The following is a 52,055-nucleotide window of genomic DNA, read 5'->3' as shown; positions in this document are numbered from 1 at the left end:
TCGGGCCGGCGCCCGACTGTGCTTTAATGCCGCCATGACGGTGCACCCCCCTCTCGAAGTAGTGGTCCTTGCCGCCGGCAAGGGTACGCGCATGCGCTCTGACCTGCCCAAGGTGTTGCATACCCTGGCCGGCCGCCCCTTGCTGGCCCATGTGCTTGATACCGTCCACGCCCTTGGCGCACGGGCCGTCCACGTGGTCTATGGTCATGGCGGCGAGCGCGTGCCCCAGGCCTTTCCCGACGCCGGGGCGCAATGGGTACTTCAGGACCAGCAGCTGGGGACAGGTCATGCCGTGTCCGCGGCAATGCCCGGGGTTCCCGATGAGGCCACGGTGCTGGTGGTCTACGGGGATGTTCCCCTGATCCGGGTCGGGACCCTGCGCGCCCTGGTTGGTGCGGCTGAAAATGCTCCGTTGGCCCTGTTGACGGTGGAACTGGACGAGCCGGCCGCCTACGGCCGCATCGTGCGCGAGCAGGACGAGGTGAGCCGGATCGTAGAATACAAGGATGCCGACGAGGCCATCCGAGCCATACGGGAAATCAATACCGGCTTTCTTGCGGCCCGGGCCGGGAATCTGCGCCGCTGGCTGGCGAAGCTGGATGCCAACAACGCCCAGGGTGAGTTTTATCTGACCGATGTGGTCGCCCTGGCGGTTGCCGAGGGCATTTCGGTGGCGACGGAAAATCCTGCTACAGTTAGTGAAATCGAGGGCATCAACAGCAAGGTCGAGCTGGCCCGGCTGGAGCGGCAATATCAGATGAACAAGGCGCAGGAACTGATGGAACAGGGCGTGATCCTGCGTGATCCCGCGCGCTTCGACCTGCGCGGCGAGCTTGTCGCCGGCCGCGACGTCGTCATCGACGTCAATGTCATCCTCGAGGGCAAGGTGGAACTGGGCGATGGTGTACACATCGGCCCCAACAGCATTGTCCGCGACAGCGTCATTGAGGCCGGCAGCCAGGTACTGGCCAACTGTGTCATCGAGGAGAGCCGCATCGGCGCCGGCTGCTCCGTCGGGCCGTTCGCGCGTCTGCGCCCCGGGGCCGAGCTCGCTGACCGGGCCAAGGCCGGCAACTTCGTCGAAATCAAGAACTCACAGATCGCCGAGGGCAGCAAGATCAATCACCTCACCTACATTGGCGACACCACCATGGGCAGCGGCGTCAATATTGGCGCCGGTACCATCACCGCCAACTATGACGGTGCCAACAAGCACCGCACGGTGATTGGTGACAACGCATCCATCGGGGCCAACAGCGTATTGATCGCGCCGGTGACGGTCGGAGCCGGCGCAACCCTGGGGGCGGGTACCATGCTCCGCAAGGACGCACCTGAAGGAACCTTGACGATTTCTGAAATCCGTCAGAAGACGATCGAGGGCTGGAAGCGCCCGGTCAAGAACAAGCCGTGAGCGTGAGTGCCCCGACGGTGTTTTCCGCCGGGGGAGGAAGAAAGGACCGCTGTACGCAGCGGGAAACAGGGGGTGGGGAAAGCAGTCGGCTGAACCGGGACGAATCAGCATCCCGTTGTGTCCGAGGCGCCCTGCCAGACGAAGTCAATCCATATCAAACGAGTAGACACGGAATTCCCCATGTGTGGCATTGTTGGCGCAATCGCAAAACGAAACATCGTTCCCACACTGATCGACGGCCTGCGCAGGCTTGAATACCGCGGATACGATTCCGCCGGCATCGCAATTCGTGATGGGCAGTCACGTCTCGAGCGCATCCGCTCCGTTGGCAAGGTGGCCGAACTGCAAAAACGCCTGGATCAGTCTTCCCTGACCGGCGAACTCGGGATCGCCCACACGCGCTGGGCCACGCACGGCATCCCCGCCGAGCGTAACGCCCACCCGCACATGAGCGGCGAGGCCGTTGCCCTGGTGCACAACGGGATCATTGAAAATCACGCAGAACTGCGCCAGGAACTGGAGAAGCAGGGCTTTTTCTTCACGTCGGAAACCGACACGGAGGTCATCGCCCATCTGCTCGCCAATGAACTGCGTTCCGCGCCGGACCTGCTCCAGGCGGTGCGCCAGGCTGCCAACAAGCTGGTCGGAGCATATGCACTGGCCGTGATCCGACCCGAAGAACCGGACCGCATGGTGGTGGCGCGCGTCGGCAGTCCGCTCGTCATTGGCGTCGGCAACAGCGAAAACTTCATCGCGTCGGATGTTTTCGCCCTGTTGCCCGTTACGAAGCGGTTCATCTTCCTGGAGGAAGGCGATATCGCGGACATTCGGCATGAGAGCATCAGGCTCTACGATGGCGAGGGGAATGAAGTGGAGCGCCCGGTGCGCGATTCACAGGTGTCCGCCTCGGTCGCCGACAAGGGGCCCTACCGCCATTACATGCTCAAGGAGATCTTCGAGCAGCCGGCCGTAATCGCGGAAACGCTCGAGGGGCGGATCTACAAGGGGCGGTTGCTGGAAGAGAGTTTCGGCCACGAGGCCACAGCGCTGTTCGACCGCGCGCAAGGAGTTCACATTGTTGCCTGCGGAACGAGTTTCCACGCCGGTCTCGTCGCCCGGTACTGGCTGGAGGAGATGGGGATTCCGTGCAGTGTCGAGGTTGCGAGTGAATACCGGTATCGCAATGTTGTTGTGCCCGACGGTACGCTGTTCCTGACCATCTCGCAGTCTGGCGAAACGGCGGACACACTCGCGGCCCTGCGCGGCGCCAAAAAGGCCGGTTACGTCGGTAGCCTCAGTATCTGCAACGTACCCGAGAGTTCGCTGGTGCGGGAATCGGATGTGGCGCTCATGACCCGTGCCGGCCCCGAGATTGGTGTCGCATCCACCAAGGCGTTCACGACCCAGTTGGTGGCCCTGCGGCTCATCGTGCTGGCGCTGGCGCGCCGGCATGGCATGACGCGAGAGCAGGAACAGGAGCAGGTCGAGGAACTGCATGCGCTGCCGCGTCAGATCGAGGTGGTGCTCGAACTTAGCGATGCGATCGAAGCCATGGCACACGCCTTCGGCGACAAGCAGCATGCGCTGTTCCTCGGCCGGGGTCCGTTCTACCCGATCGCGCTGGAGGGTGCCCTCAAGCTCAAGGAGATTTCATACATTCACGCGGAGGCGTATCCGGCAGGCGAACTCAAACACGGCCCGCTCGCCCTGGTCGACGCCGAGATGCCGGTTATCTGCGCCCTCCCGCGAGATCCCCTGCTTGAAAAGGTCCTGTCCAATCTGCAGGAGGTCCGCGCCCGCGGCGGTCAGCTGTTTCTGTTCAGCGACAAGGATGTACACATCGATCTGGACAACTACGAAAACCTCACGCTGTCCGATATCGGCCCGTCGACTGCGCCGATCACCTACAGCGTGCCACTGCAGCTTCTGGCATACCATGTTGCGGTATTGCGAGGCACCGACGTGGATCAGCCACGCAACCTGGCCAAGTCGGTAACCGTAGAATAGCGCTCGCAGGGTTTGCGTTTCGTCAACCGGAGTGAAGTTGTGGAAGACAGGAAGAAAGAGGTACTCAAAGAACATCGTACCGAGCTGATATTGATTGTTGTTCTGTTACTTCTGGTGGCAGCAGGCGGAATCCTTGCGATCATACGCTAGGGCGTGGTCTATCATCTTCCGGCACAGCACGCGCCGGCGACCAATGCACGGCCGTCGCAGCCTTCGGATTAGTCGCGTCACCGGACTGCTATTTCCAGCCACAGCTTGAACCTACGCCATCGCAGCCCGGCGTCGGGGAGTGGTGATTGCATTTTGAAGAATCGTGAACTAGCCTGTTGAAAGATTGTTCGGAGGTACGCGTACCAATGACGTACCCAGACAGCCTACAGGTCCTGCACGCAAGTCCAGCAAGGCAAGAATTGAGGTCCTCCCAAGGGCTGAGGTACAGGCCGCGCCGCCAGATCGCGACAAGGGCTCCGGCTACGGGACAGCACAGATGTCATACTGGTTCGGATCTGCCCTGAAGTCTCTTGTCTCCGCAGCCACGGTCGGTCTGTACGTGCTGGCAGGGGCCAGTGCAGCGGCTCCGGCCGGTACCTACGAGATCCTGAAAGACCGGTCCCTGGTATCGATCCTGGTCTACCGCGGCGGTTTCCTGCAGCCGTTCGGCCACAATCATGTCATCAGCAGCCGCGCCCTGCACGGAACCATCCAGTGGCAGGGCTCAGGGGCCCGGACCGGGCGCTTTTCGCTGCAGTTGCCCATGGAAAGCCTGGAGGTGGACCGCAAGGATGACCGTGCAGCCCAGGGCACGGATTTCTCCACGGAAGTGGACGACAGCGCCCGCAAGGCAACCCGTCGCAACATGTTGGGCCCGAAGGTCCTGGACTATCCCCGCTTCAACAGGATCCGTGCGTCGGGTGTATTCGATGGCAACGCGCTTCATACCGAAATCGATCTGCACGGCATGAAACGAAAGATTGTTGTCCCGGTCCGGATTCAGTCCACGGGAGAAGTGCTCTCGGCCGACGGCGCCTTTCCGGTGGATCAGTCGGAGTTCAACATTGAACCGTTTCGGGCCGTGGGCGGCCTGCTGCGAATTCGCGACCGGATTGAGATCCGGTTTCATATTGTTGCCCGGCTCGCTGGTCGCTGATGGGCATTGGGCTTCGGTCCCGGTCGACAGACAGAAATGCACAAGCAGCCGAAACATACCCCAGTGACCATGCGCCTGCCGAGGCGCTCGCGCATCTGTCAGTGTCACCTGCTCGACAGCACGAGGTGGAACCACTTTCATGCGCGCACCAGCGACATTATTGTCGCGAGTTCGTACAAGGCGGGTACCACCTGGGTGCAGGCGATTGTGGCACACCTTCTGGGTCCGGACGGGACATTTTCGGGAACCTTGTCCGAGCGCTCCCCCTGGCTGGAGGCCCGCTATACCTCCCTGCATGGAACGCTGGCGACCCTGCGGGGACAGACGGAACGGCGCTTCATCAAGACCCATTTGCCACTCGATGCGCTGCCCTATGACGAACAAGTCAAATACATTTATGTTGGTCGCGACGGCAGGGATATATTCATGTCCCTGTGGAATCATTTTTCAAACATGACCGATGAAAGCGTGACATTGATCAACCAGTTGCTTGCACCCGATCTCCCAGCGTTTCCCGATGGGCCGACAGACATCCACACGTTCTGGGACCATTGGCTCCGTCGCGGGTTGATGAGGGGCGAATCCAGCGGGTGGCCCTACTGGTCACTTTTTTCCAACATCCAGTCGTGGTGGCCCTATCGCGATCTGCACAATATCCGGTTTGTTCACTACAACGACCTCTTGGGTGACATCCGCAGCCAGGTCCTTGGAATTGCCGATTTTCTGGAAATCGATGTCAGCGCTTCGCTGCTGGAGAGGATCGTTGATGCGGTTTCGTTCCCGGAAATGAAGCGTCGAGGCGACCAATATGCTCCAGGGATGGGAAGGTTCTGGAAAGGCGGGGCCGAAACCTTCTTCTATCGAGGGACCAATGGACGCTGGCAGAAGGTTCTCTCGCCCGAGGAGCTGAATGCCTACGATCGGGTCTGCCAGGAGGCATTGGACCCGGAATGCCGTGCCTGGCTTGAAGCGGGCGCAGGAAATGCACAGGCGCAAGCCGGGAACCGGCGCGGCGCGGTGGATCGCGCTGGCCCGGTTGAATCCAGTTGGGCACACTTCCTTTCAGGGGCGGCAGAATGACAGGAGCGCGCGGCGCGGTCGTCATTCCCGCTTTTAACGAGGAAGGGACCATCAGGGACATCGCCAACCGGGCACGGAAATTCTGCCCGGTGGTTATCGTGGTCGATGACGGGTCGAGTGACAATACCGGTGCCGAGCTGGTAGACAGCGACGTCGTGGTATTGCGCAACGCACAGAATCTTGGAAAGGCCGCTTCCCTCTGGAACGGGATGCAGCATGCCCTTGCCCACGGGGCGAGCCATGTGATTACCCTGGACGCCGACGGACAGCATCGCCCTGAGGACATTCCCGCCATCCTGGACGCCGCTGCGCAGCATCCCGATACCATAATAATTGGGGCGCGGTTGCACGAGCGGCAGAACATCCCCGCGAAACGATATCTCGCCAACCGGTTTGCGAACTTCTGGATTTCCTGGGCCGCCGGCTATCCGATTCCCGATTCACAGTCCGGTTTCCGCTTGTATCCGGCATCGCTGATCCAGGACCTGAACATCGACACCGGTCGGGAGCGGAGCTTCGTGTTTGAGAGCGAGGTGCTGATCGAGGGTGCCTGGCGAAGCGTCCGCAGCGTACCCGTTCCCATTCCGGCAATCTACGGAAGCGAGCTGCGCAAGAGCCATTTTCGCTCTCTCACGGATGTGAAGTTGATCACGAAGATGGTTGCCCGCCGGCTGTTGCAGCGGCACATGCACCCTCGGGGTTTCCATGAGGCATTCATTCGCCCCGTGTTCCGCAAACTCGCCCGGCGCGGTTTTGACCGGGATGCGGGCGCCATGTTCCTGCTATCGGGGTTTTCCGCGATTGCCAGTCTGGGCACCGGATACCTGTGGCTGCTCTATCGCGTGATCAAAACGGCATGGCTGGCGCCAACGGCCATCGGCCCGGCGAGCATGGTTGTTGTTCCGGGCTTTCGCCTGCAAAACGGGAACGTCTCCGCGGACTACGCGTCCCGTCTGAATCGTGCCGCCGAGATTGCGGAACGCAACCCGGAGGCCTTCATGTTGCTGCTCGGCGGGCGGCCCCACGGCCAGATCACGGAGGCCGCCGCCGGCAAGACCTACCTGGTGGAAAAGGGAGTTACGGCGGAACGGATCATTGTCGAGGAGACTTCGGCGAATACCCTGGACAATCTGCGCAAGGCCCGGTCCTTGCTCGTGGGACAATCCGGTATCGCCATCGTTTCGAATCGCTATCATCTGGAGCGAATTCGCACGCTCGCCAACGGTCTGGGCCTGAACGTTGCGGCTTGCGCGGCTGAGGGAAATCGGAAATTTCACACACTCCTGCGTTACGCTATTGCCGAAGCGCTTTTCTTGCACTGGTACTGGGTTGGCCGCGGCTACGCGCGCCTGACCCGCAACGACCGGATTCTTGATAAATTGCTATAGCTGCTTTAATTTTCAGTTCGCGCCCGATTGGGAGTGAATGCCTCGAAAATCCAGATACGGAGAATCAAGATGACAAACAGAGTGCGCGCCTATTCCAAACTTGCTATCGGTGTATTTGGCCTCATCGGCATCGTTTCGACCGCTTACGGTCGCTCCGCGGATCTGGTCGATCCGGCGCCGCAGACGCTCAGCTGCTCTCTGAGCGATGCACAAATGGTCAAGGGTATTACCGGGGGGCTTATGGCCAGGGGCTGGTATGTGACCTCGAAAAAGCCCGGTGTGATCGGGGCCGAGATCATTGTCCGGGGAAATCACACCCTGGACGTCGAAATCAAGTATACGAACAAGTCCTTCGATATCAATTACAAGAGCAGCAAGAATCTGAACTATAGTGCGAATGGCGGTAAGCCTCGCATTCATCCAAACGCCAACTCGTGGATGATGAACATTAACAATGATATCGGTTCTCAGCTGAACTACATGTGCGTCTCAAAGTAGGGCGCCCGGGCGGGCCGTACGCATACGCCAGTCATGCGTTGAGGCAGGAACCAGCCCCAGCCCCAAGCCCCGGCTTGGGGCTTTGCTTTTTGTGGAACTATGCCTTTTCGCACTCGAACAGGGTGTGGCAGATACCGAGCCCGTCGTGAACCTTGCTGCATTTCAAACCGGCCCGGTCAACATACTCCAACAGGCGCTCGGCGGAGTACATCTTGGAGTTGCCGCTGGCCATGCACGTGAAGTAGAGCGAGGTATTGATCAGGGAATAACTTGCCGCGACGTGATCCTGGCGATCCCAACAGGTTTCCAGGATGTAAAGGCGCGAGTCGTCACCCATTGCGTGACGGGCGCGCGCCAGGATACTGACAATCTCGTCTTCCCCGAAGCACGACAGGAGCTGGCTCAACCAATACACATCGCGTCCTTGCGGAAGGGGCGCGGATGAATCCAGCAGGTCGAGGGCCAGGGGTTCCACGCGATCTTCAAAACCGGCGTCCTTTACGTTGCGTATGGCGTTTCGGAGCTGGTCCGGAAGGTCGATCATGGTAATCCGGAGGTCCGGGTCGGCGCCCGCCGCGAGAACGGTGAACTTGCCGATGTTGGTGCCGATATCGACGAGCGTCTTCGAGTGCCGCTGCAGGATGATCTGCAGGGCTTCCGGGTAGGCCGAATCCGAATAGAAGTGATCGAACGCATACCAGCTGTTCTTCACTCGATCCGGAAGGTGCGGCAGGGCCTCGTAGAGCGTATTCCACTGTTCGCCAAACACCTTTAGTCCGGAAGGCTTTTGTTGGGTGATCGCTTCGTCGAGATGAAACATGCCCTGGTAACAAATGTAGTGGTTGTAATCCATGTTGACGCGGGTCATTTCGTCGTGGAGCAGGTAGTGGCCGACCTTGGAAAGAACAATGTGGTCGTTTTCGTTTTGCTCCAGCACACCGCTGCTTAGACCGCTTTCGACCAGGGTTTCCACGCCATACAGACTGATCCCCAGGGATTCGGCCACTTCCGCGGCTGTCCTACCTTCCTGTCCGCTCCGGTCCAGTTCGTCCAGGATCCCCATGTCTCGCATGACCCGTACCGCCTGAAAAACGAGCGGTCCGTAGGCTATCTTCTGTGCCTCGCTGATCGCCTCGTAAGCTGTCATTTTCCTCTGTGGGAAGAGGCGTTTTTCGGACATTTCTTTCCTGTTCCTCCGGTGTCGGGTCCGCGTTCTTGGCGGAGATGGATTGGGGAGGCAGTGCTGCCTGGCGGGTTTTTGCCCGGCACCATCCCCGGGCGGCAAATTTGGCCTGTAAATCGTTTGGATACAGCCCCACGGCCGAGGCCCGGGACGTGCTTGCTGGCGAATTCTTGCAAAACCCCTAATATGTTATTATAAAAGCCAAAATTATTATATTTTTCGTTTTTCGCTTGCTACGGGGATTTTTCTGTCGATGTCACCGCTGGAACTGGAGGTCGCCAACCTCATCATCGACACACTGAATCTGGAGGGCGTCACCGCCGACAGCATCGACCCGGATTCGCCACTCTTCAACGAAGGACTGGGCCTGGACTCGATCGACGCCCTGGAAATCGCACTCGTGATATCCCAGCGTTACGGATTTCGCCTGAAGGCCGATGACAAAAACAACTCCCGTATCTTCTCGTCGCTCAGGGCGTTGGCGTCGCATATCGACTCCAATCGGCAGACCCAGGCTTGATTCCACGCGCGTGCGCATCCTGTTCAGTCTTCTGGTCTTTTTCAGCCCCGTCCTTCTGCACGAATTCCTGATACACAATCGCCTCGACCTGGTCGCGCCGTGGTACGCGGGCCTGCTGATCAGTCCGGCCCTGTTCCAGCTTGTCCGACTCCGGTTACCCGGCCTGACCGCCCTGATCCTGGCCGCCGTCGCGGTCCTGGTCATGACGCTGGCTCGCGGACATGAACTGCTGATGTTGAAGCTTACGCCGGTGTTCATCTACGTCTTTCTGTTCTGGGTCTTCGCCGGCTCCCTGCGCCCGGGACGGGTCCCGGTGATCACAAGGATCGCGGCATTGATGCGGGAACAGGCCTCGGAGCGAGAGCTTCGCTATACGCGCAAGGTAACCTGGGCGTGGGCCCTGTTTTTCATCACCATGCTGGCCACCTCGCTGGTACTCGCCATCTACGCGCCCGCCCAGGTCTGGTCCGTGTTCACGAATCTCGTGAGCTATGTCCTCCTGGTTTCGTTCTTTCTGGTGGAATTCCTCGTACGACGCGTGGTGTTGGCCTCCGAAGTGGACTACAGCCTGCGCGGATTCCTGGTCGCGCTGACACGAATCGATTTGCGACAGGCGTTGTGGAAGGCGCGATAGATGAACGCCAGGGAAATATTTCAACAGGGCGATCTGGACCGGCCCTGGATTCTGTCCGGCGATGGCGGATATTCCGCGGGAGAGATTCTGGCTGCGGCACAGGAGCTGGCCGAGTGCGTCCCCGATCATCAATATTGCATCATGATGTGCGAGAGCCGGGTCCATTTCATGACCGGCTTTCTGGCCGCGCAGATACGGGGCCAACATGTTTTGCTGCCTTCCAGCCGCGCGCCTGCAGCCATCGAGTCCATCGTTGCCACCTGGCCTGATAGCTACTGTCTGGTTGAATCGATCGACACGCGCATCGGTGTCGAGCAGTTTGAGTGCAGGCCGGACTTTGATCGCTCGGGGACGGCGTCCTCAATTCCCGAAGTCCTGTCCGATCGCCCGGCCGTCACCCTGTTCACTTCGGGCAGTACCGGGACACCGAAACCCAATGAAAAATCGTGGGGGGACATGTTGGCCAGTGCCGAGCGCATCCAGGCCCGGTTCGGGATCGGGGCGGACGACACCATTCTCGCCACGGTAATGCCACAACACATGTTCGGTTTCGAGACATCGGTGATGTTGCCCATCCACAGTGGCGCCCGCGTGGTCGCGGACACGCCACTGTATCCGGAGGACATACGGCTGGTGCTGAAAGCCCTTTCCGGCGAGGCAACACTGATCACAACACCCGTACATCTGAGGGCGTTTCCCGCCGCCGATCCGGACTGGCCCAGGGTCAGACAGGTGATCTCGGCGACCGGGTCCACTGAACACGGTGCCATCGCGTCACGGCAGACGGTGAATACGCAGACATGGAGCATGTTGGAGCCGCTGGAACTGGTCGTGAATGGTACCGGGCCCGCCGTTCGCGACGCGGGACGAGGTATCGTGCTGGAGATGAGGGACAACATTCGACGAATCGACAGCCGAACCTTTGAGTTCATCGGACGGGCGGCCGATCTCGTGAAAGTGGGCGGAAAACGGGCGTCCCTTGCGGATCTGAATCTGAAACTGACGAGTATCGAGGGAGTGGTCGACGGCGTGTATGTAACGCGCGAAGCCGAACACGACACCACTGCCCGCTTGGCCGCGATCGTTGTCGCGCCGGGCATCTCGGACCAGGACATCACGCGCGCCCTGACCCATCAGATCGATGCGGTGTTTCTCCCGCGCCCCATCTATCGCGTCGACCGACTTCCCCGAAATTCCACCGGAAAGCTCACCCAGGACGCACTCCGGGACCTGCTATCGAAGCTGGCGTCGCAGTGATGGAACATCGATGCACCTTCCGGTTCGCCGCGGACCACCCCTGCTTCCGCGGGCACTTTCCGGGAAATCCGGTGGTCCCCGGGGTGCTCATCCTGGACAGCGTCCGGCAGTGTCTGCAGGAACAGGTTCCGGCCACGGTGGTGCAATCGATTCCGCAGACCAAGTTTCATGCCGCCCTTGGGCCCGATCAATCTTGTGAGGTCTTCCTGAACCTCTCGGGCGAACGGGTCCGTTTTCGCTGTGTGCACGGGGATACGCTTTTTGCGGAGGGCGAGTTCCTTGTCAGCCGGAGAAGCGGGCCATGAGCCAGGAGTGGCAGCTCTACCGCGAACGCGGAACCGTATTCTGGCTGCACGTGATCTCGTGGATCGCGTTGAACATTGGATGGCATGTGGCTCGTGCGCTGTTGTTTCCGATCACCCTGTATTTCTTCGTCACCGGTCGGGCCACCCGCCGCGCCTCGAAATCATTCCTGGGCCAGGTCTTCGGTCGTCCCGCGGCGATCTCCGAGTGTTTTCGTCATCACCGGACCTTCGCGTCAACCATTCTGGACCGCGTGTATCTTCTGCACGGCCAGGAAGAACTGTTCGACATTCGTACCTACGGGGCTGGCCCCGTGCTGGAGTGTGTTGCGGCGCGCCGGGGCTGCGTGCTTCTCGGTTCCCACCTCGGCAGTTTTGAAATCCTGCGTGTCCTGGGGGCGGGCCATGACCATTTCGATCTGAAGGTCCTGATGAACGAGGACCAGAACCGGGTCATCACCCAGTTCCTGAACCGGTTCAACCGCGATGTTGCCGATACCGTCATCTCCAGCCGCTCTCTGGATGCGGTGTTTCAGATTCGCGACGCCATTGACAGCGGCGCCCTGGTCGCCCTGATGGGTGATCGCACGCACGTCGGAGAAAAGTCAGTGGAGTGCACGTTCTTTGGCAAACCGGCACGATTTCCAACGACCCCGGCCAGCCTGGCATTGGCGCTGGGAGCCCCGATTTTTCTCGTATTCGGTTTGTATCGCGGCGGCAACCGGTACGATGTTTACTTTGAGCCGTTGGGCGAAGGTCGAACCGTTGGCCACGGCCTGCGCCAACGAGAGGCTGAGCGCCTGACCTGCGTATATGCCAGCCGGCTGGAACATTTTGCCCGTGAGATGCCCTATAACTGGTTCAACTTCTATGATTTCTGGAAAGTGGGCTAGGACGCTTGGCATCTGTCTGGCGCTCGCCGGTTCGGGCGCATTCGCCAGCGATGAAACCGGACTACACAGTCTGATGACGGCCTTGGCCCGGCGTGGGTCCAGCCAGGTCGCATTTGAAGAGACGAAGAGCCTCAGGGTCCTGAACTCTACCATCCGGCTTCATGGGACCATGTCCTACAAGGCGCCCGATACCGTGGTCCGGGAAATTGCCGGCCCGTCGCCGGAACGTTTCGAGATACACGGCAGCAGTTTCACGATCGAAAAGAACGGCAAACGGAAAACCGTTCGTGTCGATGCCCTGCCTGTGGCCCGGGCCTTCATCGAGGCCTTTCGCGCAACCCTTTCCGGAGACGAGGCGGTCTTGCGGCAGTACTATGAAGTCGATTTCTCGGGAAGCTTCGCGGCCTGGACCTTGCGGCTGGTTCCGCGGCAGGAGGCGCTTCGGAACAAGGTCCGGGAATTCATCTGGTCGGGTCACGAGGCCGAGGTGAGCCGGATCCTGATTCGGGAACAAAACGGGGACAGCACCAGAATCGACCTGGCTCCGATTCCGGGTACGGCGCATGAACGAGCGCACTAGACGCCTGGTCGCGCTCGGCCTGTTCGGGGTCGCCGTGCTGGTATGCCTGTTGCTGGTTGCCACCCGTCTGCGGATACAGGGCGACCTGGCAGCCTTCCTGCCCAACTCCCGCGATCCGCAACAGACCTTCGTGATTAATGAATTCAAAAGCGGGATCGCGTCACGGTTCTGGTTGCTGGCGATCCGCAACGCGGAGCCCGACGCGCTGGCCCGACTCAGCCAGCGCTATGCGGCGCGACTTCGTGCAAGTGGGAGCTTCATCCGGATCTATGACGGGGCCCCGCAACTGGACGCAGAATCCAGGGAGATTCTGTTCCGCTATCGTTATTTGCTGGACTCCGCGCCCGCCCGGCAGGAGTTTTCCGTGGCCTCGCTACGGAAGGGTTTCGATCAGGTGCTGCAGGACCTGCGATCCCCCCTGTCCACCCTGAATCAGGCGGAGCTGATCGCCGATCCCACGGGCGCGTTTCGCAGGGCGGTCGCGCTGCTGGTCGGGCGCGGCGAGTATGGCAGCGGTGACGGCGGCAGCTGGATGTCCGCCAATGGCAAGACTGCGTTCCTGCTGGCCGAGGCCGGACCCAAATCCGGCGGCTTCGCCAGGCAACAGAGGCTGTTGCAAGGGTTGCGTGGCGACTTCAGGGCGCTCGGCGATACCGGCGGAGCCAGACTGACCATCAGTGGGCCGCCGTACTTCACGGTCGTGACCGAGGCGCGCGTGCGGCGGGAAATCGTTCTGCTTTCCGGGGCGGCGACCGTGTTTGTGGTCCTGCTCCTGCTCTGGGTCTACCGAAGTATCCCCGTCATCCTGTTGGCGGCGGTACCGGTTGCCGGGGGCCTGCTGTTGGCGGGCGCGACCATGGCCGGCTTGTGGGGATGGGCCCACGGCATCAGCGTGGCCTTCGGTTCCACCCTGGTGGGTGTCGCGCTCGATTATCCGATACACCTTTTCAGCCACGCCCGGCCGGGCGAAAGTCTGATCGCGGCGGCGCGAAGAATCTGGCTACCCCTGCGGATCGGGGCGATCACGACCATCCTCGGGTTCTCGGCCATGATCGGCGCCGACTTTCCTGGCATACAACAGCTCGGGGTTTTCGCGATCGCGGGTCTGCTTGGTGCCATTCTCGTGACCCGTTATGGCTTGCCGGCCCTGTTCGCCACCGGCCCGACGCGCCTGTGGCCCCAAGGGCCCCGGCGAGGCGTAGCGGTACGGGTCCCGCGCGGGACTCTTCCCGCCGTGTACGGACTGATCGCTGTGGGCGCCGTGGGCCTGTTTTCCCTCACCCCGAATCCCTGGTCCGATGACATCAGCAAACTGACACCGGTGCCGGACAGCCTGAAACAGGCGGACCGCAAGCTCCGGGAAGAGATGAATTTGCCGGAACCGCGCTATGTCGTGCTGGTTCGGGGAAAGACTGCGCAAGCGGTGCTCGAAGAACAGCGACGGCTTGCGCCGGTACTGGGGCAGTCGGTCAGGGACGGCCTCCTGGCGGACAGCGATATGGCCGCGAACATCGTGCCTGATGCGGCGACGCAGCGGGCGCGGCAGCAGGCCCTGCCTTCGGCGAGCCAGCTCGCCACGGCCGTGGACCAGGCGCGGCAGGGTACAATTTTCCGGCCCAAGGCGTTCGAACCGTTCATTGCCGACGTCGTGGCCTCTTCCTCCCTGCGGCCCCTGCGGCCCCGGGATCTCGGGGACGGGATAGTGGCGGAGCGCGTGGCGCAGCTGATCCGTTCGAACCCGGACGGCGTAATTGGCATAATCCGCCTGATTGGCGTGAGGAACGCGCCGGCACTGGAAGAACGGATTCGGCCCTTCCATGGGGCGGGCGTTTCGTTCCTTGATATGAAGAAAACTACCGAACAAATGGTCGGCCACTTCCGGGCAGAGATTGTCGACCGGGCCGTGATCGTGATTGCCTTGATCATCGTGACGCTGCTCGCGGGTCTGCGCGATTACCGTCGCACCCTGCATGTCATTGCGCCGGTTGCGGCGTCCGTGACGTCCGCAGCCATGGTTGCACTTCTCATGGGCGGGGGCCATACCGTGTTTCATCTCGTGTCCCTGATGCTGGTGGCCGGTATCGGCGTTGACTACGCGCTGTTCGCAACCCAGGAATTCCCCGACGAAGAAGAGTTTCGCGCAACGCGACGCTCCCTCATGGTTTGTGGCATCTCGACGATCGGGGTATTCGGGATCCTCGCCACGTCCAGCATCCCGGTGCTGCATGAGATCGGCGTCACCGTGGCGAGCGGCACCCTGGTCGCCTATCTGCTTTCCCTGCTCCTCACTACCCGGGGCCGGGAGGTGTTCGGCCATGGCTGACTTGCAGGTCTCTGCCTATACCGTGACCACCGCCCTCGGACACGGTTGTGAACCGAATCGACAGGCCCTTGCCAGGGGCGAAGGCGGGTTGCGGCCATGCGATCTTTCCGGCGTGGACCTGCAAACCTGGATCGGGCGGGTGGCGGGACTCGAGGGTGCCCCCTTGCCCGATGCGTATGCGGAGCATGAATGCCGCAACAACCGCCTCGCCTACCTTGGCCTGCTGCAGGATGATTTCACCATCCGTGTTGCGGAGGCGATCGAACGCTATGGGTCTCATCGCATTGGAGTTTTTCTCGGGACGTCTACCTCGGGAATTCAGTCGTCCGAAGAGGCCTACGCGAACCGGGATCCGGTCAGCGGCGCGCTCCCCCGGGACTTCCGCTACGAGACAACCCACGCGACCTATTCCCTGGCCGGTTTCGTCAAGGCGGCACTTGGCCTGCGCGGACCGTCCCAGGTGATTTCCACCGCCTGCTCCTCCAGCGCGAAGGTCTTCGCCACGGCACAACGCTATATCGATGCCGGCCTGTGTGATGCCGCCCTCGTGGGCGGCGTGGACTCCCTGTGCCAGATGACGCTGTACGGGTTCAATTCCCTGCAGCTGGTTTCACCGGAGCCTTGTCGTCCGGCCGACGCGGATCGTGACGGTATCAATATCGGCGAGGCCGCCGGCTTCGCCCTGCTTGAGCGCCGCGCCACGGATTCCGCAATCGTTTTGCTGGGCTACGGCGAGAGTAGTGACGCACATCACATGTCGACGCCTCACCCCGAGGGCCGGGGTGCCGCAATCGCCGTTCGTCACGCACTGGATCGGGCTGGCCTGCGGCCGCAGCAGATCGACTACATCAACCTTCACGGGACGGCGACCCAGGCCAACGATCTGTCGGAGGATCGGGCGGTCCATGGGATCTTCGGAAATACCGTGCCCTGTTCATCGACCAAGGGGTTTACCGGTCACACCCTCGGCGCCGCCGGGATCGTGGAGGCCATCTATTCCTGCTTCGCCATCGAAGACGGCGTCGTGTTTCCCAGCCTGAACACGAAGCGACTGGACGAACGCATGCGGTCGGCGATTGCCCTGGAGCCGCTGGCGCGACCGGTGAACCGGGTGGTCAGCAACTCCTTCGGTTTCGGCGGCAGCAATGCCTGCCTGATTCTTGGAAGGTCGTCATGATATCCGCGGGGATCGCCAGTGTTGGCCTGGTCGGCCCGGGTCTCGATAACTGGGATGCGGCCAAGGGCTTGATTCGCTCGGGCGAAGCCTACGATCCCGGGCAAACGGTTTCTCTGGGAGCCAGCGCCTTGTTGCCCCCGAACGAGCGCCGTCGAACAACGGCCCTGATCCAGATGGTCTTGCAGTGTTGCGACGACACCTTGCGCCTTTCGGGCCCGGACCACTCGCTGGACCTGCCAGGGGTGTTTGCCTGCTCCTGCGGTGACCTGGACGTGGTGGACCGGATTCTTGTCGCCCTGACCCAGCCGGACAAACCCGTGTCGCCGACCCTGTTTCATAACTCCGTACACAATGCGCCCGCCGGCTATCTGTCCATCGCGACTTCGAATCGCGCGCCGTCGACCAGCATCAGCGCGCACGACGGGTCGTTTGTGGCCGGCCTCCTGGAAGCGGTGTCCCAGGTCCGCGAATCGAACAACCGGGTACTGCTCGTTGCCTATGACGGTGCCACGCCCACGAACCTTCAACCCTTTCGGCCGCGAACGACTTCCTTTGCCGTCGGCCTCCTGCTCACTCCGGAGCAGGCAAGCGGCATCGCGCGACTGGATGTCGACCTGGCCGAGGAGGGCCCGATCGACCGGATGGCGCAGGCCGGGTTCGAGACCCTGCGCGCGGGCAATCCCGCCGCCCGATCCCTGCCCCTGCTGGAAAGGATTGCCACGGGTACCGATGCCGAGGTTCACATTCCCTATCTGGACGGACGGCGGGCCCGTATCCGGGTGATCGCCGGCGAATCACGATGATCGAACGGCAAGAGCTGTGTTCATTGATTCCCCATGCCGACACGATGTGTCTGCTCGACCAGGTGCTTGAATGGGACGACACCAGCATTCGTTGCCGGTCTGACAGTCACCGTCGAGCGGACAACCCGCTACGATCCGAAGCGGGACTTTCGGCGGTACATCTGATCGAATATGGGGCCCAGGCGGCCGCGGTTCACGGCGGCCTGTGCGGACGGGAGGCGGGCCTCAGCGTGCGGCCCGGCTTCATCGCGGCGATCCGCCAGGTGGAACTGGCGGTGGAATGGATTCACGATATCGGCGCGCCGCTGGAGGTCTCCGGTTCCAGGGTCATGGGGGACACTGACATCATGGTCTACAGTTTTGAAATTGGTGCATCCGGGTGTTTTCTTGCCCGGGGCCGGGTCACGGTTGCGACACCGGAGCCCGAAGGGGAGCCTTCATGAGGCGCGCGCTGGTGACTGGTGGAAGTGGCGATATCGGCGCGGCGATCTGCCATCGCCTCGCGGCGAATCAATATCACGTGATCGTGCACGCCAATACCAGTCACGATCGCGCCGAATCACTTGCACAGGAACTGCTGGCTGCCGGCGCCTCGGCGGAAGCCGCCAGTTTCGATGTCACCGATCCGGATGCCGTGGACCTCGCAGTCGGCGAGATTCTGGACCAGGGCGCTATATCCGTTTTCGTAAGCAACGCAGGCATCCACGATGATGCGCCCATGGCCGGAATGGAGCGCGCGCAATGGGAGCGAGTCATCGATGTCTCCCTGAACGGCTTCTACAACGTGTGCAAGCCACTGCTGCTCCCCATGATTCGTACACGCTGGGGCCGGATCATCGCAATCTCGTCGGTTGCCGGACAGATCGGAAATCGCGGCCAGGCAAACTATGCCGCGGCAAAGTCGGGTCTGCACGGCGCCGTGAAATCCCTGTCCCTGGAACTGGCCTCCCGCGGGGTCACGGCCAACGCGGTTGCCCCGGGCGTCATTGGTGGTCGGATGACCGAGGACCGGTTCGATGCCGAAACCATCGCGCAGCTGGTTCCCGCCAAGCGGGCCGGCACGCCGGAGGACGTTGCGGCCCTGGTTTCCTTTCTGTCCAGTGACGACGCGTCCTACATCACCGGCCAGGTCATTGGTGTGAACGGCGGCATGGCCTAGGGGCGGGCACGCGACGCAGTCCCGCGGTTCTCAGGCGCTTTGCGCCAGGCGGAGAGGCTTGTGGGGCCAAGGGTCGTCGCTATCCAGGGACGGCAGAATGGATGCGCGTCGGCACAACGGTTTTACGAATAGCAGTTGCGCGTTTCCGATCACCCGTTCCTCAAATCCGCCCTCACAGTAGCACAGGTAGTACTCCCACATGCGCGCGAAGGCATCCGGATAACCCAAGGCGCGAATTTGACCGAGGTTTCGGAAGAAACGCTCGCGCCAGTGACGCAGTGTGGTCGCGTAGTGCGGACCGATGTCTTCCAGGTGGAACAGGCGCATATCCGTTTTGCGCGTTGCCGAAGTCGTCATTGCCGTGACTGACGGAATGAAGCCGCCGGGGAAGATGTATTTCTGGATGAAGTCCACCGACCGCCGGGCTTCATCGTAGCGCTGGTCGGCCAGGGTAATCGCCTGCAGCAGCATTGATCCATGAGGCTTCAGCAAGCTGCTGCACTTCGCGAAAAACGTATCAAGGAACTGGTGCCCGACCGCCTCGACCATCTCGATAGACACGAGCTTGTCGTACTCGCCCTCCAGGTCACGGTAGTCCCGGAACAGCAGCGAGATTCGATCTTCCAGTCCCTCCTCTTGGATGCGCCGCCGGGCGAACTCGAATTGCTCCCGCGAGATCGTCGTGGTCGTGACGTGACAGCCGTAGTGCCGCGCGGCGTGGATCGCAAACCCGCCCCACCCGGTGCCGATTTCAATGACGCGGTCCTTGGGACCGAGATCCAGTTTCCTGCAGATGCGGTCGATCTTGGCGATGGAGGCCTCCTGCATGGATGCCCCGGGGCGCTCGAAAATGCCGCAGGAATACATCATGGTTTGGTCCAGGAACAGTGCGAACATCTCATTGCCCAGGTCGTAGTGGGCGGCGATGTTCTTTCGACTGCCCCGCAGGCTGTTGCGACGCACGGCGTGGATCGCCTTGTTGACCGGTTGCGTCAGCCGCGCAAGACCGCCATCGAGTCGATCCAGCACGTGCCGATTGCGCACAAACAGGCGTACCAGCTCCGTCAGGTGATCGCATTCCCACAACCCGTACATGTAGGATTCGCCGGCGCCGATACTGCCGCCAAAACCGATCTCTCCCCAGAAGCGTGGATCGTTTACGGTCACGCGCACATGGCAGGCGAATCCACTGCCGGGTCGGCCGAAATGGTGGATGCGATCGCCATCGACGATGGTCAGCTGTCCATACTCGATCCTCGCGAAAGCGGAAAGCAGGACCCGTCTCGCCAGACGGTCGAGCCAGCCGATGTGCTCGCGAACCTTCGGCGCTCCATTGATGTTTACAAGATTGGGTTTCATTCGCTTTTCACCGTGGTTGATGCCTGCTTGCTGGCCGGGTGAGGAACAAAGGGAATCCTCTTGCGCCAAAGTCGCCAGGCCTCAAAGTAGATGGCCAGTACCACTTTGGCCGTGATGAAGGGGAACCGGATCAAGACCCGGGCCAGTGAAGCGGCACTGATATCCTGGCGGTGCAGACGAAGCGTCGCATCGAAGACCTTGGCGCCGTTCTTGTTGTTTTCGATATGGACCAGGAGGTGCTCTCCCGGCGCCGAAAGGCGCCAGCGATAGCGCATCGCCAGATCCATGAACGGGGATACGTGAAACTGCTTTTCGATGTCGAAGTTCATCTTTGCCGCCGTCCCCTGGTTATCCCGCTCATCCAGGACATAACAATGCCGTTCGCCCCACGGTGTGTTGTTTACCTCGGCGATGATGGTCCGGACCTCTTTTGCCGACTCGTCGAAGCAAAAGTAGAAGCTCACCGGGTTGAAGCCAATTCCGAAGTAGCGCAGGTGGGTCAACAGTCGAACGGGGCCACGCGGACGCGTGCCGGTTTCCGCTTCGACCAGGTCGCGGACGGCCTCCGCCAGCGGTTGCCGCGGATCGCCGAGGTGATCGGCGCGGCGAAACCAGGCGAGGCTGGGCCGGTGCGCGGACCATAGCCAGCGACGGCGGAAGACCGTGTCCAGTTCGTCCAGGTCGAGGTAGACCTGGAACAGCGAGTAGGCAAAGGCGTGTTCGCGCGGGGCGAACCGCCGGTGCCTAACTTGCCCGACGTAAAGGCAGCTGTGCATGGGCACGTTCCCGGAAATGTTCGAGGGCGCGCAGTGCGCTGACGACACCATCTTCATGAAAGCCGTGTCCCCAGTAGGCGCCGGCAAACCAGGTACGGTGCGTGCCGTTGATTTCGGCGTGGCGCGCCTGGGCCGCGACCCCGGCGGGAGTGTACAGCGGATGGTCGTAGTACATGCGTTTGATGATCCGACCCGGATCGATGGCGTCCGTGTGGTTCAGTGTCACGCACAGAGTTTCCTTCAGTGGCAGACCCTGCAGGATATTCATGTTGTAGGTCAGCGCGGCGTGGTCCTGCTGTCTTGCGAGGATGTGATAGTTCCAGGCGGCCCAGGCCCTGCGAGTCTCCGGCAGCAGGGTGTGATCCGTGTGCAGTACGGCTTCGTTACGCTGATACGGGATCGCGCCCAGGATTTCCCTTTCCAGGGGGCTCGCGTCTTCCAGCATGCGCAAGGCCTGGTCGCTGTGGGTGGCGATCAGCACGTGGTCGAAATTTTCCACATGTCCGTCGGCGCTCCGCACCCGCACATGGCTCGGGAAGCGGCGCACCGAAACCACCGGGCAGCGCAGGCGAATGCGGTCGCGAAACGGGGCCGTCAGCCTGTCGACATAGGAACGGGAACCGCCCTTGATCACATACCATTGCAGACGGTCGTTCGCACCTAGCAAGCCGTGGTTCCGGAAGAAACGTACGAAATAGCAGGCGGGAAACATGAGCATTTTTTCCGGATCCGTGGACCAGATCGCCGCCCCCATGGGGATGATGTAATGATCGATGAACTCGTGGCCGTAGCGATTGCGCCGCAGGTAGTCGCCGAGGGTGAGGGACTCATCCCAGGATCGAAGCAGCGCCGGGGCTTCGCGGAAGAAACGCAAAATGTCGCGCACCATGCCCCAGAATCCGGGTCGAAGCAGATTGCCGCGTTGGGCAAACAGGCCGTTGGCGCCGCTGCCGCTGTATTCGAGGCCGTTGCGCTCGGATTTCACGCTGAAGCCCATGGTTGTCGGCTGCGCCTGGACCCCGAGTTCATCCAGCAGGCGTATGAAGTTCGGGTAGGTTTCGCGATTGAAGACAATGAACCCGCTGTCGACCGCAATCTGTTTTCCTTCCCGATCAATCGTGTGCGTGTGCGTGTGCCCGCCTACGTGGTCACCGGCCTCGTATACCGTCAGGTCGTGTTCCCGCGAAAGATGGTAGGCAGCCACGTTGCCGGAGATCCCGGTGCCGATGATTGCGATCTTCATGACTGGTCCTCCAGGGGTGCTGGCGTGGTGCGATGGGGCACCCGGCGAAGTTCGGAGATGTCGTAACCGAGACCGGCCACGAAGCGCGTCAGTTTTGCGTAGTCGCTTTCGGGAATGGCGGGCGTGCGCGCCATGATCCAGACGTAGTCCCGCTTCTGCCGGGCGATTACGGTCTGGGTGTAGTCCCGATCGAGGTAGACGATCCGGTAGTCTGCCTTGATGGGACATACGAATTGCATCCCCCAGCGGGCGTTGGTTTCCGTGTCTCTCACGAAGCCCGTGGGCCGATAGACCTTCTTGTCGCCATCGAAACCACCGTCACGATAGGTGAAGGTCGTGGCGATGTTGCCGTCCTTGGTAAGTTCGTAGGATTCGATCGCGTCGTAGGCGTTCTTCTCGAGAAAGGTCGGAATCGCGGCGACCACATACCATTTCCCCATGAACCGCTCGAGATCGACGTGACCGACGGTCTGCATTGGAGGGTGCCCGCTGTGACACGCGGCCAGACCCAGGATCGGCAAAAGAGACAAGAAAAGCGCGAAAGGTTTCATGGCAAGATCCTCATTCCATCCGGTAGCTGAGCGTGCGGCCGCTGGTGGTGGTCGACTGCAGCGCGAGCCAGCGCCCGCTGTCCGTCCCGTACCACAGGTCGATCACGGCCTCGCCGGCAAGCAGCCGGTAACGGCTGGCGGGCACGGCCTCGCCGGCCACAGTGATCAGGTCGTTGCCGAGGGGCACCACGTTGATGTCCACATATTCCCCGGTCTGCGAATTGAGCAGACGATCCGCCTTCAGGATCGCGGGATCCCAGTAGGCGAAGCTCATGACGCACCGCGACAGCGGACCCTGGTCGGCGCCGCGCTCCAGCCGGAACAGGCCGTCCTCGGCCGATCCCTGGACGAGCAGGCGGTCTCCGTTGTCGTCCGTGGAGGCGCGAATGCTGCGCAGGCACCGCTGCTGCCACAGCTCGGTGTTGCTGTGCCGGTAGCGATAGGCAGTGAAGAACAGCAACTTGACGTCGAAACGGGCGTCGATGTCGATTCGCCTGCGGCCGTCCTCCTGCTCGGACAGGCGAAAGTCGTGCTGGCCGATGCGGGTATCGTCGAGATACACATTGAAGCGCCATTCCCGGGTCGGGCCGGCGAAGGCGGACTGGGCCAGCACGGCCGTGAGAACCAGTGCGCCTCGCATGACTCGGGTGCGGATGGAGACACGATTCATGATTTCACCCCCTTGGCCAGGTTGATTTCGCGACGGGGACCGGGAAAGAATGCGTTGGTCCGCTCGATGTACTCGCGATAGGCCGGGCGGCGTTCCTGGATGTCCTTTTCCAGCAAGGACACCCCGGAGACGCGCAACAGCAAGAAGGTCATCAGAACGGGGGCGTAGAAAGACCACCAGCCGCCCCCTGCCAACGCGATCAGGTAATAACCCCACCAGAGGCAGGCCTCGCCGAAGTAGTTGGGATGACGGGTGTAGCGCCAAAGCCCGGTATCAAGCACCCGCCCACGGTTAACGGCATCGGATCGGAAGCGCAGGAGTTGCCAGTCACCGCCGGCCTCGAACACCATTCCGGTGAGCCACAACAGGATCCCGGCCGCGTCCAGCCATCCCAGGGGCGCCGGACTCGAGACGGAAACCAGCAGTGGCATCGAAATAATCCATGCCAGCAGTCCCTGCAAACCAAACACGATGTACAGGCTTTTCCATGTGAAGCCGGGCTCATGGTTGGCGCGGATCTGCCGGTAGCGACGATCTTCCCCCTTGCCATGGTTGCGAATCGTGATGTGGATCGAAAGCCGCAAGGCCCAGATCGTGACCAGACCCAGAATCAGAGCGGCGCGCGGGCCAGGCTCGGCAAGGGAGGCGGCGTAGACCAGGGTTGCAAGCAGAAACATCAGCGACCAGAGACTATCGACAATGCTCACGTCGCGTTTGAAGACGCTGACGATCCAGAAGGCAAAGCCGAAGACCAGGATCGCGACGAGACTGTTCGTATAGGAGCTGACGTCAAACATGGCGCTTCCCCTTACGCGATACCGGTGCGTTCGCAGGCTGGAGCACGCGCCAGCACAGGACGCGTACCGTCCAGCCGCCGCGCGAGCAAAATGAGCAGCGGCATGATTACCGCCCAGCCGGCCGCAAGCGCGATCATTGCGCTACTGAAGTCGGGGAAGCCGACTCCGCCCAGGCGGGATCCGGCGTAAAATGCCAGCGGGCCAAACAGCGCGCCGCTCAGGCTCGCGAGCCACAGGTGCCCGTGCATCCAGCGCATGGATACGTTGAGCGTGGTGGCGAACAGCAGCCACATGGCAACTATCCAGTAAGGAGCCACGCCGTCGATGAGCGTGCCGTAGGGGTACCAGGTCAGGCCGAGGACAACGAGCAGGCTTTCCCACAGCGCACCGATCACACCGACGATGGCGACCAGCAGCAGCTCGCGGCGCGTTTGGGCGGCGCGTACGAGATGAAACAGCACGATCCCGAGTACGGCGAGGGTCCCGGCCCAGGCGAGGTCATTGGCCCCTCCGAGCACGGCGGCGAACCAGCCAAGCTGGAACGCAGCGAAGTTCACGAGCAGGTTCATAGCCTGCCTCCCGGGGTCCGCTGTGATTGGGGTGCGGGACGCTCGAACAGGTAATGGCCGATCCACCATTGCTGCCCGTCTTCGAAGCCGAACAGCTCCGCGCAGGCCATGAAGAACATGCGCCAGCGCATCCACCACTTCTGTGCGTTTTCGGCACCATAGACCGAAGACAGGATGGGCCAGATCTCATCGCGGTTGCGGTCCATGTTCGCCAGCCAGGCATTGCAGGTTTTCCGGTAGTGTTCACCGCCCCAACGCCACCGGCTCACGAGCTTGAGGTGATGCTGGAAGTACAAGGGCAGATCGTCGCTGGGCATCATGCCGCCAGAAAAGAAATGGCGGGTCATCCAGTCGTCGTCACCGTGATCTTCGTACGGGTATGGCGCGCCACGATGAACGAAGATGTGCTTGAAGAACCGGCCACCGGGCTTCAGCCAGGTGTAGACCCGGCGGTAGAGTTCGCCCCAGTTGCGCATATGTTCGAACATCTCCAGCGACAGAATCCGGTCGAACTGGCGGTCGGTGTCAAAGTCGTTCATGTCGGCGGTGACGACCTGGACGTGCGTGTACCCCATGCTTGCTGCCCGTTGGCGTATGTATTCCGCCTGGGACGAAGAGTTGGACACGGCGGTGATGCGTGCAGCCGGGTAATGTCGGGCGAGCCACAGCGTCAGGGAACCCCAGCCGCAACCCAGTTCGAGCACGTCCATCCCGTCTTCGACGCCGGCGCGCTCGCAGGTCATCGCAAGGGCGGCGGCCTCGGCGTCGTCGAGGTTGTCAATCCAGTCCGGCCAGTAGGCGCAGCTGTACTTGCGGTGTGCCCCAAGCACGAAATCAAAGAACCGGGCCGGGACTTCGTAGTGCTGTTCGTTTGCCTTTTCCGGTACCAGGGCCACTGGCGCACGACTCATGTGGTGTACGAAGGCCTGTTCCAGCTCCATCTGGCGCTCGTAGTCATCGGGCGCCAGTAGGCGCAGCCGATCACGCAGCAGCCGCCGGATACCGGCCCGGATCAATGGATCCGGAATCAGACCCTGTTCACTCCAGTCAATCGCTCTTGCCGTTGCAGTGCTCATATTGATAGTCTCCACAAGCAATAATCAGGGGTGTACCTACTGACGCATCGCGCTCAGATTGCGGTCAATGTCGCGTAGGCCCAGGACAAGGTCGTTGCCGATCGCGTGCGCGCCGGCTGCATCGATCGCTTCGCGATGTCGTGACGCCGTCTCGCCCCCAAGGAATACCGGTACACCCACACTGGCTACGAGCCGAGGCAGTGATTCCGAAAGCAGTTCCGGTGCCGGTTCGATCGAGCCGGACAGGACAATCGCATCGCAATGCGCGCGCCGGACGACCGCTGGGAGTTCCTCCAGGGGCATGTCGGCGCCAAGCAGGATGATCCGGAAGCCGCGGTCATGGGCGGCGAGGGAAAACAAGAGCGCCCCGACTTCGTGTAACTCCCCCTGCAGGCAGGCGACCAGGAGCCGGGGCCCCTGCGGGTTCCCCTGGCGATGGTGAAAGCGGGCCCCGAGCTTGTTGCGCATGTACACACCGAAGAAGTGTTCCTCGGCCACGCTGCCGGTGGCGTTTTCCCACCGCTGGCCCAACTCCCGCAGCAACGGCACTAGCAACTGGCGCGTGACTACCTCCACCGGGTACAAGGACATGGCCTCGCTGTAGATGCCCTCCAACCTGCCTTCGTCGAAACTTTCGATCGCCGCGACCATGCGTTCGCGATAACTCTTCCAGGTGTTTTCGCGGCCGCGGTCCACGGGCGGACCCTCGCTGGCGGCCAGTACCTCGCGCACTTGACTGATCAGAACACCTTCCTCGACCAGCCGCAGAATCTCGCGGATCCGTTCAACATCATCGAGGGAATACAGCCGATGACCTTTGGCCGTACGGTGAGGCCGTACTAGCCCATAGCGCCGCTCCCAGGCACGCAGGGTCACCGGGTTCACCCCCGTCATCGAGCAAACGGTGCCGATCGGATAGCTGGCGGTAGAGTGGTCCGGGTTTCTGGTCGTCATCATCTCTGCTGCTCCAAAAGTTATACAAAGTCTATACAAGATATTTACAAGATGTCAACATGACATAGATGTTTCAATAATATATTGATAATACAGGATATAATATAGGAAAAACTTGTACATCCTCTGTACAACATGATTTTTCGCGGAATTTTGCCTGTTTCGAGGGAGGCGGAGCCGGGGACAGTGGCCGCAGGAACGCAGGGCCTTCCGCGAGGGCCACGCCGTGGGTGGCGGGAAGCGGTGGGGTTTAGGCGCGGCAAGACACAAAAAAACGGAGCACGATCGTGCTCCGTTTTTTCCTATTCCTTCCTGAGCCGGTTTGGCCTGCTACTGCACGCTATAGCCTCGCGCCTCCAGGCAGGCCTTCATCGCCCGGTGGTAGTCGGCGCGCTTCGTCTCCAGTGCCGGGGCCGCCACGTTCCCGCCCGAGACCGTGGGATCGAAGCCGGTCTGGTTCTTGGCCCAGCTGTAGCACTGGTACCGGTCCCTCGCCTGCTGTTCCTCGCTCTGGCCCTGCTTGGGATAGACGAACAGGTCGTCCGATACACCGGGTGCTGCGGTAACGGATTCGTCGGACGGCGGTTGCGTCACCACGTACACATGCCGTTCCGGCAACCATGTGTAGTACACGCCACCGGCATAGTAGTAGGCGACACCACCGATCCACAGCGTGGTGTAGTACGGCGGCAATATCGAAATGTACAAGCCGATCGGGGGGTGCACCACGATCCAGCGGGTGCCATAGGGTCGGTACCAGATCCCGTGATAGAAGTAGTATCTCGAGCCCCGGTATCGATAGGTCCGATGTTCACGCGGAAGGGTGCGCAGCACCGTACCACGACGCGGGTAGTAGCGGTTGTGGCGGTAGCGCCGATCCAGGACATAGTGGTCGCGCCGCGTGCTAGCGGGGCTCGTGCGCTCACCGGGTCGGCGTGTGGTCGAATGATCCCTGGAGCCGCGATCGGGTTGGCTTGGCGCGCCGCGGGACTGCGAACTGCCCCGATCGCCGCCTCGTTGATATCGGGAACTGTCGTCGCCCCTCTGCGCCAGTACCGGTGCGGCAACGGCAAGCATCAGGAATGCCACCAGGGCTTGCGTAGCGGTTTTCGCTTGGATTGGCATGGCTGGTCCTCTCTTTGTTCAGTTCACGGTGTGCGTGGCACGCAGTCAGCGCACGGCGTAGCCGCGGCCTTCAAGGCACGCGGTCATGGCGCGACGATAACGGAGTACGCGTTCGTCGAAGCGCGCTTCCATGGCAGCACGCTGTTGTGCCGCCCGCTGCTTCTCGGCATCGGAAGCAGCGCCGATCATGGCGCCGGTGGTTGCCCCCATAAAGGTATTGATTCCCCGGTCCTCATCCCGGGATGTCGCCGCGCCGATGGCGCCGCCAATGATGGCCCCCGCCAGGGCCCCGCTGCCCTGCTGATCCTCCCGGGTGGCCGGTTCCGGGGACCGGCGCGGCTCGGCGCTGGGGTCGTAACCGGATTTCTTCACGGCCCAAAGATGGCATTCATAGCGGTCGCGATCCTGTTGCGCCGCGCTCTGTCCCTGCTGGGGATAGAACTGCACGTCGGGACTGGGGCGGGGCCGGGGTGCAGGACCGCCCGCGGGTCCGGCCGGGGTGACGCAGCCGGCCAGCGTCAGGCCCGCCAGCAGAATTGCCCCAAAAGAGGCGCGCACAATCGGGCTACGCCTTGATGAATGAATTTGATGTGGACTTACGGAAGACATTCGGGAAATCCCCCTGCTTGCTTGTACCAATCTGATCCATTTCCCCCATTCTAGTTCAGCCAATATCCGGCGTGAAAGCACTGTTACGTATCTTTACAACGCCAGACCAGATCTTACGTTGACGTCGAAACCGGCGGAAAACCGGTGTAGTTTTAGGCCCCTGCGGGTGAACCCCCGGGCAGCAGGAGGACACGGACATGAAGATCGGCGTTCTGGGTACCGGCATGGTGGGGTCAACCATCGCCACGCGTCTGGCCGAGCTGGGCCATGAAGTCATGATGGGCGCGCGGGATGGCGGAAATGAAACCGCGCGCAGCTGGGCGGAATCGACCGGCGCCTCACATGGGACCTTTGCTGACGCGGCACGGTTCGGTGGTCTGTTGTTCAACTGTACCAGGGGCACGGCGGCGATCGAGGCCCTGCACCTGGCGGGAGCGGACAATATGGAAGGAAAGATCCTGGTGGATGTTTCCAACCCACTGGATTTCTCCAGCGGAATGCCGCCAACCCTGAGCGTGTGCAATACCGATTCCCTGGGCGAGCAGATCCAGCGCGCGTTCCCGGGCACGAAAGTGGTCAAGGCGCTCAATACCACGAACTGCAAGGTGCAGGTACAGCCGGACCGGGTTCCGGGCGAGCATGACCTGTTTGTCTGCGGCAACGATGACGGCGCGAAGACTGAGGTGACACGACTCTTGCGGGACGAGTTCGGCTGGAAGCACGTGATCGATCTCGGCGATATCAGCGGCGCACGCGGCATGGAAATGATCTTGCCGATCTGGGTGCGCCTGATGGGCGTTCTCGGTACCGCCGACTTCAACTTCCATATCGCGAACTGAAGTCATGCAACTGTCACGCACTGTCGCGATTGGGAGGGATGCAGAATGAGCGACTACACGCTGGTGATCGGGAACAAGAAATATTCATCGTGGTCGCTGCGTCCGTGGATCTGGATGAGGCACGCCCGTATCCCGTTCCGGGAGAAGCGCATTGCCCTGTTTACCGATACCTACCGCGAAGAACTTCGGCCTTACCGTTCCCACCATCGCGTGCCTGTGCTGGTCGACGGGGACGTGCAGGTGTGGGAAACCCTGGCGATACTGGAGTACCTGGCGGAGCATTCCGCGCACGCGCACGCGCACGCCTGGCCGGAGCATCCGGCGGCGCGCGCCGTGGCGCGATCGGCAAGTATGGAAATGCACGCGGGATTCAAGACCATGCGCCGCGCCTTCCCAATGAATTGCAGCAAGCGGTTTCCCGGCTTTGTCTATGGTGACGAGGTGCAGGACGATATCGATCGCGTGGTCGAATTGTGGGAACTCTGCCGCGGTATGTCCTACGACCAGGGCAATTGGCTGTTCGGCCGCTTCTGTATCGTGGACGCGATGTACGTTCCGGTGGCGCTTCGTTTTCACGGATACGATGTCGCGCTTTCGGATGTTGCACAGGCCTATGTCGATACGGTGCTGAGCGACGGACATGTGCGTGACTGGATCCGTACCGGGCAGGCGGAGAAAGAAGTGATCGAAGGGAATGAGATCCAGGCGCCATCGTCTCCATTTTGAGGCGCCCGCATGATTTTCTGTCGCATTCCCGTGACCGATGCGCCAAGGAAACGTGAAGAACAGCGCCCGGATACAAGACGCGCCGGCTTCGCATTTGCGCAAAAAACCGGTTGACTATAATTCGACATAACGTGACTCGACGCAAAACCCTGGTGATCGGAGTTGTACTGCTGGCGGCGTTCGCGCTAGGCGTGTGGTACGGTCTGGCGGGCAAGCGCGGGAACGGCATTCACTACCTGACTCTGGACCCCGTGCTCACTGTGGTCCCGAATCCGACGACCCTGAAGCCCTTCACGCTTCACCAACCGGACAAGCAACCATTTACCCTTGCGACACTGAGGGGGCGATGGACGATGCTGTTCTTCGGATACACCAGTTGCCCCGACGTCTGTCCGGGAACCCTGGCGGTGCTGCACCAGGTGTACGAGCTTGCGGGCAAACAGAAAGCCGGGGCGGTCTGGCAGACGGTCTTCGTTTCCGTGGATCCGGCGCGCGATACCGATGCGAAACTGGGTCAGTACGTGCATGCCTTCGACGGAAAATTTCTTGCGGCCACGGGCTCGCGTGAGCAGATCGACAAGCTGGTGAAGCAGGTAGGGGCCCACTATTCGATCAGCGGCGAAGGCAAGGACGAGACCGTGAGCCACTCGGCCGCGGTCTATCTGGTCAATCCCCATGCACAGCTGCAGGCCCTTTTGACTCCTCCGCTGGTCGCCCGCTCCATCGTCAGCCGACTGGGCCTGGTGCAGCAGATGCTGCCAAGGTAGATCTCCGCGCGTGCAGGGTGGAATGACGGCCCCGGCCCTGTTGTATCATAGGCATTCGCCAATCAACTGATTTGTTATGGCACACGACCATTCCCACGCAGGTCATGCCCATCACCACGGTGCCGGTGCGCCGCAGCGGGTCCTGTGGATTGCCCTCGTCCTGACCCTCGGCTTCGCCGCCATCGAGGCGATTGCCGGCAAGCTGTCCGGCTCCCTCGCCCTTCTGGGTGATGCCGGACACATGGTGTCCGATGCCGTGGCCCTTGGCCTTGCCGCCGTCGCCGCATGGATTGCGAGGCGTCCGCCCAGCCGTGTCCATTCCTACGGCCTGGGCCGTACCGAGGTCCTCGCGGCCCTGGCCAATGGCGTGATCATGTTGTTGGTAGTCGCGGGAATCGTTATCGAGGCGATCGAGCGCTTCCGCACCCCGCAACCGGTTCAGGGCGTGACCGTGGCGGCAGTTGCCTTCGCCGGACTGGTTCTCAACATCGCTGTGGCACTGGTGCTCTCCAGGGGCGACAGGAACCTCAACACCCGCGCCGCGCTGCTGCACGTCATGGGAGACCTGCTTGGTTCCATTGCCGCCCTGGTGGCCGGCGGCGTGATCGCCCTGACCGGGTGGACCCCCATCGATCCGATCCTGTCGATCTTTATCTGTGTCCTGATTGTCGTTTCCAGCGTTCGCCTGGTGCGCGAGGCCCTGCACGTGATCATGGAAGGAGTGCCACCGCATCTGGACCTGGCCGAAGTCGGCCGGGCCATGGCCGAGGCCGATCCGTTGGTGCGCTCGGTACATGACCTGCACATCTGGACCCTTTCCGGAGGAACGATCGCGCTCTCGGCGCACCTGGTGGTGAGCGATCTGGGTGCCTGGGACCGCCTGCTGCAGGCGCAGCAGCACATGCTGCGCGATCGCTTCGGCATCGACCACGTCACACTGCAGCCCGAGAGCGGGGTCCACGTCGTGCGCCTGGTGCAGGAACCTTCAGCGAAGCACGGAAGCGGCGGGAACTAGGGACGGGTCAAAGGCCGAGCGTACTTGGCGCATTCAGCAGGGCGAACCACAGCGGCAGACTGATCAGGCTGGCCAGGGTGGAAAGGGTGACTGCGGCAGAATAGGTGGCGGTGTCCAGGCCGTAGCGTTCGCAAATCACCAGAGCGCGGTCGCTCCCAGGGCCACCGTGGGTACGGCCACCAGGCGCAACAGCAGGACCGGCGCTACCGCACTCAGGCGTTTCCAGGTACCCCGTTCCCAGGACAAGGCCAGGCCGATCGCGATCAGCATCAGGGGCACCACCGCCCGCGACATCAACTGAAGCACATGGTCCACCAGGGCCGGCATGGGCACCTGGGCCAGATTCAGCAGCAGGGCCAGGGCGGCGGCCCACAGGGGCGGCACGCGCAACAGCCCGCGCACGGGCGACGTCCCGCTCCCGCCCTGGCCAAAGCGCTGGGCCAGCGCGATCCCCAGGGTGAACAGCAGCGGCGTACAGGCGAACAGGTCGAACTGGATCGCGACCCCCCGCGCCCAGGCGCCCAGCGACTGTTCCAGCACCGGCAGGCCTAGATAGGTGGCGTTGGGAAATCCCGCGGCCAGAATCATGGCGCCCGTGGTCCCCCGAGTTTGCCCGCACAGCCGACAGGACAGGGCTGCGCCTGCCATCCCCAGGACCACGGATCCGGCCGCCACGGCGGCGATCAGTATCGTGCTGCGGCCCAGGGCCGCCGGCCAAAGGACGTCCAGCACCAGTGCCGGCAGCAGGGCGTACCACACCAGGGTCGTCAGGGCGCGACGCAGGGTGTCGGCATCCAGCCCCCCGGGACGCAGGGAGCGCCACACGGCGCCGGTGGCGATCAGGGCCACCATGGGTAACAGGATATGAAGCATGACTGGCTGATCCGGAATTCGTCCCCATATTTAAGCACAATGCCCGGTTCCGCCGGGTCCCATCCCGGCCCCTGATTCAACTTGGTATCATTCAGAAATGGATGTTTCCCCCATACTCGACGACCTGAACGAGGCCCAGCGTGAAGCGGTTGGCGCCCCACCCGGACCGGTCCTGGTCCTGGCCGGTGCCGGCAGCGGCAAGACCCGCGTCCTGACCCGCCGCGTGGCTTGGCTGGTGGCAGTGGAAAACCTGTCTCCCCAGTCCATTCTCGCGGTTACGTTCACCAACAAGGCAGCCCAGGAAATGCGCGGGCGCATCGAGTCCCTGCTGGGCTATCCGGTCGGCGGCATGTGGGCGGGCACCTTCCATGGCCTGTCCCATCGGTTGTTGCGTGCCCACTGGCAGGATGCCGGTCTGCCCCAGACCTTCCAGATTCTCGACAGCGAAGACCAGTACCGCGTGATCCGGCGCGTGCTCAAGGCCCTGGGTCTGGATGAGGCCTACTGGCCGCCGCGGCGTGCCCAGTGGTTCATCAACGGCCACAAGGAAGAAGGGCGCCGGCCGACCGACCTGGGTCAGCGGGACGACCCGCAGGAACGGCAGCTGCTGGCCATCTACCAGCACTATGAAGAGGCCTGCCAGCGTTCCGGCCTGGTGGACTTCGCCGAGCTGCTTTTGCGCGCCTACGAATTGTTGCGCGATAACGCCACCCTGCGCGAGCACTACCAGAGCCGCTTCCGGCACGTGCTGGTGGACGAGTTTCAGGACACGAACACCATTCAATACGCCTGGCTGAAACTGCTGGCCGGTGGGCATCGCAACCTGTTCGTGGTTGGTGACGACGACCAGTCCATCTATGGCTGGCGCGGCGCGCGGGTGGAGAACATCCTGCGTTTCGAGCAGGATTTTCCGGGAACCCGGGTCATTCGCCTCGAGCAGAACTATCGCTCCACCGAAACCATCCTGCAGGCGGCGAACGCCGTCATCAGTTTCAACGAAGGCCGCCTGGGCAAAGAGCTGTGGACCGAGGATCGCGAGGGCGAGCCCATCGCCCTGTACACCGCCTACAACGAGATCGACGAGGCGCGCTTCGTCGTGGAACAAATCGAGCAGTGGGTCGACGAAGGCAACCCGCGGCGCGAGGTGGCCATCCTCTATCGTTCCAATGCCCAGTCGCGCATCTTCGAGGAGATGCTGCTGCGCGCCGACATCCCCTATCGCGTCTACGGCGGCTTGCGCTTCTTCGAACGCCAGGAGATCAAGGACGCGCTTGCCTATCTGCGCCTGATCGCCAATCGCGACGACGATGCCTCATTCGAGCGCATCGCCAACGTGCCCACCCGTGGACTGGGCAACAAGACCCTGGACGCGGTGCGCGAGCGCGCCCGCGCTGACCGCATCACGCTGTGGCGGGCGGCACAGCTGCTGATTCAGGAGAACGCCCTGCCTTCGCGCGCCGGCAATGCCCTGGCGGGTTTTCTCACCCTGATCGAACAACTCGATCGCGAGACCGCATCGCTCACCCTGGGCGAGCAGGTGGACCACATGCTGCAGCACAGTGGTCTGTTGGACCACTACCGCAAGGAGAAGGGAGAGAAGGCCGAGTCGCGCATCGAGAACCTGGACGAACTGGTGTCGGCGGCCCGTGGTTTCGAGGACGAGGACGAACATGAACTCGGACCCCTGGCGAATTTCCTCGCCCACGCGGCACTGGAGGCGGGCGAGGGTCAGGCCGAGGCGTGGGAGGACTGCGTGCAGCTGATGAGCCTGCACTCCGCCAAGGGCCTGGAGTTCCCGCTGGTGTTTCTGACCGGCCTGGAGGAAGGCCTGTTTCCCCACCAGCGCTCGCTGGAGGAAAGCGGTCGCCTGGAGGAGGAACGGCGCCTGTGCTACGTGGGCATGACCCGGGCCATGCGGCGTCTGGTGGTGAGCCACGCCGAGGTGCGGCGCCTGCACGGCAGCGAGCGCTATGCCATGCCCTCGCGCTTCCTGGGCGAGATGCCCCAGGAACTGGTGCAGGCGGTTCGGGCCACCGGATCCGGTCCGGCCATGCACGCGGGTCTACACGAGTCCGCGCCGGACCCGGTGGACGGCTCCCCCTACACCCTGGGCCAGCGGGTGCGTCACGCCAAGTTCGGGGAAGGGGTCGTGGTGCACTACGAGGGCCATGGGCAGCATGCCCGGGTACAGATCAATTTCGCCGACTGCGGCAGCAAATGGCTGGTGGTGGCCTACGCCGGCCTGCAGACCGTCTAGAATTCCTTATCTCCGGCAGGGCGCGTTTTCCGACTATATTATTGGTATGCTTCGCAGTCCGTCGCGGGGCCGCAACCGGAATACAGGAACGACATAATGAACGCCAAAGCCAATCTACGAATTGCCGTCGCCAGTTTCCTCGTCAGCGCCGTGGTCCTCGCTGCCGTAGCGCTCACCGGCCTGGCGACGCTCAGCGTCCTCGCCGTACTTGTGGCGGCGGTCGTCATCGCCGGCCTGACTACCATGGTGCTCTCGTTGGTGGGAACGGAAGGTGCGCAGGCCCCCGCACCGGTTGCACCCGCAGCGCCGGATTTCAGCACCACCGATCCCCTGACCCGAACCATCAACCGCCGCGGCGTGAACATCGCCATCATGGAGGCCATGGCCCTGGGCGAGCGCTACGGCAACCCCCTGTCGGTGACCAAGATTGATCTCGACGGGCTGAAACAGGTGAACGATCAGTTCGGCAAGGAGGTGGGTGACCGCGTGCTTGCCGGCGTGGCGGCCGTGATTACCGATGCCCTGCGCATGCCGGACAAGGTTGGACGCTACGATGATGATGAGTTCATTGTGGTGATGCCCCAGACCCGGCGCGACGATGCCGAGCGCATCGCCGGTCGCCTCTGCAGTCTGATCGCCGAACAGGAATTCGATGTCGACGGTTCCAACACCCGTATCACCGCCAGCGTGGGCGTTACCCAGTACCACCAGGACGAGGACATCGAGGCCTTGCTCACCCGCGTGCAACAGGGGGTCGACGCGTCCCGCGACGCCGGTCGCAATCGCGCAACCGCCGTGTAGGCTTGCAGGCGCAGGAACTGCGCCCATCCCTGTGCGGCAGAAGAAGAAATGACACACATACCGCAACAACTCACGGACCTGGCCGAACGCATCGAGCGCCTGAACGAATGGATCGGACGGCTGATGGCGTGGATGGTCGTGTTGATGGCCGCTATCGTCGTATATGACGTCAGCATGCGCTCCATCTTCCACATCGGATCTGTCGCCCTGCAGGAACTGGAATGGCATTTGTTTGCCCTGGTGTTCCTGCTGGGTGCCGCCTACACCTATCGCCACGACGGCCACGTGCGCGTCGAGATCTTCTACCAGCACTTCTCACTGCGGCGCCGGGCCTGGGTGAATCTGGCCGGCAACCTCCTGTTCCTGTTGCCCCTGTGCGTGCTCGTAATCGCCAGTTCCTGGCCCTTTGTTCACAATTCGTTCCTGTTTCATGAGTCCTCGCCCGATCCGGGCGGGCTGCCCTTCCGCTTTCTCATCAAGTCGGCCATTCCATTCGGGTTCTTTCTGCTCTTGTTGCAGGGGCTGGCCGACAGCGTGCGCCAATTGAACATCCTGTTTGGTCCCCCGGAAACGCGGGACTGATGGAATTTCTGCCGCTGTTGATGTTCGCCGTGCTGGTGGTCCTGCTCATGCTGGGCTTTCCGGTGGCGTTCACCCTCGGCGCGGTTGCCCTGCTCTTTGGTCTGCCGGCCCTGGGTACGGGATTCTTTGACCTGTTGCCCCTGCGCATCTGGGGCATCATGACCAACTTCACCCTGCTGGCCGTACCCCTGTTCGTATTCATGGGGGTGATTCTGGAGAAATCGGGACTGGCGGAAGACCTGCTGGAAACCATGGCGCTGCTATTCGGGCGCGTCCGTGGCGGCCTGACCATTTCCATTGTTGTCGTTGGTGCGCTTCTGGCGGCCACCACCGGTGTGGTCGGCGCGACCGTGGTGACCATGAGCGTGATTGCCCTGCCGTCCATGCTCAAGCACGGCTATCGCGCGGACCTGGCCTCGGGCACGATTGCTGCCTCCGGAACCCTGGGCCAGCTGATCCCGCCCAGCATCGTGCTGGTTCTTCTGGGGGACGTGGTGGGCGTGCCCGTGGGGAGGCTTTTTGCCGGCGCGGTAGTGCCGGGCATGCTGCTGGTGGTCGGCTTCATCGTGCTGATAGCCGTATACGCGGCAATGCGCCCCGAGGCTGCGCCCATTCCCGATGTGAACCGCATGCGCGGCGACAGTGAGCGGCATCTGGCCCTGCGCGTGCTCATCAGCCTGTTGCCGCCCCTGGTCCTGATCATCGCCGTGCTCGGCACCATCTTTTTCGGGTTCGCCTCGCCCACGGAGTCGGCGGCCTTCGGTGCTCTCGGCGGAGTGCTGCTCGCCCTGGGGCATCGACGCATGAATCTGACGGTCCTGCGGGAGGCGGCACTGTCCACCACCCGTCTGACCAGCATGGTGTTCATCATCCTGGTGGGCGCGACCGCCTTCGGGCTGGTGTTCCGTGGTCTGCACGGGGACGTGGTCGTGGAAGACATCATGACCTCCCTGCCCGGTGGCGAGTGGGGCTTCCTGGTCGTCAGCATGCTGATCATCTTCGTGCTCGGATTCTTTCTCGACTTCCTCGAGATCTGTTTCATCGTGGTTCCGATCTTTCATCCCATTGCGTCCAAGCTGGGTATCGACCTGTTGTGGTACGCGATCCTGATCGCGGTCAATCTCCAGACTTCCTTCCTGACACCGCCATTCGGCTTTTCCCTGTTCTACCTCAAGGCCGCGGCACCAAAGGAAGTGCGCATCCACCAGATCTACCGCGGCGTGGTCCCCTTCATCGGTGTGCAGGTGGCGGTGCTGGCATTGGTGGTGCTGTTCCCGAAGATTGTCCTGTGGTTGCCGGACCTGATGGACAAGCTGAGCGGCTACTGAGTCCGAAGCGGTGCTTCGCCCAATCGTCCATATCCTGTTGCACTTCCTCGCACCCGCTGCGGTGGCCCGTGCGGTTTGGCCAAGGCAGTGGCGCCGCGCCTTTCTGGTCATGGCCGCCACGATTCTGGTCGACCTGGATCACCTGTTCGCGCACCCGATCTACGACCCGAATCGTTGCAGCATCGGGTTTCATCCCCTGCACACGGATATCGCCATCGCGGGCTATTTCCTGATGACCCTGTTTCCCGTGACGCGACTGATCGGTGTCGGTCTGTTGTTGCACATGGGTCTGGACGCCGGTGATTGCATCGCCATGGGTGTCTGGTAATCTGGCGCGACGCCAGGGCGGAGGGACGAAACGATGCAGATCGAGGGATCCTGTCACTGCGGCCGCGTGCGCTATCGCGCCCACACACGCACGCCGTATCCGTACATGCGCTGCTATTGCAGCATCTGCCGCAAGACCGCGGGCGGTGGCGGCTATGCCATCAACATCATGGCCGAGGCCGACTCGCTGCAGGTAGAGGGTATGGAACACGTCTCGGTGTACCACGCCCTGATCGAGGACGAATCGAACCCGGGGGAGCGTCGCCAGAGTCCGGGTAGACGGCACTTCTGCAAGCACTGCGGCAGCGCGCTGTGGGTCTACGATCCGCGATGGGAACAATGGATCTATCCCTTCGCCTCCTCGGTCGATACTCCCTTGCCGGTGCCGCCGGAGCACACCTACATGATGCTGGACTTCCGCGCGCCCTGGTGCGAGCTGCACCCGCAGGCGAACGACGAACAGTTCCCGCGCTACCCGAAGGAAGCCATCATCGACTGGCACGAGCGCCTCGGTCTCGTGGACGATGACTGAGCCCGATCCGCGGGCGGTGCTGGACTACTGGTTCGGTGATGCGCTGGTGGCGCGTCCGGAAGAACTCGGCGCGCATTTCAAACGATGGTTCAGGTCCGGCAATGCCCTGGACGGCGAAATCCGCGAACGCTTCGGGTCCTGGGTCGAACGGGCCGCCACCGGCGGGCTTGATGACTGGCGCGCCCAACCCGGGCCCATGCTGGCCCTGATCCTTTTGCTGGATCAGTTTCCGCGCAACATCTGGCGGGGCGATGCGCGCGCCTTCGCCCACGATGCCCTGGCCTTGCGCCATTCCGATGAGCTGCTTGCCAGCGGCCGGGATCGGGAACTCCATTTTCTCCAGCGCGGATTTTCCTACATGCCCCACCAGCACATCGAGGACCTGGCGGCGCAGGACGCCGGGGTTGCCGCTTACCAACGACTGGTCGCCGATACCGACGAGGCCTACCGGCCGACGGCCGAGGGTTTTCTCAATTCCGCGCGGGAACACCGGGAGATCATCCGCCGTTTCGGCCGCTTCCCCCATCGCAACGCGGCCCTGGGCCGGGCCAGTACCGAAGAAGAGGCGGGCTACCTGCGGGAAGGCGGCAAGCGATTCGGACAGTAGGGTAGCGTCAGAGCTCGCGCGCGCGGGCGTACGCCGCTTCCGATACGGCCCGCCAGGCGTCATTCACCTTGCGGAACTTCTCGTACTCGCGATGGACGCGGGCGAAGGTCTTGTCGGCCGCTGCCTCGTCATGCAGCACCTGCCGGGTATAGCCGTGCAGGGCATGGATCACCTCATCGGGGAAGGCGAGAATCTTGACCTTGTAGTGGGATTGCAGCTCGCGCAGCGCCGCCAGATTCCTGGCCTCGAACTCGCACAACATCCACAGGTTCGCCGATGCCGCCGCCGTTTCCACCATGCGCTGCAGGTCGTTCGGCAGGGACTGCCAGGCACGGCGGTTGATGGACAGTTCCAGCACCGGACCCGCCTCGTGCCAGCCGGGATAGTAGTAGTATTTGGCCGCGCGCTGCAGACCCAGGCGCATGTCGTGGAACGGCCCGGCCCACTCGGTGGCGTCCAGGGTACCCCGTTCCAGAGCGGTATAGATTTCGCCGCCGGCCATGAGCACCGGATCGGCCCCGGCCCGGGCCATGACCTTGCCGCCCAGCCCGGGGATGCGCATCTTCAGGCCCTTGAGATCGGCGATGTGATTGATCTCCTTGCGGAACCAGCCACCCATTTGCACACCGGTATTGCCCATGGCGATGGGGTGCACATCAAATGGTTTGTACACCTCGCGCCATAGTTCCAGGCCGCCACCCTGATACATCCAGGCATTCATACCCTGGGCATTCATGCCGAAGGGAACGGTGGTGAAGAACTGCGCTGCCGGCACCTTGCCCGCCCAGTAGTACGACGCACTGTGGCCCATCTGCACCGTGCCCTGGGACACGGCGTCGAACACCTGCAAGGGAGGGACAAGGGCGCCGCCGGGATAGACCTCGATATGCAGGCGCCCTCCGCTCATGGTGTCGAGTTCGCGCGCGAATCGTTCGGCGCCATCCTGGAAGATGGGAAAATTGGGCGGCCATGAGGTCACCATCTTCCACTGAAAACGCTTTTCCGCGTGCACGGCGGGTGCGCCCAGGGCGGTGGCCCCGCCCAGGGCGGCGCCCTGGAGGAATTGCCGGCGCTTCATGTTGGTCCCCGCGCTTCCGGCCTACAGCTTCAGTGCGCGCGCGTAGGCCGCTTCCGAGATCTCGTTCCACGCCGAATTGTTGGCGGCGAACTTCTCGTAGGCGGTATAGACCCTGTTGAACTTCGGGTCCTTGGCCGCGTTCTCCTTCAACACCTCGCGCGAGTATTTGTGCAGGGTACGGATCACGTCGTCCGGGAACGGATAGGTCTTCACGTGGTATTTGTTCTGCAGTTCCTGCAGGGCCGACAGGTTCTTGGCCTCGAACTCCGACAGCATCCAGATGTTCGCCGCCGCCGCCGCGGTCGTAATCATGAGCTGCAGATCCTTGGGTAGACCGTCCCACGCCTTCTTGTTGATGGTCAGCTCCAGGGCGGTGCCGGGCTCGTGCCAGCCGGGGTAGTAGTAGTACTTGGCGGCGCGGTACAGACCCAGGCGCAGATCGTGGTACGGCCCCACCCACTCGGTGGCATCGATGGCACCGCGTTCGAGGGCGGTATAGATCTCGCCACCGGCCAGCAGCACCGGGTCCACGCCGGCCTTGGCCATGACCTTGCCGCCCAGCCCGGGGATGCGCATCTTCAGGCCCTTGAGATCGGCGATGCTGTTGATCTTCTTGCGGAACCAGCCACCCATCTGCACGCCGCTGTTGCCGAAGGGCAATGGCACCACGCCGTAGGGCTCGTAGATTTCCTGCCACAGTTCGATACCGCCGCCGCTGTAGAACCAGGCGTTCATGCCCTGGGCGTTCATGCCAAAGGGCACGGCGCTGAAGAATTGCGCCGCCGGAATCTTGCCCGCCCAGTAATAGGCGGCCCCGTGGGCCATCTCCACCGTACCCTGGGACACGGCATCGAAGCTCTGCAGCGGCGGCACCAGTTCGCCGCCGGCGTAGACCTTGATGTTCAGCCGGCCGCCGCTGAGGGTAGCGAGATCACGGGCGAATCGTTCCACGCCCTCCTGGAACACTGGAAAGTTCGGCGGCCAGGTGGTGACCATTTTCCAGTTGTAGGTCTTGCCGCTGACGGCTGGACCGCCGGTTGCCGCCTGTTCCTTCTTGCTGCAGGCGGCCAGCGCCGTGCCCACCCCGCCCGCGGCCAGGGCCTTCATGAATCTGCGTCGCTCCATTGCTCCTCCTGTGGCGTTTCTTCTTGTGTCAGACGAATCTGTTCCCGGGACGCATCAGTCTACTGAAACTGCCGTCCGGGCACATCCTCAGTCCACCCATGCCTCGACGACCTCGTTCCAGGCCAGGGCCAGATTGCGGCGATTGTAGCCACCACCGCCCAGGCCCAGGAGGCGCCCTGCGCACAGCTCATCGGCCAGCACGCGCAAACGCTCCGCCGCCATGCGATGGCTGGCGGGACTCAGGGCCATGTGGGTGATGGGGTCGCCCAGGATGCTGTCGGCACCCGCCTGCAGCAGGATGAACTCCGGCCGCGCGCCCCGCAGCAGTTCCTCGACCCGGGGCCATTCCCGGCGGAATGTCTCGTCATCCGCATTCGGGGGCAGGGGGATGTTCAGCTTGGTGCCTGCGGCCTCGCCGCTGCCGGTTTCGTCGGCGCGGCCGGTCCCGGGGTAGAGATAGCGGCCGTCCTCGTGCAGATCGGCGATGAACACCCCGGGGTCGTCTTCAAAGGAGTAATACACCCCGTCCCCGTGGTGGGCATCGATGTCGACGTAGGCGATCCGTTCGATCCCGTGAATGGCGCGCAGCTGTTCGATGATCACGCCAATGTCGTTGAACACGCAGAAGCCGCCGGCGCGGTTGCGGCGCGCGTGGTGCAGGCCGGCGATGGGAATGAACGCCCGTTGGCCACCGGCCAGGATGTGTTCAGCGGCCGCGAGGCCGGTACCCACGACCGTGCACGTTGCCTCGTACACCCCGGGAAAGGCGGGGGTATCGCCGTAGTCCAGCAGACCGGCCCCGGTCTTCGACTGGTGTTGCACGCGTTCGACATAGTCCGGCGTGTGAAAACGAAGCAGGGCGTCCTCGCCGCAGGACTGCGGATGCGCGATGTCCACCTTTTGATCCAGGCCCCGTGAGCGGGTTTCATTCCAGAAGGCGTCCAGGCGGTCGGGGCCAAAGGGATGGGCGGCGCCAAAGTTGTAGCGCCCCAGTTCCTCGCCGTAGTACAGGGTGAACGCCATGGCGGCCCCCTCGGTCTAGTGAAAGGTCAGTTTGTAGCTGCAGAAATTGCTGTTGATGAAAAGCGGGACCGTAATGAACCCGGCGACGGGCAGCAGGATGTGACCGGCGATCGGGGAGATCTTCAGCGCCAGGCCAGCGACGAACAGCGGTGTCATGAGGGAGGCGATGAACGGAATCAGCGCGATCGCGTTCCTGGTCAGGGCGCGCAGGCCGAGGCCCAGCGCATCCGGCAAGGGGACGTCTTCCACGAAGAACAGCGGCAGGCTGAACATCAGGAACACGACGAAGGGAATCGCCACGATCCAGGCCAGCACATAGCCGCCCAGGTAGTGCAAGGCATTGATCGCTCCGACATCAAGCAGGGACACGGGGGCGATCACGGCGGGTCCGGCCGAAACCTGGTACACAATCTGGATCACCATGCCCAGGGCGAGTACCACCAGCCCGACCAGGGCAATTACGAAGGCATCATTGCCCGTGCTGAAGACACCGAAGCAGGCGCGAAGCGGGGCCAGCAGCCGGTCGTTCACGGTCTGCCGGCGGCGTTCCTCCACCGCCACGGAGTTTGTGCGTGGCTGCATCAGGCCGCTGACCAGAACGGCGGGGGCCAGAAACAGGATGACCACGACCCCCAGCACCGGAACACTCGCGAACAGGTAGGTCAGGGCCAGGACGATCAGGGAGGCGACGCTCCACAACACCGGGCTGCGGCGCCAGAACCGCAGGCCACAGGACAGCCACTGAACTGCCTGCCTGGTTTTGAATTTTCTGATTTCCATCGTCGTTTCCTCAGGCCGTACCAAGTTGCGCATCGTCGCCGGGCCAGAGCTCCGGCGCGTCGCCGCCCGGGGCGGCGCGGTGCAGCAGGATGCGTTTGAACACGCCCGGATCCTTTATATGGGTCATCTCCCCTTCCCGTGGAAAGTGCATGTCCTGCAGCCGCGAGAGCCAGAAGCGCAGGGCCGCGGCCCGCAACATAGCCTGCCAGTTGGTGCGTTCGACTTTGTCCAGCGGACGAATGGAATTATAGGCAAGCAGCATCGCCTGCGCGCGCCGGGGATCGAGCTTTCCGTCTTCATCCGAACACCAGTCGTTGACGGTGACCGCCAGGTCGTACAACAGAACATCGCGGCAGGCATAGTAGAAATCGATCAGGCCGCTGAGGCCGTGATCCTGAAACAGGACATTGTCGCGAAACAGATCGGCATGAATGATGCCCCGCGGCAGATCCGCTGCACGTCGTTCCGCCTGGTAGGCGAGCTCCGTCTGCAGCAGCGCACGGTCTGGGGGCTCGAGCTTCGGGAGCACCGCCTCGGCAGTCTCGCGCCACCAGTGGGGGCCCCGGTCATTGGCGCGGTCATGAGGAAAGTCGCGCCCGGCCAGGTGCAGCCGCGCCAGCACCGTGCCGACGGCGGCGCATTGTTCCCGATCCGGGTTCTCCACCGAGGCACCGGGCAGCCGGTCCACCAGTGCCGCCGGCTTGTCCCGCAACTCACCCAGGTAGCGATGGGCACGATTGCGCGAAGGGTGGGCGCAGGGGATATCGTGCTCCGCCAGCCAGGCGGTGAGTTCAAGAAAGAAACCCAGTTCTTCGCGCGTGTGCTGTTCGAAAATGGTCAGCACATATTCACCGCGGTCGGTGGTGACAAAATAGTTCGTGTTTTCGATGCCGGACTCGATACCCTCGAAACTTACGAGCCCCCCGGCGTCATAGTCGGCGAGAAACGATCGCAGTTCGTCCTCGCTGATGCTTGTGTACACGGACATGGTCTTGTTCGAAGTTTTCGTCGTTGCCCCTCTGGCCGCGACGAAGCTACAGATTCAGTTTGATTTCCTGTTCCTTTTCCGAGGTCTCGAAACCGCTCTTCTCGTAGAAGGAAAAAATGGTGTCCAGGGCCTCGTCGGCGGTATCCACGATCGTGAACAGGTCCATGTCTTCCGGGCTGATTACACCTTCGGTGATCAGGGTGTCACGGAACCAGTCCACGAGACCCGTCCAGAAGGGCCGGTGCACGAGAATGATCGGCATGCGCACGCTCTTGCCCGTCTGGATCAGGGTCAGGGCCTCGATCACCTCATCCAGGGTGCCGAAGCCGCCGGGCATGACCACGTATGCCTTGGCGTATTTCACGAACATCACCTTGCGTGCGAAGAAGTGCTGGAAGCTGAGACTGATGTCCTGTCCGCCCTGGGCGCCCTTGTTCGCGGCCTCCATGATGCCCGGACCGCCGCCACTGATGACGGCAAAACCGGCTACGGACAAACGGCGTGCGATCTCTTCCGCCAGCAGGTAGTGTTCGTGTTCGGGGCGCGTGCGGGCGGAGCCGAAAATGCTGACCGAAGGCTGAATCAGGGACAGGTGCTCGAAACCGTCGACGAATTCCGCCATGATCTGGAAAATTTTCCACGATTCACGGGACATGACGCCCGAAGGCAGGGAGGTGGGGACCTTCTTGTCGTGACTGGAACTGTCACCATTCATGATTGCACCGGGTCGGCATAGAAAAGGGTTGGTACCAGAAAAATGAATTCCGAAAGCAAACCGGAAACCAGGCCCCTGGTCCTGGTTGACGGTTCATCCTATCTGTATCGGGCGTTTCACGCCATGCCCGCCCTCAGTACCTCGACCGGCGAGAAAACCGGGGCGATCTACGGCATGACCAATATGCTGCGCAAACTGCTGACGGATTACGATCCCCAGTATATCGCGGTGATTTTCGACGCCAAAGGCAAGAGCTTTCGCAACGACATCTATCCCGAATACAAGGCCAATCGGCCCCCCATGCCCGAGGACCTGCGTCCCCAGGTGCCCCTGGTGCACGAGATCGTGCGCGCCATGGGGATCCCGGTGCTGTCAGTGGAGGGTGTGGAGGCGGATGACGTCATCGGCACCCTGGCGAACCAGGCCGCCGCCGAGGGGCGGGAAACCGTGATCTCTTCCGGCGACAAAGACCTGGCGCAACTGGTGAATGAACACGTGCGCATGGTCGATACCATGAAGGACGCAGTCTATGACCACGACGGCGTGGTGCAGAAATTCGGCGTGCCGCCGGAACGCATGATCGATTACCTCACGCTCGTGGGTGACGTCTCCGACAACGTCCCCGGGGTTCCGGGCGTGGGACCGAAGACCGCCGTGAAGTGGCTGGAGCAATACGGTTCTTTTGACGGAGTCGTGCAACATGCCGACGAAATCAAAGGTAAGGTCGGCGAAAGCCTGCGCACCGCGCTCAAGCAGCTGAAGGTGAGCCGGGAGCTGGTGACCATCCGCCGGGACGTGGAACTGGCGGTGGCGCCTGAAGATCTCGCCCGTGACGGCCACGACGATGAAGCACTGCGCGAACTGTTTGCGCGGCTTGAGTTCCGCACCTGGCTGGCCGAACTCGGCGGGGCCAATGCCGCGTCAGTGGAGAAGGCACAGGAGGATTACGAAACCGTTCTGGACATGGATCGCTTCGAAGTCTGGATGAAACGCCTGGCCGTCGCCGATGTGTTCGCCTTTGACACCGAAACCACCAGCATCGATGCCCAGCAGGCGGAACTGGTAGGCGTGTCGTTCAGTGACCGCGCCGGCAGCGGCGCCTACGTGCCCCTGGCTCATGACTATCCCGATACGCCGGTGCAGCTGGACCGGGACACGGTATTGGCGCAACTCAGGCCGCTGCTGGAAGATCCTGAACGTATCAAGGTCGGGCAGAACGTTAAGTACGACATGAGTGTGCTGGCGCGCTATGAATTCCAGATGCGTGGGTTTGCCTACGACACCATGCTTGAATCCTACGTGCTCGATTCCACCGCCTCCCGTCACGACATGGACAGCCTGGCGTTGAAGTATCTCGGCCACAAGACCATCAAGTACGAAGAGGTGGCGGGCAAGGGCAAGGGCCAGCTTGTGTTCAGCGAGGTGCCGCTGGAACAGGCCGGACCCTATGCCGCCGAGGATGCCGACATCACCCTGCGGTTGCACGAAACCCTGTGGCCGCGACTGCAGGAAGTCCCATCCCTGGAAAAGGTCTTTCGTGAGATCGAGATGCCTTTGGTGCCCGTGCTTTCGCGCATGGAGCGCAACGGCGTTGGCATCGATGTGGTCATGCTGCAGAAGCAAAGCCGGGAACTGGCGAAACGGATGGTCGAGGTGGAACAGGAGGCGCAGGACCTGGCCGGGCAGCCATTCAACATGGCCTCGCCGAAACAGATTCAGGAAATCCTGTACGACAAGCTCGGCCTTCCGGTCCTGAAGAAGACGCCCAAGGGCGCACCGTCCACGGCCGAGGAGGTATTGCAGGAACTGGCCCTGGACTACCCCTTGCCGCAGCGCATCCTGGAGTGGCGCGGCCTGGCAAAACTCAAGTCCACCTACACGGACAAGTTGCCGGAGATGGTGAATGCCCGAACGGGTCGCGTGCACACCTCCTATCATCAGGCGGTGGCCGCCACCGGCCGCCTGTCGTCCTCGGATCCAAACCTGCAGAACATCCCCGTGCGCTCGGCCGAGGGGCGACGCATCCGCCAGGCCTTCGTGCCGGATGAGGGCAATATCATTCTGTCGGCGGACTATTCGCAGATCGAGCTGCGCATCATGGCCCACCTGTCGGGCGACGAGGGCTTGTGCCAGGCATTTCGGGAGGGCGCCGATGTGCACCGCTCCACTGCTGCCGAGGTGTTCGCCACGCCGCCGGACGAGGTCAGTGACGAGCAGCGGCGGGCGGCCAAGGCCATCAACTTCGGTCTGATCTACGGCATGTCCGCCTTCGGTCTCTCGCGGCAGTTGAAGATCGAGCGGGCCGCAGCCCAGGAATACATTGACCTGTACTTCGCCCGCTATCCGGGTGTGCGTGAGTACATGGACCGGACCAGGACGTCGGCGAAGGAAAAGGGCTATGTGGAAACCCTGTTCGGGCGTCGGTTGCACGTCCCCGATATCGGTGCCAGCAACATGAACCGGAGGCAGTACGCCGAACGCACCGCGATCAATGCCCCCATGCAGGGTACGGCCGCGGACCTGATCAAGCTGGCCATGATCGCCGTGCACCACTGGATCGAATGCGAAGCTCCGGAGGTGCGCATGATCATGCAGGTGCACGACGAACTGGTGTTCGAGTTGCCGCGCGAACACTTGGCGCAGGCGGAGGAGCGGGTGCGCACCCACATGGTGGGAGTCGCCAACCTGGCGGTGCCGCTGGTGGTGGACATCGGCCATGGCGCTAATTGGGACGAGGCCCACTAGGCGCAAGAACGCGTAAAGTTCGGGTTAGGTTTCGGGGATTGTAAAAACATGTAAACCGCGGGGCTGTCGTGAACTTTTTCCGTCCCACCTGTCTATACATGCGTGGACGGTCGCCCGACCGTCCCACCCGCTCCTCCTCCCTGAGCGGGTACTCCTGGATACCCTAATATCTAGGATTTTTTGCGGCCCCGGTTATCCTCCCTTTATCCGGGGTCTTTTTTTGTCCGCTGGAAATGTCGTACTCCAGCCAGGCGGCGATCCGTTCCCTGGCCGCTTCCACGCCCTCGCGTTTTGGCGCCGAGAAGGCCTGGGCGGTGGCCCCGGGCCAGCGTTCGGCGAGCTCGCGTTCCACCTTCAGACGGGCGGCGGCGACCTGGCCCCGGCTCAGCTTGTCCGCCTTGGTCAGCAGGATGTGCACGGGCATGTCCGCCGCGGCGCACCAGTCGAGCATCAATTGATCTCCCTCGGTCAGGGCGTGGCGGATGTCGGAAACCAGCACCAGGCCCCGCAGGCTGCCCCGGGTTTCCAGGTAGCGGTGCATGGTCTTTTCCCATTGCCGGCGCACGGACTGGGTGATCTTGGCGTAGCCATAGCCCGGCAGGTCCACCAGCCGGCGCTCGGGATCCGCCGTGTGCAGGTCGAAAAAGTTGATGTGCTGCGTGCGGCCCGGGGTCCGGCTGGTGCGCGCCAGGGCCTTGCGTTCGGTCAGGGCATTGAGGGCACTGGATTTCCCGGCATTGGAGCGCCCGGCAAAGGCCACCTCTAGTCCCTCGTCCGGCGGCAACGCGGACAGGGACGGCGCGCCGCGGGTGAACTCGGCTGACCGGAACAAAACTGACAGGTTTTTCACCAAAATTGACCTCGTTACGGGCTCTTGATATATAAGGCGGCCCTAAACTACCTTTACTACCGTTCCGGAACCCAGGGCTGCGGGGTCGGCCCGAGTGTACCATTGTCCGCCTGCACGCCAGGCCGGAATCCGGCGCAGAAACAGAACGCAAGCGGAAACTTGGAGAGGAAAAGCGCATGAAAAGAATCATGATTGTCCTGGCTGGCCTGGGCCTGTTGGCCATGAGCCCGGCAACGCCGGCCGCCGGAACGGCCCAGGCGGGCAAGGCCCTGGCGGGTCGTTGTGCCGGCTGCCACGGCGCCGACGGTAACAGTGCCGCGCCCACGTTCCCCAAGCTGGCGGGCCAGCACGCCGACTACATCGCCAAACAGCTGGCCGATTTCCAAAGCGGCGCGCGCAAGGATCCGGTGATGTCGTCCCAGGCGACCGGGCTGAGCAAGAGTGACCAGGAAAACCTGGGTGCCTATTTCGCCAGCCAGACGATGACCCGGATTGGAACCACCAACATGAAGCTGGCCAAACAGGGTGAGCTGCTATACCGCGGGGGAAACTCCCGCACCAAGGTCCCTGCCTGCATGGGTTGCCATGGACCGTCGGGAATGGGCGTGCCACCGAATTTCCCCCGGGTTTCGGGCCAGTATGCGGCTTACCTGGAAAAGCAGCTGATCGCGTTCAAGAATGGGACCCGGACCAACGACAACAAGACCATGCAGGACATCGCCTTTTCCATGTCCCTGGATGAGATCAAGGCCGTATCCGCCTATATGGAAGGTCTCACGAATTCCGACTGCCGGTCTGCGGCCAGCCGGAATCCCCCGTCTTCTCGCCTCGCCTGTCTTCTCCTACGTAAGTTACTGATTTTCTGTGCCTATTGCCCGTTGCCCGGTTTGGCACGGGCCTTGCTTTGTATATCCGTGACGGAGCAGGGCAGTGCGCTCCAAGGGCAACAACGGGTCAACGAGGACAAGACGATGCTGAGCCATATCGTAAACCTGGTGAATGACTACGAGTTCAATCACGGCGCCAAGCCGAATCTGGTCTACATGAATGAAACTCACTATGGCTACCTGCGTGAGGAGCTTCCCGGGGTACAGGACCACTACGACCTGGTGTCCATTCTCGGCATCGACATCGCCCTGAGCGAGGAAATCATCCAGCCCTCCGTCGCAACGGTTCGATTTGGCGAGGAGAACATCCTCGTCAGCTGAAAAACGCTAAGAAAAAGCGTAGGGGTGCAATAACTTTGGCCGGGCTTCGCCCGGCCTTTTTGTTTTTTCTCAGGCGAGCGTCGAAAGCACGGTGCGGGCCGTGGTCAGGGTCTGGTCGATCTCGTCCGTGCCGTGGGCGGCGGAGACGAAGCCGGCCTCGAAGGCCGACGGGGCCAGGTAGACGCCCCGGTCCAGCATGCCGTGGAAGAAGCCGCGGAAGTGCTCGATATTGCAGGCCATCACCTGGGAGAAACGCTCCACGCGCTCCGCCTCGGTGAAGAAGATCCCGAACATGCCGCCAACCGATTGGGTGAGCAGCGGCACCCCGGCCTCGCGGCCGATATCGGCCAGCCCCCCGGCCAGTGCCGCGGTCCGTTCCGTCAGTGCTGCGTGGAAGCCGTCGATGGACAACTCATTCAGTGTCGCCAGGCCGGCGGCCATGGCCAGCGGATTTCCGGAAAGGGTCCCTGCCTGGTACACCGGGCCGGTGGGTGCGATTTGTTCCATGATGTCGTGCCGGCCGCCAAAGGCTCCCACCGGCAGACCCCCGCCGATCACCTTCCCCAGGGTGGTGAGGTCGGGTGCAATCCCGTAGTGCTCCTGGGCACCGCCGCGGGCGACGCGGAAACCGGTCATCACCTCGTCGAAGATCAGCACGGCGCCGCTGCGGTCGCAGGCGCTGCGCAGGCCTTCGAGAAATCCGGGGGCCGGGGGCACGCAGTTCATATTGCCCGCCACCGGTTCCACAATCACGCACGCGATCTGCCCGCCCATTTCCCCCAGGACCGACTCCACCTGCTCGGCATTGTTGTATTCCAGAGTAATGGTGTTCTCGGCCACCGCCGTCGGTACCCCGGGTGAAGTCGGGACCCCAAGAGTCAGCGCGCCGGAGCCCGCTTTTACCAGCAGGGAATCCGAGTGGCCGTGGTAGCAACCCTCGAACTTGATGATCTTGTCGCGACCGGTGAACCCACGCGCCAGCCGAATCGCACTCATGGTTGCCTCGGTTCCGGAGCTGACCATGCGCACCGATTCCACCGATGGCACCAGTTCACACACCCGTTCGGCCATCTCAATCTCGATGCGGGTGGGCGCGCCAAAGCCGAGACCGTGGTCCGCGGTCCGCTTGACCGCCTCGATGACCGCCGGGTGGGCGTGGCCGAGGATCATGGGCCCCCAGGACCCGACGTAGTCGATGTAGCGCTGGCCGTCCTCGTCCCACAGAAACGGGCCCTTGCCCCGGTTGAAGAAAACGGGGTCACCACCCACTCCCTTGAAGGCGCGTACCGGGGAATTGACGCCCCCGGGGATGTGTTTGCTCGCGCGTTGAAACAGCTCTGAAGATTTATTGCTCATGGGTGTTTCCTGATATCGGGTTTTCGTGCGGACCTGCTTCGTCGGATGACCTTCGTTCGAACAGTCGGGCATAGCGCGCCGCCGCCGCGGTGATGTTGTCGCTGGCAAACACACCGGTGATGACGGCCAGGGCATCGGCGCCGGCGGCGATCAGTTCGGCGCCATTTTCGGGGGTGATGCCGCCAATGGCAACCACGGGCAGGGACAGCAAGCCGTGCGCCTCCTGCAACAGCGCCGTATCCGCGCGCACCGCTTCCGGTTTGGTGCTCGATGGGAAAAAACTGCCGAAGGCGATATAGTCGGCGCCGGCTGCCTGCGCATCCCGCGCGCGCGCGATGTCGTTGTAGCAGGATACGCCGACAAGTGCCTCGCTGCCCAATGACCTCCGGGCCTCGGCAACGGATTCGTCCTCGCGTCCCAGGTGCACGCCATCGGCGCCTACGGCGGCGGCCAGTTCGATGTCGTCATTCACCAGGAACGGCACCCGGTATCGTCGGCAGAGTGTTGCGAGTTTCTGTGCCTGCTGGCGCCGCCTGTCTGCATCCGTTCCCTTGTCCCGATACTGCACCAGGCGTGCCCCGCCGCGGATCGCCTGTTCCACGACTTCGGCAAGCCGGTCACCAGGGATCAGGGAGGTGTCGGCGATGACGTACAGACCCGACACGGCCGCGTACTTTCCCCGGTCCACGATCAGTTGTCGTCCAGGGTCCAACGGCGATTCGGAATGTATTGCCCCATGCCGAGGGCAGCACCGGATCGCAGGCTGTGCCAGGTGAAATCCAGAGCGGCACCGACGGCGGTCACCGGGTCCGCGCCCTGGGCCAGGCCGGCGGCACAGGCCGATGCAAGGGTGCAGCCGGAGCCGTGATAGTCATGGGGCAGGCGCGCCTGGGAGAATGTCTGCAGCAGGCGGTGGTTGCCAAAGAGGCGGTTGTCGATCCGATCGCCGCTTTCATGGCCCCCGGTAATCAGAACGAACTCGCACCCCAGTGACATCAGTTCCTGCGCCTGGGCGTCAGGGGTATCGGCCTCCGGTGCCAGTCGCGCGGCCTCCAGGGTGTTCGGGGTGACCAGGGTTGCGCGTGGCAGCAGCAGCGCGCGGTAGGCATCTTCCAGGTTCCCTTCACTCAGGGCTTCGCCTCCGCCCGTGCGGGTGACAGGATCGACCACCAGCGGAAGTTCCGGATAGTCGCCAAGGATCGTGGCAACCGCAGCAACATTCACCTCGTTGCCCAACATGCCGGTCTTGAGCGCCGCGACTGGCATGTCCTCGAGCACGGCCCGTGCCTGTGCGACAAGTAACTCCGGGTCTACGGAGGTGAACTGCCGGAGACCCCGGGTGTCCTGGGCCGTGACCGCCGTGACTACTGGTGCCGGATGGCATGCAAAGGCGCCGATGGCCTCAATGTCGGCGGCGATACCGGCGCCACCCGTGGGGTCCG

The 52,055-nt window shown here is 62.5% G+C and carries 53 protein-coding genes; 29 read left to right on the top strand and 24 right to left on the bottom strand.

The window, feature by feature from the left end:
• From glmU to P8X48_06020, 6 genes are all read left to right on the top strand, one after another.
• The coding region (gene glmU, locus P8X48_06045) for a bifunctional UDP-N-acetylglucosamine diphosphorylase/glucosamine-1-phosphate N-acetyltransferase GlmU (GenBank protein ID MEJ2106879.1) at positions 1–1,411 on the top strand (1,411 nt) is incomplete at its 5' end.
• A gap of 180 nt (positions 1,412–1,591) precedes the next feature.
• Positions 1,592–3,418, top strand: a complete 1,827-nt coding sequence (gene glmS, locus P8X48_06040; GenBank protein ID MEJ2106878.1) for a glutamine--fructose-6-phosphate transaminase (isomerizing) — start codon at positions 1,592–1,594, stop codon at positions 3,416–3,418.
• A gap of 487 nt (positions 3,419–3,905) precedes the next feature.
• A complete protein-coding gene (locus P8X48_06035) occupies positions 3,906–4,565 on the top strand; it encodes a YceI family protein (protein MEJ2106877.1) in 660 nt (219 codons plus the stop codon).
• Between the two features lie 69 nt (positions 4,566–4,634).
• Complete coding sequence (locus P8X48_06030) at positions 4,635–5,645, top strand: sulfotransferase domain-containing protein (GenBank protein MEJ2106876.1); 1,011 nt, start codon at positions 4,635–4,637, stop codon at positions 5,643–5,645.
• The gene (locus P8X48_06025; GenBank protein ID MEJ2106875.1) at positions 5,642–7,033 is read left to right on the top strand and encodes an ElyC/SanA/YdcF family protein; all 1,392 of its coding nucleotides are present in this window, start codon (positions 5,642–5,644) and stop codon (positions 7,031–7,033) included. Before P8X48_06030 ends, P8X48_06025 begins: the two co-directional genes overlap by 4 nt.
• A gap of 69 nt (positions 7,034–7,102) precedes the next feature.
• Positions 7,103–7,531, top strand: a complete 429-nt coding sequence (locus P8X48_06020; protein ID MEJ2106874.1) for a hypothetical protein — start codon at positions 7,103–7,105, stop codon at positions 7,529–7,531.
• 97 nt (positions 7,532–7,628) lie between these two features.
• Here P8X48_06020 and P8X48_06015 read toward each other — a convergent pair whose 3' ends face one another.
• Positions 7,629–8,678, bottom strand: coding sequence for a class I SAM-dependent methyltransferase (locus P8X48_06015; protein MEJ2106873.1), 1,050 nt, complete (start codon positions 8,676–8,678; stop codon positions 7,629–7,631).
• Positions 8,679–8,967: 289 nt separating this feature from the next.
• On the opposite strand from P8X48_06015, the gene P8X48_06010 reads away from it, so the two are divergent.
• The 10 genes from P8X48_06010 (at position 8,968) to fabG (ending at position 18,362) form a co-directional block, all read left to right on the top strand.
• Positions 8,968–9,234, top strand: coding sequence for a phosphopantetheine-binding protein (locus P8X48_06010; protein ID MEJ2106872.1), 267 nt, complete (start codon positions 8,968–8,970; stop codon positions 9,232–9,234).
• A gap of 10 nt (positions 9,235–9,244) precedes the next feature.
• The gene (locus tag P8X48_06005) at positions 9,245–9,868 is read left to right on the top strand and encodes a hypothetical protein (protein ID MEJ2106871.1); all 624 of its coding nucleotides are present in this window, start codon (positions 9,245–9,247) and stop codon (positions 9,866–9,868) included.
• Positions 9,869–11,125, top strand: a complete 1,257-nt coding sequence (locus P8X48_06000) for an AMP-binding protein (protein ID MEJ2106870.1) — start codon at positions 9,869–9,871, stop codon at positions 11,123–11,125.
• 301 nt (positions 11,126–11,426) lie between these two features.
• Complete coding sequence (locus P8X48_05995) at positions 11,427–12,320, top strand: hypothetical protein (protein MEJ2106869.1); 894 nt, start codon at positions 11,427–11,429, stop codon at positions 12,318–12,320.
• Positions 12,298–12,900 (top strand): hypothetical protein, encoded by a 603-nt coding sequence (locus tag P8X48_05990; GenBank protein MEJ2106868.1) that lies wholly within the window; start codon positions 12,298–12,300, stop codon positions 12,898–12,900. The genes P8X48_05995 and P8X48_05990 overlap by 23 nt, the downstream gene beginning before the upstream one ends.
• Entirely contained in the window at positions 12,884–15,223 is a 2,340-nt protein-coding gene (locus tag P8X48_05985; protein ID MEJ2106867.1) for an MMPL family transporter, read from the top strand. The genes P8X48_05990 and P8X48_05985 overlap by 17 nt, the downstream gene beginning before the upstream one ends.
• Positions 15,216–16,400 carry a beta-ketoacyl-[acyl-carrier-protein] synthase family protein gene (locus P8X48_05980; protein MEJ2106866.1) on the top strand — a complete coding sequence of 395 codons (1,185 nt, stop codon included), beginning with the start codon at positions 15,216–15,218 and terminating at the stop codon, positions 16,398–16,400. The genes P8X48_05985 and P8X48_05980 overlap by 8 nt, the downstream gene beginning before the upstream one ends.
• Positions 16,397–17,203 carry a beta-ketoacyl synthase chain length factor gene (locus P8X48_05975; protein MEJ2106865.1) on the top strand — a complete coding sequence of 269 codons (807 nt, stop codon included), beginning with the start codon at positions 16,397–16,399 and terminating at the stop codon, positions 17,201–17,203. Before P8X48_05980 ends, P8X48_05975 begins: the two co-directional genes overlap by 4 nt.
• A complete protein-coding gene (locus tag P8X48_05970; protein ID MEJ2106864.1) occupies positions 17,200–17,646 on the top strand; it encodes a hypothetical protein in 447 nt (148 codons plus the stop codon). The genes P8X48_05975 and P8X48_05970 overlap by 4 nt, the downstream gene beginning before the upstream one ends.
• On the top strand, positions 17,643–18,362 hold the full coding sequence (fabG, locus tag P8X48_05965; protein ID MEJ2106863.1) for a 3-oxoacyl-ACP reductase FabG: 720 nt from the start codon (positions 17,643–17,645) through the stop codon (positions 18,360–18,362). Before P8X48_05970 ends, fabG begins: the two co-directional genes overlap by 4 nt.
• A gap of 30 nt (positions 18,363–18,392) precedes the next feature.
• On the opposite strand, the gene P8X48_05960 is transcribed toward fabG, so the two are convergent.
• The 11 genes from P8X48_05960 to P8X48_05910 all read right to left on the bottom strand — a co-directional run bounded on the left by P8X48_05960 (position 18,393) and on the right by P8X48_05910 (position 28,040).
• Positions 18,393–19,721: a cyclopropane-fatty-acyl-phospholipid synthase gene (locus P8X48_05960; GenBank protein MEJ2106862.1), complete on the bottom strand. Its 1,329-nt coding sequence runs from the start codon at positions 19,719–19,721 to the stop codon at positions 18,393–18,395.
• Positions 19,718–20,497, bottom strand: a complete 780-nt coding sequence (locus P8X48_05955) for a DUF1365 domain-containing protein (GenBank protein ID MEJ2106861.1) — start codon at positions 20,495–20,497, stop codon at positions 19,718–19,720. The genes P8X48_05960 and P8X48_05955 overlap by 4 nt, the downstream gene beginning before the upstream one ends.
• Positions 20,466–21,740 carry an FAD-dependent oxidoreductase gene (locus tag P8X48_05950; protein MEJ2106860.1) on the bottom strand — a complete coding sequence of 425 codons (1,275 nt, stop codon included), beginning with the start codon at positions 21,738–21,740 and terminating at the stop codon, positions 20,466–20,468. Before P8X48_05950 ends, P8X48_05955 begins: the two co-directional genes overlap by 32 nt.
• Positions 21,737–22,291, bottom strand: a complete 555-nt coding sequence (locus P8X48_05945; protein ID MEJ2106859.1) for a lipocalin family protein — start codon at positions 22,289–22,291, stop codon at positions 21,737–21,739. Before P8X48_05945 ends, P8X48_05950 begins: the two co-directional genes overlap by 4 nt.
• A 10-nt stretch (positions 22,292–22,301) precedes the next feature.
• A complete protein-coding gene (locus P8X48_05940; protein MEJ2106858.1) occupies positions 22,302–22,961 on the bottom strand; it encodes a DUF6134 family protein in 660 nt (219 codons plus the stop codon).
• A complete protein-coding gene (locus P8X48_05935) occupies positions 22,958–23,758 on the bottom strand; it encodes a DUF1295 domain-containing protein (protein ID MEJ2106857.1) in 801 nt (266 codons plus the stop codon). The genes P8X48_05940 and P8X48_05935 overlap by 4 nt, the downstream gene beginning before the upstream one ends.
• A gap of 11 nt (positions 23,759–23,769) precedes the next feature.
• Complete coding sequence (locus P8X48_05930; protein ID MEJ2106856.1) at positions 23,770–24,327, bottom strand: DUF2878 domain-containing protein; 558 nt, start codon at positions 24,325–24,327, stop codon at positions 23,770–23,772.
• Positions 24,324–25,403 (bottom strand): cyclopropane-fatty-acyl-phospholipid synthase, encoded by a 1,080-nt coding sequence (locus P8X48_05925; protein ID MEJ2106855.1) that lies wholly within the window; start codon positions 25,401–25,403, stop codon positions 24,324–24,326. The genes P8X48_05930 and P8X48_05925 overlap by 4 nt, the downstream gene beginning before the upstream one ends.
• A 36-nt stretch (positions 25,404–25,439) precedes the next feature.
• Positions 25,440–26,360, bottom strand: a complete 921-nt coding sequence (locus P8X48_05920) for a MerR family transcriptional regulator (GenBank protein MEJ2106854.1) — start codon at positions 26,358–26,360, stop codon at positions 25,440–25,442.
• A 327-nt stretch (positions 26,361–26,687) separates the two neighbouring features.
• Positions 26,688–27,482, bottom strand: a complete 795-nt coding sequence (locus P8X48_05915) for a hypothetical protein (protein MEJ2106853.1) — start codon at positions 27,480–27,482, stop codon at positions 26,688–26,690.
• 45 nt (positions 27,483–27,527) lie between these two features.
• The gene (locus tag P8X48_05910; protein MEJ2106852.1) at positions 27,528–28,040 is read right to left on the bottom strand and encodes a glycine zipper domain-containing protein; all 513 of its coding nucleotides are present in this window, start codon (positions 28,038–28,040) and stop codon (positions 27,528–27,530) included.
• A gap of 248 nt (positions 28,041–28,288) precedes the next feature.
• Between P8X48_05910 and P8X48_05905 the strand changes: the two genes are divergently transcribed.
• From P8X48_05905 to P8X48_05890, 4 genes are all read left to right on the top strand, one after another.
• Positions 28,289–28,930: an NAD(P)-binding domain-containing protein gene (locus P8X48_05905; protein MEJ2106851.1), complete on the top strand. Its 642-nt coding sequence runs from the start codon at positions 28,289–28,291 to the stop codon at positions 28,928–28,930.
• Positions 28,931–28,975: 45 nt separating this feature from the next.
• A complete protein-coding gene (locus P8X48_05900; protein ID MEJ2106850.1) occupies positions 28,976–29,656 on the top strand; it encodes a glutathione S-transferase family protein in 681 nt (226 codons plus the stop codon).
• Between the two features lie 131 nt (positions 29,657–29,787).
• Complete coding sequence (locus P8X48_05895; GenBank protein MEJ2106849.1) at positions 29,788–30,423, top strand: SCO family protein; 636 nt, start codon at positions 29,788–29,790, stop codon at positions 30,421–30,423.
• A 76-nt stretch (positions 30,424–30,499) separates the two neighbouring features.
• Positions 30,500–31,438, top strand: a complete 939-nt coding sequence (locus tag P8X48_05890; protein ID MEJ2106848.1) for a cation diffusion facilitator family transporter — start codon at positions 30,500–30,502, stop codon at positions 31,436–31,438.
• Positions 31,439–31,445: 7 nt separating this feature from the next.
• Here the strand turns inward: P8X48_05890 and P8X48_05885 are convergent, their stop codons facing one another.
• Both P8X48_05885 and P8X48_05880 read right to left on the bottom strand, forming a co-directional pair.
• Positions 31,446–31,577 carry a hypothetical protein gene (locus P8X48_05885; GenBank protein ID MEJ2106847.1) on the bottom strand — a complete coding sequence of 44 codons (132 nt, stop codon included), beginning with the start codon at positions 31,575–31,577 and terminating at the stop codon, positions 31,446–31,448.
• On the bottom strand, positions 31,574–32,311 hold the full coding sequence (locus P8X48_05880; protein ID MEJ2106846.1) for an AEC family transporter: 738 nt from the start codon (positions 32,309–32,311) through the stop codon (positions 31,574–31,576). The genes P8X48_05885 and P8X48_05880 overlap by 4 nt, the downstream gene beginning before the upstream one ends.
• Before the next feature lie 97 nt (positions 32,312–32,408).
• Between P8X48_05880 and uvrD the strand changes: the two genes are divergently transcribed.
• The 7 genes from uvrD (at position 32,409) to P8X48_05845 (ending at position 38,745) form a co-directional block, all read left to right on the top strand.
• Positions 32,409–34,568: a DNA helicase II gene (gene uvrD, locus P8X48_05875; protein MEJ2106845.1), complete on the top strand. Its 2,160-nt coding sequence runs from the start codon at positions 32,409–32,411 to the stop codon at positions 34,566–34,568.
• A gap of 96 nt (positions 34,569–34,664) precedes the next feature.
• Positions 34,665–35,369 carry a GGDEF domain-containing protein gene (locus P8X48_05870; protein ID MEJ2106844.1) on the top strand — a complete coding sequence of 235 codons (705 nt, stop codon included), beginning with the start codon at positions 34,665–34,667 and terminating at the stop codon, positions 35,367–35,369.
• A 48-nt stretch (positions 35,370–35,417) separates the two neighbouring features.
• Positions 35,418–35,951 (top strand): TRAP transporter small permease subunit, encoded by a 534-nt coding sequence (locus P8X48_05865; GenBank protein MEJ2106843.1) that lies wholly within the window; start codon positions 35,418–35,420, stop codon positions 35,949–35,951.
• Positions 35,951–37,279 carry a TRAP transporter large permease subunit gene (locus P8X48_05860; protein MEJ2106842.1) on the top strand — a complete coding sequence of 443 codons (1,329 nt, stop codon included), beginning with the start codon at positions 35,951–35,953 and terminating at the stop codon, positions 37,277–37,279. The genes P8X48_05865 and P8X48_05860 overlap by 1 nt, the downstream gene beginning before the upstream one ends.
• A 10-nt stretch (positions 37,280–37,289) precedes the next feature.
• A complete protein-coding gene (locus P8X48_05855) occupies positions 37,290–37,607 on the top strand; it encodes a DUF6122 family protein (GenBank protein MEJ2106841.1) in 318 nt (105 codons plus the stop codon).
• Positions 37,608–37,640: 33 nt separating this feature from the next.
• A complete protein-coding gene (locus tag P8X48_05850; protein MEJ2106840.1) occupies positions 37,641–38,138 on the top strand; it encodes a GFA family protein in 498 nt (165 codons plus the stop codon).
• A complete protein-coding gene (locus P8X48_05845; GenBank protein MEJ2106839.1) occupies positions 38,131–38,745 on the top strand; it encodes a DUF924 domain-containing protein in 615 nt (204 codons plus the stop codon). Before P8X48_05850 ends, P8X48_05845 begins: the two co-directional genes overlap by 8 nt.
• Before the next feature lie 7 nt (positions 38,746–38,752).
• Here the strand turns inward: P8X48_05845 and dctP (P8X48_05840) are convergent, their stop codons facing one another.
• The 6 genes from dctP (P8X48_05840) to P8X48_05815 form a co-directional block, all read right to left on the bottom strand.
• Positions 38,753–39,823 (bottom strand): TRAP transporter substrate-binding protein DctP, encoded by a 1,071-nt coding sequence (dctP, locus tag P8X48_05840; protein MEJ2106838.1) that lies wholly within the window; start codon positions 39,821–39,823, stop codon positions 38,753–38,755.
• Between the two features lie 21 nt (positions 39,824–39,844).
• The gene (dctP, locus tag P8X48_05835) at positions 39,845–40,948 is read right to left on the bottom strand and encodes a TRAP transporter substrate-binding protein DctP (protein ID MEJ2106837.1); all 1,104 of its coding nucleotides are present in this window, start codon (positions 40,946–40,948) and stop codon (positions 39,845–39,847) included.
• Between the two features lie 87 nt (positions 40,949–41,035).
• Complete coding sequence (locus P8X48_05830) at positions 41,036–41,971, bottom strand: acetoin utilization protein AcuC (GenBank protein MEJ2106836.1); 936 nt, start codon at positions 41,969–41,971, stop codon at positions 41,036–41,038.
• A 15-nt stretch (positions 41,972–41,986) separates the two neighbouring features.
• Entirely contained in the window at positions 41,987–42,751 is a 765-nt protein-coding gene (locus tag P8X48_05825) for a hypothetical protein (GenBank protein MEJ2106835.1), read from the bottom strand.
• A gap of 10 nt (positions 42,752–42,761) precedes the next feature.
• Positions 42,762–43,739, bottom strand: a complete 978-nt coding sequence (locus P8X48_05820; protein ID MEJ2106834.1) for a homoserine kinase — start codon at positions 43,737–43,739, stop codon at positions 42,762–42,764.
• A gap of 46 nt (positions 43,740–43,785) precedes the next feature.
• Positions 43,786–44,454: an LOG family protein gene (locus P8X48_05815; GenBank protein ID MEJ2106833.1), complete on the bottom strand. Its 669-nt coding sequence runs from the start codon at positions 44,452–44,454 to the stop codon at positions 43,786–43,788.
• Positions 44,455–44,496: 42 nt separating this feature from the next.
• Here P8X48_05815 and polA point away from each other — a divergent pair, with 42 nt between their 5' ends.
• On the top strand, positions 44,497–47,199 hold the full coding sequence (polA, locus tag P8X48_05810) for a DNA polymerase I (GenBank protein MEJ2106832.1): 2,703 nt from the start codon (positions 44,497–44,499) through the stop codon (positions 47,197–47,199).
• A 163-nt stretch (positions 47,200–47,362) separates the two neighbouring features.
• On the opposite strand, the gene yihA is transcribed toward polA, so the two are convergent.
• Positions 47,363–48,040: a ribosome biogenesis GTP-binding protein YihA/YsxC gene (gene yihA, locus P8X48_05805; protein MEJ2106831.1), complete on the bottom strand. Its 678-nt coding sequence runs from the start codon at positions 48,038–48,040 to the stop codon at positions 47,363–47,365.
• A 185-nt stretch (positions 48,041–48,225) separates the two neighbouring features.
• Here yihA and P8X48_05800 point away from each other — a divergent pair, with 185 nt between their 5' ends.
• Positions 48,226–49,257, top strand: a complete 1,032-nt coding sequence (locus P8X48_05800; protein MEJ2106830.1) for a c-type cytochrome — start codon at positions 48,226–48,228, stop codon at positions 49,255–49,257.
• Positions 49,258–49,326: 69 nt separating this feature from the next.
• Here the strand turns inward: P8X48_05800 and hemL are convergent, their stop codons facing one another.
• The 3 genes from hemL to P8X48_05785 form a co-directional block, all read right to left on the bottom strand.
• A complete protein-coding gene (gene hemL / locus P8X48_05795) occupies positions 49,327–50,613 on the bottom strand; it encodes a glutamate-1-semialdehyde 2,1-aminomutase (protein ID MEJ2106829.1) in 1,287 nt (428 codons plus the stop codon).
• On the bottom strand, positions 50,603–51,325 hold the full coding sequence (gene thiE / locus P8X48_05790; protein ID MEJ2106828.1) for a thiamine phosphate synthase: 723 nt from the start codon (positions 51,323–51,325) through the stop codon (positions 50,603–50,605). The genes hemL and thiE overlap by 11 nt, the downstream gene beginning before the upstream one ends.
• A partial coding sequence (locus P8X48_05785) for a hydroxymethylpyrimidine/phosphomethylpyrimidine kinase (GenBank protein MEJ2106827.1) occupies positions 51,304–52,055 on the bottom strand: 752 nt, incomplete at its 5' end. The genes thiE and P8X48_05785, both read right to left, overlap by 22 nt.

The organism is Acidiferrobacteraceae bacterium (assembly GCA_037388825.1).
Taxonomy (GTDB): domain Bacteria; phylum Pseudomonadota; class Gammaproteobacteria; order Acidiferrobacterales; family JAJDNE01; genus JARRJV01.
This window is presented reverse-complemented; position numbering and strand designations above follow the sequence as displayed.

What these genes read in the sequence shown, in the direction of transcription:
- P8X48_06030 (MEJ2106876.1), top strand. Translation starts at nt 4,635, where the DNA reads ATGCGCCTGCCGAGGCGCTCGCGCATCTGTCAGTGTCACCTGCTCGAC.
- P8X48_05900 (MEJ2106850.1), top strand. Translation starts at nt 28,976, where the DNA reads ATGAGCGACTACACGCTGGTGATCGGGAACAAGAAATATTCATCGTGG.
- P8X48_05825 (MEJ2106835.1), bottom strand. Translation starts at nt 42,751, where the DNA reads ATGGAAATCAGAAAATTCAAAACCAGGCAGGCAGTTCAGTGGCTGTCC.
- uvrD (MEJ2106845.1), top strand. Translation starts at nt 32,409, where the DNA reads ATGGATGTTTCCCCCATACTCGACGACCTGAACGAGGCCCAGCGTGAA.
- P8X48_05930 (MEJ2106856.1), bottom strand. Translation starts at nt 24,327, where the DNA reads ATGAACCTGCTCGTGAACTTCGCTGCGTTCCAGCTTGGCTGGTTCGCC.
- P8X48_05845 (MEJ2106839.1), top strand. Translation starts at nt 38,131, where the DNA reads ATGACTGAGCCCGATCCGCGGGCGGTGCTGGACTACTGGTTCGGTGAT.
- P8X48_05990 (MEJ2106868.1), top strand. Translation starts at nt 12,298, where the DNA reads ATGATTTCTGGAAAGTGGGCTAGGACGCTTGGCATCTGTCTGGCGCTC.
- dctP (MEJ2106838.1), bottom strand. Translation starts at nt 39,823, where the DNA reads ATGAAGCGCCGGCAATTCCTCCAGGGCGCCGCCCTGGGCGGGGCCACC.
- P8X48_05880 (MEJ2106846.1), bottom strand. Translation starts at nt 32,311, where the DNA reads ATGCTTCATATCCTGTTACCCATGGTGGCCCTGATCGCCACCGGCGCC.
- P8X48_05995 (MEJ2106869.1), top strand. Translation starts at nt 11,427, where the DNA reads ATGAGCCAGGAGTGGCAGCTCTACCGCGAACGCGGAACCGTATTCTGG.
- polA (MEJ2106832.1), top strand. Translation starts at nt 44,497, where the DNA reads ATGAATTCCGAAAGCAAACCGGAAACCAGGCCCCTGGTCCTGGTTGAC.
- hemL (MEJ2106829.1), bottom strand. Translation starts at nt 50,613, where the DNA reads ATGAGCAATAAATCTTCAGAGCTGTTTCAACGCGCGAGCAAACACATC.
- P8X48_06025 (MEJ2106875.1), top strand. Translation starts at nt 5,642, where the DNA reads ATGACAGGAGCGCGCGGCGCGGTCGTCATTCCCGCTTTTAACGAGGAA.
- P8X48_05860 (MEJ2106842.1), top strand. Translation starts at nt 35,951, where the DNA reads ATGGAATTTCTGCCGCTGTTGATGTTCGCCGTGCTGGTGGTCCTGCTC.
- P8X48_06035 (MEJ2106877.1), top strand. Translation starts at nt 3,906, where the DNA reads ATGTCATACTGGTTCGGATCTGCCCTGAAGTCTCTTGTCTCCGCAGCC.
- fabG (MEJ2106863.1), top strand. Translation starts at nt 17,643, where the DNA reads ATGAGGCGCGCGCTGGTGACTGGTGGAAGTGGCGATATCGGCGCGGCG.
- P8X48_05945 (MEJ2106859.1), bottom strand. Translation starts at nt 22,291, where the DNA reads ATGAAACCTTTCGCGCTTTTCTTGTCTCTTTTGCCGATCCTGGGTCTG.
- P8X48_06015 (MEJ2106873.1), bottom strand. Translation starts at nt 8,678, where the DNA reads ATGACAGCTTACGAGGCGATCAGCGAGGCACAGAAGATAGCCTACGGA.
- P8X48_05960 (MEJ2106862.1), bottom strand. Translation starts at nt 19,721, where the DNA reads ATGAAACCCAATCTTGTAAACATCAATGGAGCGCCGAAGGTTCGCGAG.
- P8X48_05920 (MEJ2106854.1), bottom strand. Translation starts at nt 26,360, where the DNA reads ATGATGACGACCAGAAACCCGGACCACTCTACCGCCAGCTATCCGATC.
- P8X48_05850 (MEJ2106840.1), top strand. Translation starts at nt 37,641, where the DNA reads ATGCAGATCGAGGGATCCTGTCACTGCGGCCGCGTGCGCTATCGCGCC.
- P8X48_05935 (MEJ2106857.1), bottom strand. Translation starts at nt 23,758, where the DNA reads ATGTTTGACGTCAGCTCCTATACGAACAGTCTCGTCGCGATCCTGGTC.
- P8X48_05800 (MEJ2106830.1), top strand. Translation starts at nt 48,226, where the DNA reads ATGAAAAGAATCATGATTGTCCTGGCTGGCCTGGGCCTGTTGGCCATG.
- P8X48_05970 (MEJ2106864.1), top strand. Translation starts at nt 17,200, where the DNA reads ATGATCGAACGGCAAGAGCTGTGTTCATTGATTCCCCATGCCGACACG.
- P8X48_05870 (MEJ2106844.1), top strand. Translation starts at nt 34,665, where the DNA reads ATGAACGCCAAAGCCAATCTACGAATTGCCGTCGCCAGTTTCCTCGTC.
- P8X48_05975 (MEJ2106865.1), top strand. Translation starts at nt 16,397, where the DNA reads ATGATATCCGCGGGGATCGCCAGTGTTGGCCTGGTCGGCCCGGGTCTC.
- P8X48_05905 (MEJ2106851.1), top strand. Translation starts at nt 28,289, where the DNA reads ATGAAGATCGGCGTTCTGGGTACCGGCATGGTGGGGTCAACCATCGCC.
- P8X48_05950 (MEJ2106860.1), bottom strand. Translation starts at nt 21,740, where the DNA reads ATGAAGATCGCAATCATCGGCACCGGGATCTCCGGCAACGTGGCTGCC.
- P8X48_05940 (MEJ2106858.1), bottom strand. Translation starts at nt 22,961, where the DNA reads ATGAATCGTGTCTCCATCCGCACCCGAGTCATGCGAGGCGCACTGGTT.
- P8X48_05890 (MEJ2106848.1), top strand. Translation starts at nt 30,500, where the DNA reads ATGGCACACGACCATTCCCACGCAGGTCATGCCCATCACCACGGTGCC.
- P8X48_05830 (MEJ2106836.1), bottom strand. Translation starts at nt 41,971, where the DNA reads ATGGCGTTCACCCTGTACTACGGCGAGGAACTGGGGCGCTACAACTTT.
- dctP (MEJ2106837.1), bottom strand. Translation starts at nt 40,948, where the DNA reads ATGGAGCGACGCAGATTCATGAAGGCCCTGGCCGCGGGCGGGGTGGGC.
- P8X48_05925 (MEJ2106855.1), bottom strand. Translation starts at nt 25,403, where the DNA reads ATGAGCACTGCAACGGCAAGAGCGATTGACTGGAGTGAACAGGGTCTG.
- P8X48_05815 (MEJ2106833.1), bottom strand. Translation starts at nt 44,454, where the DNA reads ATGAATGGTGACAGTTCCAGTCACGACAAGAAGGTCCCCACCTCCCTG.
- P8X48_05915 (MEJ2106853.1), bottom strand. Translation starts at nt 27,482, where the DNA reads ATGCCAATCCAAGCGAAAACCGCTACGCAAGCCCTGGTGGCATTCCTG.
- P8X48_06010 (MEJ2106872.1), top strand. Translation starts at nt 8,968, where the DNA reads ATGTCACCGCTGGAACTGGAGGTCGCCAACCTCATCATCGACACACTG.
- P8X48_06000 (MEJ2106870.1), top strand. Translation starts at nt 9,869, where the DNA reads ATGAACGCCAGGGAAATATTTCAACAGGGCGATCTGGACCGGCCCTGG.
- P8X48_05955 (MEJ2106861.1), bottom strand. Translation starts at nt 20,497, where the DNA reads ATGCACAGCTGCCTTTACGTCGGGCAAGTTAGGCACCGGCGGTTCGCC.
- P8X48_05820 (MEJ2106834.1), bottom strand. Translation starts at nt 43,739, where the DNA reads ATGTCCGTGTACACAAGCATCAGCGAGGACGAACTGCGATCGTTTCTC.
- glmS (MEJ2106878.1), top strand. Translation starts at nt 1,592, where the DNA reads ATGTGTGGCATTGTTGGCGCAATCGCAAAACGAAACATCGTTCCCACA.
- P8X48_05985 (MEJ2106867.1), top strand. Translation starts at nt 12,884, where the DNA reads ATGAACGAGCGCACTAGACGCCTGGTCGCGCTCGGCCTGTTCGGGGTC.
- P8X48_05865 (MEJ2106843.1), top strand. Translation starts at nt 35,418, where the DNA reads ATGACACACATACCGCAACAACTCACGGACCTGGCCGAACGCATCGAG.
- P8X48_05980 (MEJ2106866.1), top strand. Translation starts at nt 15,216, where the DNA reads ATGGCTGACTTGCAGGTCTCTGCCTATACCGTGACCACCGCCCTCGGA.
- P8X48_06020 (MEJ2106874.1), top strand. Translation starts at nt 7,103, where the DNA reads ATGACAAACAGAGTGCGCGCCTATTCCAAACTTGCTATCGGTGTATTT.